This is a genomic window from Pseudoalteromonas fenneropenaei, assembly GCF_042643375.1.
Lineage (GTDB): Bacteria > Pseudomonadota > Gammaproteobacteria > Enterobacterales > Alteromonadaceae > Pseudoalteromonas > Pseudoalteromonas fenneropenaei.
This window is the reverse complement of the sequence record NZ_JBHRSD010000014.1, coordinates 173,015-230,685: the sequence shown is the minus strand read 5'-3', so window position 1 is coordinate 230,685 and position 57,671 is coordinate 173,015. Positions and strand designations below refer to the sequence as shown.

Genomic DNA, 57,671 nt, shown 5'->3' with positions numbered 1-57,671 from the left:
TGGTTTGAACGTCCTGTTCATGAAGGCCATGATACACCGCCCCCGCAGGCTGTAATCGCGTGGCGGCATCTAATAACGAGGTTTGCCAAACCGCCGCGATTTCCTTGAGCGTCATGCCAGCCATATCTGGGTAAGGCTGTGACCAAGTGATAAAAATCGTAAAATCGTCAGTCACTTGTTTAAGATCTAAAGTGCTTGAGCTGGCGGCATAGGGATAGGCATCGCAACTACATTGATGATGTTGTCCGTAAGCGCTAAGCGCCGCCAATAATTCTGGGGCGCGTCCCCAATTTTGTTTGCCGGCACATTTCAAATGCGAGATCACCAGCGGTAATTGATGTTGGCTGGCAAGGCTAAAAGCTTCGTCCATGGCCTCTAAAACGCCATCAAATTCAGTACGTAAATGCGTGGTATAAATGCCGTCATACTGCTTGACCACTTCGCACAGCGCCGACACCTCGCTGGTAGGCGCGGCGTTTGCGTTGCCATACGCAAGCCCCGTGCTTAAACCTATTGCGCCATCGCGCAGCGCATCGGCCAGCTGGGTTTGCATCGCGGCAATTTGTGCAGCAGTAGCAGGTAAGGATAAATCGGCCATGTGGTTATTACGCAGCGTCGTGTGGCCGACCAATAACGCCACATTGACATTAGCGGGCGCACGCTCAAAACGGGCGCGATAGCCTGCCACTGAGCTAAATTGAAACTCTGTGTCTGCGCCCAATAAATTCATTGGATCTGGTGCTTCACCGCTAAGCGTTGCTGGCGCGGCGCTAATGCCGCAATTCCCGGCTATCACTGTGGTCACGCCTTGGGTGATTTTGGCCGCCATATCGGGGGCGCGAAACACTTCAAGGTCGTCATGGGTGTGCACATCAATAAAACCCGGTGCTAAACATAGGCCATGGGCCTCGACCACAGTTCGACTAAACTGCGCCGTTGCCAGCGCACTTAAATCACCAATGGCGACAATTCGCTCAGCCACTATAGCCACATCAGCGACAAACGGGTGACCGCCCGTGCCATCATAAATTTTGGCACCGACAATCAAAGTGTCGAACGTGGCCGAAGTAAGGTTGAGCTCTGCCATTGTTTAGTCTCCTAACGGTGAACGGTCTGGTCCGTGGCGGTATTCATCCAGCTCGTGTTTAATGCGGCGTAATTTCTCGCGGGATTTTTTCTGGGTGCGAATGGCAACTTCAGCCGCCAACACATCCACTGCGGCCAACATCGCGTAACGCGCCGTACTGGGTGTGAAAATATAGTCCGACTCGTTGGTTTTAATCGGTAAGTGATAATCGGCCACTTCTTGCAATGGGCTCGCTGGGCAAATGGCAATCACTTTGGCACCGTAATCTTTGGCAATGGCCGCTGCGGCCAATAAGTCTGGTGAAAACCCCGTCAGCGATAACAACACCAACACATCGTCGGCATCGACACTGGCGGCAGTCATTCGCATCATTACTGGGTCGCTATATGAATTGCTGAGAATATTAAGCCGGAACAGTCGGTTATGGCATTCATCCGCCACCACACTGCTGCCACCGCCAACCCCAAAAATCAGCACATGACGGCTTTTGGCCAAACATTCAGCTGCGGCTTCAACCACGTTTTGTTCAATTAAACCAGCATTGATGGTCAAAATATCGTGGATGGCTTGATAAATGGCGGGAATATCTTCACGCACACTTGGTTGGTCGTTATTAAACCGCTCGCCAACGGCTTGTGCCTGCGCCAATTGCAGTTTCATATCCCGCACATTGTCACAATCCAGTGCTTTGGCTAAACGCGTGATGGAGGCATGGCTGACCGAGGCTCGTTCCGCCAACTCATTAATACTGGCGGCGGCACAGAAGGCAACATCAGCTAAGATCAGCTGCGCCACTTGTTGCTCAGATTGGCGCAGATGCCCCATACGTTCTTTAATTCGTGCGATAATATCCATGTTGCAGCGCTCCATTAAAAGTAAGTGGCATAGATATCAACCACCTCAAATTCGGCGTTGACTACGTTAAGGTAGCGCCACTTATCAAATGTTAAACAAGGGTGCGAGGTGGCAAAGGCGATAATGTCGCCCACTTGTACGTTGGCAGCAGGGGCAAACCGCATCATGGCATGTTGGTCCATCATCCGCTCCACTTGCCAATCAGGTTGCGCGGCGACAATTTCACCACTTTGGGTAACCTGTCGTACTGGTTTTGGCATCCCAGCATCAAAGGCGACATCCCGTTTACCCATGCCAATAATGGCTCTCCCCGGCTCTGGCACAGATTGCACATAGGCCCAAATCTCCAGCGCGGAAACCAGCTCGCCTTGTAGTGAGCAGGCCATTTGGCTGCGCGCCAAAACCGCGTTTTGTGCTTGTTGATAAATGCCCATATCATGGCTGATATAACAACCGGGGCGAATTAACGGCACAATCGCGCCAGGCAGTGGCACCCGATTAAACGCTTCGCACACTAAATCATAGTAAGCCGAGCCACCTGCGGTCAGTAGCACAGTGTCACTGCCAAAAGCGCCTGCGCTATGTAAACGCAAACAATATTGCACCGCGTTATCCAACAAGGTTTTAATTGCTTCAAGGTCGTTTAAAACCCCTTCGTACAATTCTATCCCTGCGAGCTGTAACGCTGGTGCCGCTTGCACCGCGGCGATAAGCGTATCGCACTCAGCGGCGTCAATTAAGCCACAGCGCCCTTGTGGCACACCAAGTTCAACCAACACCTTAAGCTTAAGCTGCTGGTTTGCAAAAAAATCATTCAACGCGCTCACATTGGCGGCGCTATCCACCAAACAGTAAAACTCAACCTCATGGCTTTTAAGTAAGTTGGCAATTGCTCGCATATTGGCTTTGCCGACTAATTGATTGGCCATCAAGATACGTTTAGCACCCGCCGTGATTGCCGCGCGCGCTTGATGTGGGGTCGCAACGGTAATCGCATACGCACCTGCCGCTAATTGCTGTTTAAACAACGCGGGGATCATGGTGGTTTTACCATGCGGCGCCAGTTTTACTTGGTGGTGGGCAGCAAAATCGGCCATCCATTGAATATTTTGCGCGATGTTATCGGCATAGATAACGGCCGCCGGTAAGCTCACATCGTGGTGCGCCAAGTTCCAACCTTGGGCGTAGAACTGCTCGTAATGGCCAAGGCCTTTGTTATTGCGGCAGATTGTTGATAAATCTTGCACACTTATTTTTTTCATAGTTAAAAAACCTTACCAGTCAACAGATTAAACCTAAGTTGGAAAATATTTTGTGACTTAACTGCAATTGTCAATTGCATTTCTATTAAATCTAATGTTAATTAATAACACAGTAACAGTCAACAGATGTTACTTTAAAACAAAACAAAAACCACAACACACATCAACAAGTAGCATAGGAGTATTAACATGGGTCAGCATGTTCGCCATCATCAGCCACTGCGCCGTAATTTGGTCGCGGCCAGCATTGCCACCATTTTAGGCTGCGTTAGCCAGCTCAGTGTTGCCGCCAGCGGCGACGAAACACAACTCGAAGTCATTGAAGTTCGTGGTATTAACGCCAGTAAAAAACAAGATCTCAATAACAAGCGCTTTCATGATGGCGTTATGGACTCTATCACCGCAGAAGATATCGGCAAACTGCCTGACGTAACCATTGCTGATACTTTACAACGCATCCCCGGTGTACAAATTCGTCGCTCGGCAGGTGAAGGTTCCACCATTAACGTGCGTGGTATGCCGCAAGTCACGACTTTGCTCAATGGTGAGCAATTTCTAAGTGCCGGCGCCATTACCCAAGTACAACCCGACTTTACCGATATTCCCGCCGCGCTCATTTCTGGCATCAATGTGCTTAAATCCCCTGCAGCCAGCACCTTAGCGGGCGGTATTTCTGGCACATTGGATTTAAAAACCCGTAAACCGTTTGATTTAACTGAGGGTTATACATTCTCCCTTAATGCAGAGGGCACTCGTGGTAGTTTGTCACAAGAAAACGACCCAAAAATTGCCGCCTTTGCGGGTTACCAAAAGGATGATTTTGGCATCATAGTCACTGCCGCTTACGACAGTAACACGCTGGCCAACTACCGCAATGGTACCATTCTCAATTCAACGGAAGTGATCAGCGAAAACAGCCGTGATTTTCGTGATATCAACCAAGATGGCGACTTGAACGACAGTTTCTACAGCCAACGTTTTTACGGCATTATGGACCGTGAAACCGAACGTGACCGCCTTGGCCTGAGCACCACAGTACAATACCGCTTTAGCGATGCGCTGCTTTTTACCGGCGACCTGTTTTACACCGATATGGATGACGCAGACCGCAAACAAGGGGTGATGGTAGACAATGCCCGCGGGCCAAATTGGGCCTACTCAGATCAGTTTATTCCGCGGCTTGCCAATGACAGCGGTGGACAAATTTACACCGCCAACAACATGAACTTAAAAGTCCGTCGGGTAAGTGCGTACTCAGAGAGCTTAACCAACGACCGACAGTCCACCAACTTAAGCCTAATGTTAGAGTTTGCTGGCGATGGTGCTTGGTCTGGTACTGCGCGCTACTTACATGGTAGTGCGGAGCGTGGCCATACTGAAAACGTTGCCCACGGCTATTTAACCTCTGGCGCCCAGCATGGCTTGCTAAAAAATAACGGCGACGGCCCCACCCCAGTGAACCCCAACGGTTATGGCCCTGATCCCGTCGATGTCAGCTTTAGCCGAGGCGGCGATTATATCCAGTTAGGTTTTGCGCCGGGGTTTGGTAGCGATATCAACAAGTACAATCTGGTTTCAACTTACTCAGAAAATAACTTTGAAGAGGAAGCCACATTAGATGTGCTGCGCTTTGACGGCAAATATGATTTTGCCCTACAACACCTGCAAAATGCCGAATTTGGGGTGCGCGTTGGCAAACGCGATGTTGAGCGTGAAACCTATATTCTGGTGGCACCTTTTACCAGTGGTAACTTTAGCGCCGATGTAATGTGGAAAGATTCTGGCGCGTCACTCGGTGATACCAATGGCGATGGTAAAAATAGCGTCGCGGATGGCGATTTAACCATAGGCCAGCCGCATTATTTTGCCGACTTACCTGAGGGTTGGGTGCAGCAAGTCAATGGCCTTGGCCCAGGAGGTGACGACTTACAGTTTTATCTTATCAATCCAAAAGTGATGGACGACCCGTTTGCCTTCCAAAATGCGCTCTACCCCGGCAATAAAAAGCTCGCCAACCCCGAGCGCACCTATCAAGTTAAAGAGCAAACCCAAACCGCCTATATGCAATTTAACTTTGCAGGCACCATAGCAGGCCTTGATTACAACGCCAACTTAGGCGCGCAATACGTGCGCACTGAATTAGATATGCTGCAAAATCAACTGGGTTCAAGCCGCCCTTGCTCACTGTGTACCGCCAGTGAAAAAACCGGTGAAAAATGGCTCGACCGCAGTTACTCAGACTTTTTACCCACCGCCAATTTCAATTTAAACCTTACGGATGAACTTATTTTGCGCGCCAGCGCCGGTAAAACCATGACCAATTTAGATATTGGTAAGCTCGCTGGTGGTATCAGTGTTGGCCGTACTCGCGCAGGCGATGTACTAGCAGCAGAATTGGGCGTAAGCCCAGACTTGCTAGTTGCGGTGCAAGGCACGCAAAACGGTAACCCAGATCTCGAACCGTGGCGCGCCAATAACTATAACCTCGCGTTGGAATGGTATTTCAGTCAGAGCGGTCTACTCAGTATCACCGCGTTTAAAATGGACATTGAATCTTTTATTGAGCGCGGCACCGTGATGTTAGGACTACCAGATATTGATGGCGTGGTGCGTCGTGAAGTGCCTGTTGCTACTGAGGTGAATGGTGAAGGCGGTAAAATTGACGGCTTTGAGCTCACTTACCAACAAGCGTTTGATTTCTTGCCCGCACCGTTTGACGGCTTAGGTATGGCACTAAACTTTACTTATGCACCCAGCGACAGCGCCAACGTCGATGTGTATGGCGACACCTTACCGATTCAAGATAACTCGGAAAAGTCCGCCAATGCCGTGCTCTGGTATGAAAAAGACGCCCTACAACTGCGTTTAGCGGCCAATTACCGCAGCGACCGTTTGGATAGCCTAAGTAGTGCGCTTGGCAAAGGTGTGGTGCCATTTTGGACTGCCAGCACTTTGTATTACGACCTCTATGCCGGTTATGAGTTTGCTAAAGACAGCAGCGTTTACTTGTCGGTCAGCAACTTAACGGAAGAAAAAGAAGATATTTACGCTCAGTGGTCAGATAACGTGATCACCCAAAATATCTTTGAGCGCCGCGTCACCCTTGGGGTACGTACGCGCTTCTAACCCGTTTGGCACACTTCTGCCCTAGTGCCTCAGTCTAACTGAGGAGACAACGCACCTGCGTGTTTTGCCAACCCCACCGCACTCATCCCCTGTGCGGTGGTTTTTTACTAAAAACGCCAAAACCTATTAACCCTCAAATTAAATGCCCATAAAAATAGCATCTATTACACCACTAGAAGCACGTTGAGTGACCATTCTAGACAGTATTTCTACATGGATAAAAGCACTCTCGAAAATCTCATTAGCCTCGAAAAAAGCCAACATTGGAGTTGTAATTAGCGATGAGTGAACGCGAGAAAAGCTTTCCATCGTTAATTGTTATAAATTGATAATTTGCTTTTTGCTGAGCCTAGTAGCTTTAGCAATGATATCAATGTCTACCTGAAGTTCTCTTAAGTTTTTTGCAATATCTTTTACGCTCAATTGCTTAGTATATTTCGAATAATAGCCAGAACCGTATTTCACGAGTATCTGATCAACCTCAAACTCAGATTTATTGGAAATTCTAGCTATGTCTTGAACGGCTACTATTGCTTGAATATCACTTATCTTTTCAAGTCCGAACTCATTTTCAAGAACTTCTTTTACTCGCTGATCAGGTTTTACGGTTTCAACACCAAATACCATTCTTAAGTGCTGAGTAGTGGCGATAGCGACATTCTTAATCTTACCTATTGGATCTGATTTTAAGTTATAAAGATCAACATTAATCGCCCATTTATGGATAGTGTCGTAGTCACTTTCTGACTTGCTTTTCCTCATTGCGTTTATCGCCTTGATAATTTCACAAAGGGTCTCGTATTTTTTATTGTCCCTGTGCCCCCACAATTCGAAAAAATCTTCTTTTGATGTTCTTTTTAAAAGATTTTCCAACTGTTTTACGCTTTTAAGGTTTGGATGCAATTTTTCAATTCGTTTAAGATTCGGCAAAACGACCTTGTTATAGTCTCTATTAGCAGAGAGTATGACTTCAATAATTCCGATAGCTGGTTTTTCAGTTCCTTTTCGTCCAATTGATGAAAGTGACTTTTTTGCTGCTTTTGCTATTGTGATAGCGCCATACTTTTCATATGAATGCGATGTTACTGTAAGGGGCTTACTGCCGACTTCTTTCAGTTTTTTTAAAATATCAGCTTTAGTATTTATCTCTAATATCGTCTTTTTTACTCTTTTCACAATCGGTATAACCTATAAAACCAGAATAAATGATAAAAAATGCTCGACTAACATGTTGAGCAATTAGTATACGCCAATCGTTAAAAATCCATTCATTGACACGCTTTTAAAGTGTAAATGTGCTCTAAAAACAATTTAAATTATTGACGAAAAAACCCCCATTTACAACATACTATAGTTTCTGCGATTAAATGTATTCTTCTCGCTCCCGCGCTCCGCGTGGGTGCGGAAATGGGTGGTGACTACAATGGCTAATTGGCTTTGGAAACTGTTATTTATAATCACCTCTGCCGCTTTGTAGGCGTCGCTTTACGGCTCCTTTATCACCGATATTTTCCTGCTGATTGCGGCTTATAACTGTGTTTTTAAGCAGCGCTTGCTTGACCATAAACTGATTTGGGATGGGATGCGCTGCGCGGTTAAAAAAGGTTGCTTAAAGCCCCTGAATTGGCTGTAATGAAATCATAAAAAAACACGACTGAGCAATGCTAGGAAACGCAAAGTAAGGTAACGGATTGAGCAAACCAACCACTTACCCCTTAGGCTTAAAAAGCAAATTCCCATAGCATAAACTACACCAAGCTACGTGCAGGTAGCGGCTCAGTTCAACACATGATTATGTGACACAAACAACGTGTCCCATAAATACTAAGATGTTATACGTATAGAGCACATTTTAGATAGAGGTGTTAATGGACGATAAATATGACCTATCTGGTTTGCAAAGTATTTACAATGAAGCAATTGAGAGAGACGAACCTACCATCGTATTTGAGCTAAATAATGGACAAGGAAAATTCCTCTTTATGATGTTTTTCGATTCAGAAGATGAGTCCACCAAAGATCAATTATTCGTTTTTATGCGAAATACCCAGAGAATGGTGAAACTAAAGCTTTATGGAAACCACCATAGAGGACAATTCTATTTATACCTTAAAGATTACGTGAAAGACTGGTTTAAAAAAGAGCTATTAATCGATAGTGCAAACTCTACCCAGCGTTTTGATTTTGATGTTTTTTTTGCTTCTTTAAATAACTCTATTCCTCAGACCTTACCCTTACAGGCAAAAATTAAAAAATTACGGGATTTGTGGCCTGAAGTATCAAAAGACCTACCAAAAGAAATTGTAGACGAAGACGAAAAAACTATCTTACTTGGCGATAAGGCACTTCCAACAGGTAGTAAGCCGAGAGAAAAAACTCTCCGTAAACTTTATTTATATGCTGATGGAAATGCTGATGATATCACCACATTAATTAGTAATTTAAAAAGGTTAAATAGGACTGTGGCTTGGACAAATGATATAAAAAAAATAGACAAGGCTATGAAAGTCAAAGACCTGATCTAACAATAAGTATCAAGGGGCTCAAGGGCGGACACAAAAGTTTGGCTTGTCGTTCGTACCTCACTAATTTTAAGCCAAACTTTTCTGCCGCTTAGCACGGCGTATATTTTTTAGATTAGGTACAGCATGGAAGCCAGTTTAAATTTCAAAACTGAGATGTATATGAGACCAACAGAGGGGGTTAGCTTATCATCTACTGATATTGAATTACCGAAAAAAGTTAGATGTTTGATGATGAATGCAGCGTCGGATGAAACAGATATCGTAATATGTAACGATAGAGTATGGGTAATATCAAACTCACTTGCTAAGCATGCATCACTGGCTGATTATGAGGAATTTCAGCTTTGTTATCAAAGCCCAGCCAAAGGCGCAGGAAATGTAGCCATTAAAGCAAAACCTAAATCAACCCATTTAAGTTATTTTTCTATACTCAATTTTGGAGTCTACTCAGAGAACAACATTACGGCAGCTGTGTGTGCTTGTCATCTATTAGAAAATCTTTTAGGCTATCAAATCAAAATTGCTTATCATGGTTCAGATTGTTGAAAATATAGCAAGCCAATTAATTTGATGAATTTTTCCTCCTTAACGAAGATTGTTAACACTGAACAAGATTTAGAATTGCTACCTATCTGTTCTAACTGAAAAGTTGTCAGTGCAAATCTATCGGTCGACCATGGTTGGCTTACGGAAGAAGGGCTTTTTTCTCGCTCCCACGCTCAGCGTGGGAGCGGAAATAGGTGGTAACACCAATGGCTAATTGGCTTTGGAAACTGTTATTTATAATCATCTGTGCCGCTTTGCTGGCGTCGCTTTACGATTCCTTTATCGCCGCAGACAGTCTCGCTGCACCCCATCTATTATTGGTTAGTCTTGCAGTTTTTATTATCGATATTTTCCTGCTGGTTGCCGCTTATAACTGTGCTTTTAAGCAGCGGTTGCTTGACCATAAACTGATTTGGCGCGTGTCGTTACCTGCTTACTTTATCGCTAACTTATCGGTATTGTATTTTGACTTTACAGAATATGCTGACGGTTATACGGGTTATGAAATGGCAACTAAGTGCGTTGTCACTGTGCTTATTTTAACCGTACTTTTTTTAACCGCAATTAGCCTACCAATAACCAAACTTGCGATATCTAAACCGCAGTAACGGCTTAGGCCATAGAAACTTACTCAGCCCCACTTAACTTAGCCATTTAAACTCACAAAAACGAATAGATAAGCAACCCATTTGGGTTGCTTATCATCACAGGATATCTTTGCGAGTTGGCATGGCTGGGCAGGCGCCTTTACTTTGGCAGGTAAAAGCGCCGCATAGTACGGCAAATTTTAGTGCTTCTTTTACTGCGTGTTTATCTTGCAATAACGCCGTTGGCGCCAGTTGAGTCTGGTGCGAAATATCGCTTAGCTTTGCGAAAAAACCACTGACTAAGCTGTCGCCTGCCCCTGTGGTATCGACGGCGTTTATCTGTGGCACGGGAATTTCGCGGTAAAAATCGCGCATGTGGAGCTGTACCGCCGAGCCGCCATTACTGACTATCACCACGCTCAGCGCAAAAGATGCAAACAACCATTGCAGGTAATCTTCGTTGGAGATGGCCTTGCTTGCCGCCATATATTCTAGCTCTTCCAAGCTAAACTTTAGTACATCGGCAAAGTGAAAGACTTGTTCAATTCTGTCAGTCAGCTCTTCCACATCATTCCACAACCCTAAGCGCAGATTAATATCAAAGCTTATTAACTGCTGGTTTTGCCGAGCGCACACTAACATGGCAAGGGTGGTGTAGGCGCTGTCCGTTTCCGTTAAGGTATTTGAACAAATATGGAATATCCCATTGTTTGGCCATTGGATGGCCTTCAGCTCCGAGGGCGGAAAGCGTAAGTCTGCGGTTCTATGGCGATAAAAGCTAAATCGCCGCTCTCCTTGGGCGTCTAACTGCACAAACGCCAGCGCCGTTAAACTGTTCGGCACTGCGATTAAGTGTTGGCAATCCACTTGATACTCAGCGACCGTTTTTCGCAGCATTTGACCAAAAACATCGTCACTTAGGCCGCCAATAAAGCGGCTTTCGCCACCTAATTTGCGAAACCCAACGGCCACATTAGCTGGCGCACCGCCGGCAATGGGGTCAAAGCCCCCACTGCCGTTAGGTAACATGTCGATGAGCAATTCCCCAAAACACGTTAAAACCGTCATAACTACCTCTTAAAACACATATTTTAAGGTGACAGAAGTGGTGCGACCATTGATGGTACGCGCTCGAATAATGCCGTTATCAGGAATGCTGCCTTCCTCTGCTTCGGTGATCCCAACCGTATCAAACAGGTTGTTGACATTCAGTGAGAGGTTTAACGCACTCGACAAGTCATAACTGATAAAGCCATTCACTTGGGTATAGCCATCAAACTTGAGGTCGTTGTTGTCTTGGGCATAAGCATCTGTGGTGCCAATCAGCGTGACCCCTGCGGCGCCTTGCTCAAAGTTGTAGCGTGCCATTAGCGAGTAGATAAAGTCTGCTTGGCGTCTTGGTGTATTGCCGACCACCTCTGGTGTGAGTGCATCTTTGGCAATTTCCGCATCTGTCCAAGTAACATTACCGCGCACATCAAAGGAGCCGACAAAATACTGGGCTTCTAGTTCAATCCCTTGTGCTTCGTATTTGCGGTCAAAGAACTTTTGTGTAGTTGCTTCAAAGTTCTGCTCTTCGGTTTGCGCAAAAAATGCCGTTGCAAACAAGCGTAAATTATCAAACCTTTGTTTGAGACCAAGTTCCAGTTGGGTGACTTCGTCTATCGCATCTTCTTTTGCCACACTGCCATCAGCGCGTACTTTACCAAACAGCAGTCTATCTGCATTGGCTCTGGCGCCTTTACTGTAGCGCGCAAATACGGCTTGATCAGGGCTGAGTTGATAATTACCACCAACCGAGTAGCTGGTATACGACCAGTCATAATTCACCGCGCTGGCATTGGCATTATCGATACCTGCAACCGCTTCTTCTGGTTTTGAGATCATGCCATCACGGTTAATGTCTACGCTGCTTAGAGCTGCACCTGCGTAGTTACCTTTTGCCTCACCGCTATCATGGCGCACGCTGGCATCTAACGAGAGGTTGTCAAACTTAGTGGAGATTGCAAAATAAGGTGCTTTAGTATCGTAATCGGTATTGTAGTTGCGCTGGCAGCAATTGCCCCAATAAGGCACGCCATAGGCATATAGGCCATTTTCAGAATACGCTGTGCCATCGGCGCTGCTCACATTCACCAGTGCGGCGTTATTGCCTTTTACTTCAAGTAAGTAGGAGTTCCATAGCCAAGACATATCAATGCTTTGGTTAGACACAAAATAGCCGAAGGTAAAGCTGGTGTCGCCAATGGTTTTGCTGAGTTTGAAGTCATTCATCAATGCGCCAAAATCATTCATCGCAACATCAAACGTATGCACCCGCATTAGCAAGTCGTGGTCAAAAGCTTGCCCCGCCTGTGGGCCATTGGCATAACTTAAGGTTGCACCCGCTCCGGCAATACTCTCGGCGATTCCTTGGCTATTGCCAACTTCTGCAGGGAATGGCGACATAAATGTGCCGCTCACGCTGGATTTACGTAAGCGGTTTTCCACCGTCCAATCATTTCCCAACTCTAAATTTGCTTCAAAGCCAACACTATTCACTACTGGGTGCATGCCATCGCGCATGTCGCCTTGGCGAATTTGGTTATCTCGACCAAGCCCAGTGGTTGATAAGAAATACGCAGAATGTGGGGTGTCTGCTAAGGCATCAAACCCAGCGATGGAGTCGCCGTTGGCGCGCATGGGCATTGGCAGATAACCGGCACTTTTGTCGTCTAAGTGTTTGTAATACAAACGCACGTAGCCGTTCTTAAGCTCTTTGGTTAAGTTGGCTTTTATTTGACCGCCACGATTGGAGGTATAGCCAGTATCACGCGGGCCTTCGCCTTGGCGAACAAATCCACCGACATGAAAACGCACAGAATCCGATAAGTAACCGCCGTATTCAAAGTCGGTGCGGGTTTCATCGTAGTCAAGGCCAGTGGTTAATGCCACACTGCCTGATTCGGACTCACCAGTTTTAGAAATAAAGTTGATAATGCCACCGGGCGCGTCGCTGGCGGCTGTTGATGCCGAGCCACCACGGATAGACTCAATGGTTTCAACGGTGTTATCTAAACGCATAAAGATATCGGCGTTACCAAACGCAATGTCGCCAAATTGCAGTACTGGTAAACCGTCTTCTTGCAGTTGCAAAAATTTTGCGCCGCCCGATGCCACCGGCAAACCACGAACCGCGATATTCGCATTGCCTTCACCGCCTGTCGATTCTGAGCGCACCCCCGGAATAATACGAAATGCTTCGGCGGTGCTACGCGGGGTGGCGACTGACACTTGCTCCAACGAGACACTGCTCACTGAGACACTCGACGCCATTACCGTGGTTTTCTTTGGCACGCCCGTGACAATGATTTTCTCGAACTGATCTTGGGCTGCATTTTTTTGGGTGGTTTGCTCTTCTTGTGCATTGACGTTAAGGCTCATTGCCAGTGTTAGCGCACTTAACGTAAACCGCACTACATTACTTGTTGTCATAAGGTGCCTCTTGTTGATTTGGGAGATACTTGCTGCAGTGTCTCAATTTTTAAACTTAATCGATTAAGTAAATTAGCAAAAGAAAGCGACTTTGCAATTAAATTTTTACGTATTTTACAAACTATTTTTTAACCTATTGAGAAGTATAAAATTTAACCTAAAGCATGCGGTGCGAGTTTTGCTGCGGAAGGGTCGCGCAGCCAATTAAACAGCATTAGCAGAAACAGCCCAATAGCAAACCCAGTGGCAAGATAAAAACCATACTTAACATGGCCAAAGTGATCGCTCACTACACCCATTAAAAATGGTGCAACCGCTGCGGCAACCGCGGTAAAAAATAAGATCACCCCCGCAATGGAACCATGCTGATGTTTTGCAAAACAAGAGATCCCTTTAGAGTTGAGGGTTGGGTAAATCATCGACATAAACAGCCCACACAAAGGCAAGGCAAATACCGCCGCATTGACCCCATAAATAAGGGTGGCGAGATAACATAAGCTAATTGCGGCAGATAGATACACCATCACAGTTTGCCAGCGAAACTGATTTAATAACCACACCGCCAAAAAACGCCCAATTGCGCGCAAAATAAAAAAGAGCGTCAGCGCATAGGCGGCAAGCCATGTCATATCTCCCTGATAATCCAGTAATAAGGTTGGCATCCAGACATAAATCGCGACTTCTGTAGCAACATATAAGGCAATCCCCAGCGAAAAAAACAACGCGAGCGGATCTTTAAGTGCAGCAAGGGTTTGCGCAAAACCCACTGAACTTGGAACCACAGTATGCGGCTTGGGGAAGGAGGCTTTGGCGGTCACAACAATCAGCAGCAAGCATAATACTGCTGCGGCAACATACAGGTAAGTCCAACTCACGCCTTTGGCGAGCATAAAACTACAGGCCGCAGGGCCAATAATAGCGCCGACTGCAAAAAAACCTTCGACTTGGTTCATGGTCTTAGTATGTTCTTTACTGGTGGTTGAAATATCCCCAAGCAAAGCAATGGCACCGGTTTTAAAAAGCCCAATGGCAGTACCAACTAGGCCAAGTAAAACTACAAAAAAAGCAAAGCTATCACCAATTGCAAATAAAAAGCATGACAGCGCAAATAAACCCAAACCAATCAGAATGGTTGCCTTGCGACCTAACTTATCCGCCAAAAAGCCAAGTCCAAGGCCACTTAAGGCTATCATTATCATCGGCGCATAATGAAAGGCACTGGCCTCTGTCATCGACAAATTATAATCTTTGATTAAAGTTGGAATGATGACCCCGACTGCGTCAGACGTCATGGCAAACATCAGGAACATCATAAAGGTCAGCCAACGAATGGCGTGATTTGAATGGGTTGGGCTATCTTGCTGCATATGTGGCCTCGTTGTTCTCTAGTTAGTTAGCTTGCAATCAGCAGCAACGTCGCTGTCTACTGAAGTATTTTAGTACTTAATTTTCAACAGGCTAACCTTGTTTAATGGTTTTTTAGGATTTAGTACTTGCAGTTTTTGACCCATTGATTAATGATTAACTTAATCGATTAAGTCATGAGTAAACTTTGAGCGAAACATTATGAAAAATCAAGTCCAGCTAATCACATATGTTGATAGATTCTCAGGTGGTGGCTTTAACACTCTGGAAACATTAATAAAAAAGGAGTTTTCCGGCGTATTTGGGGGCGCTCACATATTGCCATTTTACTACCCTATTGACGGCAGCGATGCCGGGTTTGACCCCATAGACCACAGCTTAGTCGACCATAGATTAGGAACGTGGACTGATGTTAAAGCACTCAGTGATCAAGTTGAGATCATGGCTGATCTCATCGTCAATCATATGTCGGCTCAATCGCCTGAGTTTCAGGATGTGCTAGAAAAGGCTGAGGCGTCTGAGTTTTGGGATTTGTTTTTAAAAGAACAAGATATTTTCCCCGCTGGCATTACGCCAGAGGAAGCAAAGCAAATCTATCGCCCGCGCCCCGGCAGTTGTTTTAGCAAAAAAGCCTTGAAAGATGGTCGCGAAATTAACTTTTGGACCACATTCACTGACAATCAAATTGATATCAATGTTTACAGCCCTGCCGGACAAGCTTATTTAGAAAAAGTGTTGCAGTTATTTGCCGCCAATGGGGTAAAAATCATTCGCTTAGATGCCGCAGGTTACGCGATTAAAAAAGCCGGCACCAGCTGCTTTATGCTCGATGAAACGTTTGCATTCGTCAATGCATTGTCAAAGCGAGCCAACGAGTTAGGCATGGAAACGGTGGCTGAAATTCACAGCCATTATCAAACCCAAGTAAACGTCGCCACGCGCGTTGACCGCGTCTATGATTTTGCCCTGCCGCCACTTATCCTCCACACCTTATTTAGCCAAGATGTCACGGCATTATTTAAATGGTTGGAAATCGCGCCGCGCAACTGTTTAACTGTGCTGGATACCCATGATGGCATCGGTATTATTGACGCAGGTCCTGCTGGGGATAAAGCGGGGCTGTTGAATGCAGCGCAAATTGATGCCTTAGTTGAAACCATTCACGACAAGAGCCAAGGGCAAAGTCGTAAAGCCACGGGCGCCGCGGCAAGCAATGTTGATTTATACCAAGTGAATTGCACCTATTACGATGCGCTAGGACAGGACAATTTCCATTATTTACTGGCGCGCGCCATACAATTTTTTGCCCCAGGTGTACCACAAGTGTATTACGGTGGCTTACTCACTTTAAGTAACGATATGGATTTACTGGCAAAAACCAATGTCGGCCGGGATATCAACCGCCCTTATATTGATCCTGAGACCTTAACCTCTGCCAAAGCGAAAACCGTGACACAGGGGTTACTGGCACTGATTGCCCTGCGCAACTCCCACAGCGCGTTTGACGGCGAATTTTCGTTTCTTGCGAGTGGTGCGACTGCGATTATGAAATGGACTGAAAAAACCACGTCATTAGCGCTGCAATTTAACCTTGCAACCCGTCAGGCCTTGATTGTAGAAGAAGCCGAGCAAGTGACTATACGCTTAGATTTATCTAGTTACAGCTAAACCAGTTGCTGCTAATCCAATTACTGCTAGACAACACTGACTGCTGGGCTGCGCGATACCTATATGCTTTCAAGTAGTACAGGTTTACACCCAGTGGATTTCAAAAATGCACCTAGGCGGCAAGTGAATCAAGCCCATGAGCTTAGCGGGACTAAGTGAGTGGGCTACATGAGCACAGCCAACAACCGTACATGTTGAAACACGACGGCTATATATAGTTAATTACTTTGACCTTGAATAAGCTTGTAGCCAAGTTGCACTTTTTGCGTTGAGCGCTCTAAAAACAGCAAGGCTGCGGTTTTACCTTTTTCGACACTGTTTTGTTGTATGGTAGTGATACTTGGGCTATGAAGTAACGCCTCTTGAATGCCATCAAAACCAACAATTTTAAGCTCTTCAGGTACACGTATGCCTTTACTTTTAGCCACCCGCATTGCTGCGAGCGCGATTAAATCACTCATACATAACAACACGTTAGGTCTTGGCGTTAATGACAGCGCCTCTTGCGCGGCTATCGTAGCGTACTTTTCACTGCTTTCTGGAATACTCCAGAGTAGTTCTGGCAAAAATGTCAGATGTTTTTCTCGTAGCGCGCGCTGATATCCAGCCAAACGCTGATGAGCAATGGAAGTGCCTAAATCTTCAGGTAAATTTTCATCATATACACGGCACACCACATTGGTATCTAACAACCGTAAACCCAATATTGCAACCTGCGCTTGGGGTTGCGTTAACGCGCTGCTGGCTGCGTCATACGCCGCTTGGGTGTTATCAATATTGACCGAAGCACGGTTCGGTAAATCAAAATCGACAGTCACCACAGGTTTGGTCACACTACTTAAATGCGCAAACAAATTTAGGTTTCGCGGGCGGCCATAACAAATAAAACCATCAACAAAGTCGACAACATTATTGAGGTTGTCTTGCGTGCCGGAAAATAACAGGATGTTATTGCCTCTTTCTTCGATGATGCCAGCGACACCACGCATAAAACTACTGGCAACCGGATCAGACACCATATATTCCACGCTGTCCGGCAACACCAAAGCAACGATGTTAGAAGTGCCCTTACGTAGAGATTGCGCTGCTTTATTTGGCCCAAAATAGCCCAGCTCTTCACAGGCTTTTAAGATCTGCTGACGCTTATCTTTGGATAGTTGATCTGGTCGATTAAACGCATTAGAAACCGTGGCATTAGACACACCAAGGTGCAAAGCAATACTTTTCAGTGTCCATTTTTTTTCTTCAGACATAGCGGTAATTTTCAATCTGCACAGCGTGTTACTGAAAAATATCACTAAATTAGTCATTGTGCGAAAAGAAAATAGGCGGCGTAGCTGTAAAGCCACAAGCCTGTCCCCAAATTGCCATATTTTTGGCATCTAGCTGCCATCTAATCTTCGTTAAATTGTCTTTTTGATGTTCTATATTTGCCGCTCAAAATTGATCATGAGAAAGGACTATGAACATAAAACACCTCCCGTTAGCGCTTATTTGTGGTACTGCTGCTTTGTTTGCTGGATGCTCAGACTCAGATAAAGACGACAATCAAGTCAAAGAGGGCGCGCAAATGACGGTACGCCTTTTAGAGACTACAGATCTTCACGCCAACCTGCTGAATTTTAATTACTTTAGTGATTCTACAGATGACAAAGTGGGTTTAGTAAGAACAGCAGCACTGATCCGCGCAGCCCGTGAAGAAGTGGCCAACTCAGTGCTGGTTGATAATGGGGATTTAATTCAAGGCAGCCCGCTTGGCGATTATATGGCAAAGATCCATAAGCTTAACACAGGTGAGGTTCACCCCGTTTATAAAGCCATGAACACCTTAAACTATGACGTGGCAAACATCGGTAATCATGAATTCAATTTTGGCTTACCTTTTTTACAAGAAGCCATTAACGACGCCAACTTCCCATATATTTCCGCTAACGTATTTAAATACGATGGGGACGACAACAGCGCCAACGACGAGCCACTATTTAAGCCTTATGTGATTTTAGAAAAATCCTTTAAAGATAATGCCGGTAAAATCCATACACTTAAAGTTGGCTTTATTGGCTTTTTACCACCTCAAATTATGCAGTGGGATAAAGCCAATTTAGAAGGCAAAGTGATTGCTAAAGACATAGTGGAAATGGCCAAACTCTATGTGCCAAAAATGAAAGCTGAAGGCGCCGACATAGTGGTTGCTATTCCGCATTCAGGTTTGGAAACGGGTGATGATAAACCTATGGCGGAAAACGCCAGTTATCATTTGTCTAAAGTAGCCGACATCGATGCCATTATGTTTGGTCACGCTCATGCCGACTTCCCAGGCTCTCGTTATGCCAATATGACAGACAAAGGCGTAGACATAGAAAAAGGCACAATTAATGGTGTTGCCGCAGTCATGCCGGGCTTTTGGGGCAATAATTTAGGTGTTATCGATTTAACTCTGCAATACAAAGACAAGCAATGGCAAGTAGTTAGCTCACAATCAAAGCTACAACCGATTTATCGCACCGACGAAAACAAGCAAACCGTGGCTCTGGTTGAAAATGACGCACAAGTCGAAGCCGCGGTGATGCCAGAACACAACGCCACCAGAGAATGGGTCAACAAGCCATTTGCAAGAATTACCGCGCCAGTTTACAGCTACTTTGCGCTAGTCAATGACGACCCTTCAATCCAAATCGTGACCGACGCGCAAGCTTGGTATACCCAGAAAATAGTGCAAGGTACTGAGCTTGAAGGCCTACCTATTCTTTCTGCGGGCGCACCGTTTAGAGCCGGCCGTGGTGGTTCTGAAGATTTTACCTCAATCCCAGTGGGTGATATTGCGTATCGCAACGTTGCTGACTTATACATTTACCCGAATGTGTTAAAAGTACTAAAACTGACGGGTAGCGAAGTCAAAGAATGGCTTGAAATGTCAGCAGGTCAGTTTAATCAGATCAACCCAACGGCTACCCAAGCTCAAGCGCTGATCAATCCGGATTTCCCCTCTTACAACTATGACGTGCTGGATGGCGTGACTTATCAAATTGATGTGACGCAACCCGCCCGCTACAACGCCAAAGGTGAGAAAGTCTCTGATGGCGAACGTATCGTTAATTTACGCTACAACAACCAAGCGATTGATTTAAATGCGGCGTTTTTAGTTGCAACCAATAATTATCGCGCGTCGGGTGGCGGTAACTTTCCTAATATTAACGCCAGCAAGATTGTGGTGGATTCACCGAATGAAAACCGCCAAGTGGTGGCTGATTACATTGAATACCAAAGCACTCAAAATGCGGGCCAAGGGTTAGACCCTTCAGCAGATATGAACTGGACTTTTGCCCCAGTGCCTAATGTCGACATCACCTTTATCAGTGCCAATAACGATAAAACCGTGAGCTACGCGGAGCAATTTCCACACATTTTGCCAACCGGACAAACCAACGCCGATGGCTTTGCAATTTATCAGCTGGATCTCTCTCAGCCCTCTCAGCCGTAATTGCACCCAATTTGACAAGGCCCGTTGGGCCTTTTCAATCTCGCGCACCAAACCCCAACAAACATTCAAAACACAACAGGAATTGAGTGATGAAAATGCCATTGCTAAAAACAACCTTATTGCTTGTTACGTCGTTCGCGATATCAAGCGCTTACGCAGTTGACCCCTATAGCTGGAACAATCTTGCGCCCATTAAAACCCCGTCAGCCAGCAACAATAACGGCAAAACCGTGTTGTTTGATGTCTCTCACGGTGGTGTGGAAGGCAATGCCGACTGGGTCATTGACGGCGGCTTTTCGGATTTTGCCGATGCCTTAGTGGCACTGGGCTATACCGTCAAAGAATACCGCGGAGTGGACTTAAATAACGACGGTCGCATTCGCTTTTTTGACGACCGTAGTAATTCAACCAACCAAAACGAAGCCATTATTAGCTACGATGCGATTAAAGCTGCCGACGTATTCGTGCTTGCCGAATCAAACCGTCCTTTCACTTTGGCAGAACAACAAGCGCTAATGCAATTTGTCGCTGACGGTAAAGGCATTTTCTTTATCGCTGACCACTATGACGCCGACCGTAACCTTAATACCTGGGATGCCACTGAAGTTTTTAACGGTTATAACCGCTCAGATCTCATCAAATATCAATTAGGTGGTGCCTATGGTGATTGGCGTAATCCGAAAGATGCCAGCAAAGGTTGGTTAGTGGAAAACTTCGGCATTCGTTTTCGCTTTAACGCCGTGGATTACAAACAAGGGGTGAGCGGCATTGAACCAAGCAGCAAAACCGAAGGCATTACTGCAGGTGTACAACCTATTTTAATGGCCGGTGGTGCAACGCTCAGTATTGTTGACCCAACCAAAGCCAAAGGCTTAGTGTATTTTTCGGCTTCTGATCGCCCAGTGAAGTGGTCGAACGCCAAAGATGCAGGTCTCTATTTTGGTGGCACAGCCGAAGGCCCTTACGCCGCGATTGCGAAATCTGGTGCCGGTAAAGCGGCGTTTATCGGCGACTCATCGCCAATTGAAGACGCTACGCCAAAATATCGCCGTGAAGATAACGGCAACACCAAAAAAACTTACCCAGGTTGGACTGACTCCGGCAATGCCGCAGTATTAGCAGTTAACATCGTCAATTGGCTCGCCACGCCAGAAGCGTATAGTCATTTTGATGGTAACAATGGCCATGTCAGTGGTTTTGCCACACCACAACCGATGGCTAGTACGGAAATGACTGACCCCAATAATGGTCAACCTTGGGGCACTCCAGCCAGTGGTTACAACGCGTGGAATACCGATACATTTAAAAACAACGCTTACAATGCCCCATACGGCACCACAACCACTGAGCCAAACCCTGATCCAACGCCTGTTGGTACGGTTTCGGTGGCTACGGCGTTAAATGCCAGCACCGGCACGCCATTAGTGATCTTAGGTAAAGTAACGGCTGCAGTGAACGACATTTATGGCCTTGAGCTAACAGATACCAGTGACAGCACTTTACACTTAAATGTGAAGCTAGAAAGCGCGCAGCGTAACGACTTTAGTCCCACGCTTAACCCTGACATTCTCAACCAAAACATTATTGTTACGGGTACGCGCGACAGCTATATGGGCGCCGCTGGGGTCAGAAACGTTTCTGAGATTAAATTAGCCCCTACTTCATTGTCAGTTGAGCAAGCACTTGCCTCGGCACAAGGCAGCAGCATTGAGCTGACTGGCCGCGTTAAATCAGCAATGAATGATATTTATGGCTTAGTGCTTGAAGACAACAGCAATGCAAGTTTTACCATCAACATTAAACTGGAGGCCAGTCAACGCAATCAATTTAGCCCACAGCTTAACCCAAGCATATTAGGTGCGCAGTTGTTGATTAAAGGCGTACGTGACAGCTATATGAGCCAACCGGGGGTGCGCCAAGTTTCGCTGATTGAAGAAGTGAGTAATGCCAATCTGCCCGATCAAACGGGTGACAACTCAGTCACTGATGTTTTAGCACTTGCCAATGGCACGCCGGTGGTTGTAACTGGGGTGATCAAAGCCGCCATTAATGGCCAATATGCGCTTGAATTGGCAGATAGCCAAAATGCGGGAGCAACCTTGTACGTGAAGCTTGAAACAAGCCAACGTGATGCTTATAGCCCAGCATTGAACCCTGCGCTTATCGGCAAACGCCTACGCGTTGAAGGGATCAAAAACGATTATATGAGCCACGCAGGTGTGCGCAGTGTGGCGAATTTAACCTTGCTCACTAATTAATTCTCACGAATTAATCCTCACGACTTTAAGGTGTAAGGATGTTAAATGGCGACAAGTCGTGGTTTACCCTTGCTTGTCGCCATGCTGACATACGCCATAACATTTTTGCTTTGACATTTTGCCAATACCGGGATTAAAACGATTGGTCGGGTCGAGCTTTTGATATTGCGCCGCCAAGGCAGGCTTGGCCAAGTATAAATGACCGACATTATGCTCTGCTGGATATTCTGCACCACGACTATCAATAAACGCTAACAGTTCCGCTTTAACCTCGTCTGGGTCAAACCCCGCTTTGACAATATAATCCTGATGGAACACATAACAGAGAAAGTGGCCGTAATAATAACGCTGTGCGATTTTCTCACTGAGTGCCTTGGGTAGCCGCTCAAACCAATCCTGACAATTGCGTGGCAAGGCAATATCTAATGCCAGCAAGCCACTAGTGTGTTGATGATGAAGTTTTTGATACTGGATAGCGGCGCCAGCAGCGGCAAACCTCAGTAAATAAACTTGCTTAGCTTCGGCATCGTTACAGCTTTTTACCGCTAAACTGTGGGTGTGACTTAACTGCGTTAAGCGCGTTTGCACTTCGGCAAGCGAGTGGCCTTTAACGGTTAAAATCAAATGATGCTCAAATTCGCTTTTCAGCGTTTGCAGATAATCGGGGACTTGGCTTGGTAATAGCCGCGCCATTCGATTACTGAGCCAATCAATTGTCCGCTCATTCGTGAGTGCAAACTTTTGACAAAACTGTTCCAGCGATTTTTTCAGATTAAAAAAGCGCGGCATCACGCTGGTGCCAAAGTGTTTTAAAATCAGCATGGTATCGCGACCATAATGATCAGTAAGGTCAATTACATCGCGATGTAAATATTCCGCCGATATCGGCAATTCGTGCATTTTCTCTAACAGGTCACGGCGTAGTTCAGTTAAACAAGCTGCGCTGTTAGTGCTGATAAGCAAAGTGGTTTTTTGTTCTGGCTTGGCAAAACTATCGAGTCGCACCGCAAATACCGCCAGCTTGCCCGCGCAGCCACTGGCTTGGTGTAAACGTCGCGGGTCAGCATTAAAACGTGCAGGCGTAGGGCTTTGGGTATCTCGCAGCCAAGTTTTATAGTCGCCGTCGGACGCTTTTTTTGCGGTGGTTTTAATGTCTTTGAGTTGGTAGCGCTGCGCTTGAAGATTTTCGAGTATTTCTTCGGGTGTTTCACCCAATGCGATATCTAGCTCGTTAACCAAATGCAGCTCACCGTGTTCATCCAATTGCGCATAAAGCGCCAGCTCAGTATAGGCTGGCCCGCGCTCCACCAGCGCACCGCCGGAATTATTACACACCCCACCAACAATCGACGCGCCGATGCAAGACGAACCAATCACTGAATGGGGCACGCGGCCGTGAGGGTCGAGGACTTTTTCTAGCGCAAATAAACTGGCTCCAGCAAAGGCAACAAACTGCTGTTGCTCGGGTAGCAATTGAATATCAGTCAGCGCTAAGGTGTTGATGATCACCGTATCGCGGTCCATCCCTTCAGCAGGTGTTGAACCGCCAGTAAGCCCTGTATTGGCAGCTTGCATCACAATTGCCACATCGGTTTTCACCAACAACTGCAACACTTGCCACAGCATTAACAGCGTGCGAGGTTTAATCACGGCAATCGCAGTGCCTTGCCCCACCCGAAACCCCGTTGCGTAGGGTTGGATTTTTTGTTGATCGGTAATCACATTACGCTTACCAATCAGCACGCTCAGGTCATTCAATAAGGTATCGCGAAAATCTTGCATAACGCCCCCAGCTTAATGTTGTTCTGGCTTTGAGGGCAGTTGCCACAGCGCACGGCGCTGCATGTCTTGCGCTTCGCTATGCATCAGTTGTTTGGCATCAACCTCCTCAAGCGCTTGTAGCGGTTCCCGTTGCAAATGGCCATCGGCCAACAGTGACAGAAAACGCGCACAGCACACTCGCAAAAACGAGGTAAAATTGCTGATGTCATGGTCGGCATCTAAAGATTCTAAATACAACTTTGTGATCAATTGCGTCACGTTCATACCATCACGCAAGGCGATTTCATCTAAAATTTGCCAAAAATAGCTTTCAAGACGAATGGAGGTAACCACCCCATCAATGCGTAGCGAACGTGTGCTGCTTTGCCAAAGAGTTGGGTCCGCGTGAATAAACAACTGGCACATAATGTTACCTCCGTTAAAAATTTTACAGCAAAGCCATAAACTGCTGCAAAAATGCAGGGTGCGCAGGCCAAGCTGGCGCAGTCACTAAATTACCATCGGTGATGGCTTGATCCATCTCTAATGCCACATAGTCCGCGCCCGCCATTTTCACCTCTGGCTCACAAGCAGGATACGCCGATACCCGCTTACCACGCACCACATCTGCAGCAGTGAGCAATTGCGGGCCGTGGCAAATAGACGCAATTGGTTTATTGGCGCTTGCAAACGCCCGAATAATGGCAATCACCTCTGGGTTTAAACGTAGATATTCCGGCGCACGGCCACCCGGTAAGTAAAGTGCCGCATAGTCGTCTGCTTTGACGCTGGCAAAATCGGCATTTAAGGTAAAGTTATGGCCGCGTTTTTCCGAATAAGTTTGCGCCCCTTCAAAATCATGAATTGAGGTGGCAATGGTGTCGCCTTTACGTTTATTCGGGCACACCGCATCAATTTGATAACCGCATGCCTGCAAAGCCTGAAACGGCACCATGTTTTCGTAATCTTCTACATAGTCGCCAGTGATCATTAAAATTTTCATGGATTGTCCTACCTTGGTTGTTTTGTATCACTACCATTAAAGCAGGTATGTAAGCACTTTGGGTAATAACCCGTTACTACAGGAGGGAATTATGTGGGTATCCGCGCAGGTATTTGTTCCCACGCAGAAGACTACAATGCCGTGGCAGAAACCACATAAAACAAGCCGCTGGCGGGGTTAGTGGCTGCTTGCCAAGTTATATTGGCAAAGCCATTGCGTGAGAGCAGAGCTTCAACTTCATCACATTCATAAAGTCGAAAACCATATTTAGACCCTGACCAAGCTGCCAAACTGGACTTAGCATCAAATGTTAGCACCAATTTACCTTGTGCCCTAAGCACTCGATGACACTCTTGTAACGCCTTATCTGGGTCAGACCAGAAGTACAAGGTATTAACACTACAGACTGCATCAAATTGTTGTGCACTGAATGGCAGCGCTTGAATATCACCTAATTGCAGCGCACATTGACCTACATTTAGTTTAGATTTAAAGCGCTTAGTAGCCAGTTTCAGCATCTCTGACGAAAGTTCAATGCCAGTCACCGAGCACTTTTTGGCTAATAATAAAGAGAGTAAATGGCCGCTACCAAAGCCTATTTCTAAGACTTGGGTATTTTCCTCAATCGCGAGAGTATCTAACGTCATTTGGTTCATTAAAACGTTGTTGTCCTCAAGCCATTTGGCGGTCACAAAACGGCCAAACCAACCCGATGGATTTGCTAATTGTTTAGCGATAAATCTTTGTAACATAGAGTGAAATATCCTTGTAAGAATGCATCAGAATTCATTTCCAAATCCTACGTGGAAATGCGATTTCCACCAAGCGAATACCTACATTCTCCGAGTTCCCACGCAGAGCGTGGGAACGAGAAGAAGGACTAGGCCGTTGTTTTGATGTTTTTCGGTAAAATATAACCCTGATAACTTTTGAGAGCAGCTAAGGTCGCTTCATAGCCTTGCGTAGTTTGCCCAGTAATGCGGTTGTACTCAATTCTGCGCTCCAATGCCCCTAGATAATCTTTATTTTCTACACCGACTAACGTGTCACCGTTAAATTCAAACGCTTCAAAAGGAATGTATTGCCATATGCGATCATCTCCTGTCACTTTCGCTAAGGTTTTAAGGTCTTGTTGTGAAATATTCCTCATATCTAAACCTGTATTAGCATGTAAGTCTTGTTGCGTTTCAGTCTCGATAGCAAACGATTTTGCAGCAACAGCATCTTGCTTGCTACTTATTTGCATTGTATTGGGCATGGTGTAAATAGCTTGATTATTTGATATTTTCATAACTGAACTCCTTTCATATCTGTCCAGTTTTCAAGCAAAAATGATGCCTATACGTTCTCGTGCGAACACATAACTGCATTCCCACGCAGAGCGTGGGAATGAGAAAGAAGAGTTTAATTACTGACTACGATGTTTAAAGCTAAACGCCGCTTCCGTGATTAATTCACCACTTTGGTCGCGTGGCGTAGAGTAAAACTGTAGTTGCAGCTCATCTTTTTGGTTATCTAAACTGATATGCGCAAACCCCCAAGTAAAGGCTTTATGCCAAAGTAACGCGTATTCTGGGTAATGTGCGGCTTGGGCCTTGGCAAATGGCGTATGTACGCCACGCATTTTCGCGGCAGCACCACTGATGATAAGTGGTAAAGGCGGACGCGTACTATCTTTGCCAAGCACGCGACTACAATCATCAGTGAGTAGTTCTAAATCATGCTCATGACCAGCAATGTAAGCATCGGCATATTCGCACAATTCCGGCAGAAGGATTTTTCTTAGCACATGGGCTTCGTTGTATTTAGTGCCGCCAATTGACCACAGCACATGGTGGCCATAGACGATTTTCCACTTCGCGGTTGACTGCTTCAAACCTGATGCTAACCAAGCAAGCTGTTGATGGTCTTCTCCATTTAACGGCGTCTCGTGTTTTTCAATTTCTTCTACTTCGGCTTGGCCACTGGCAAGGGCGCTGGCTAAGCCTTGCTCTGTGCCGTCCGCACGTAAAGGAATATCGTAATAATGCTGCCCCGAGAGCAACATGTTGGTATCTAACACAAAAAACTCGACATCAGCACCGGGTGTACCCACTTTGTAGCTGTAGTACCCTTTTTCACCTAAGGTAAAATTGGCCTCTTTGTTCATCCATGCCAATTGCAATGCCACCCCTTTACGGGAGGATTTCCAATCATGATTGCCAAGTGCCGAGTACACCATTAAGTCCGGTTTAACTGCAAACAATGGCAATAACGGCTTTTTGATAAGGTCGTCCATGCGCTTTTGGTCGTCTTTGCCATCGCCCGCATCTGCGCCATCGGGGTAAATATTGTCGCCAAGTTGAATGGCAAAATCACATTTGGCGGCTTTACAAAGCGTTGCCATAGCCTGACCAACCACCAAAGCGCCAGTGTGCTCTGAGGCTATCTCAGTGCCTGGGTAAACATAAATTGGCGTATGATCAAACTCGCTGGCAGGACGATGATCCGCTAGCCAATCTTGGCGCTCTGCGGCAATAAAAGCCGCTTCATTACGAGGGTTTTTAATATGTTTAGTTTTTGGATAATCGGGGTGATAACCCCCGTCGCCAAACGCTAAAAATGAAATAGTATCGCTTGCTTGCACTGTGTGACTTAGCAACAACGCGCAACCCGCTAATCGCAACAAGGTTTTCATAGTAATATCCTGCTGGCCGCAGCCAGCAGCTCCAACAGATTAGAATGATGTGAAGGTAATGCCAAGCTCAAAAGAGCGGCCGTAAGTTTCATAGAGATAGCTGTAGCGGCTACTGCCGTGATACAGATACATAGGTTCGTCGGTTAAGTTGGTGACGTTAAAGTACACTTGCGCATGGTCGTTCCAGTAGTATTTCATGCTAAGGTCAACCTGAGTGTGGCTGTCTTCAAATACGTCCGCGTCATTTTCTGCGAACAAAAAGGCCTCGCTCTTATACGTCGCACTTAAACGCGCACTTAAGTAATTGTTTTCATAACCTAACATCAGGTTGCCAACGGTATCAGACTGGTTTGGCAGCTTGTCGTCAGCATCAACAAAGGTCGCATTGGCGCTCAACATCAAGCCATTTTGCCAGTTTTTACTGTAGGCCAGTTCAATACCACTGAGTGATGCAGCGCCGCCATTGACCGATTGAATCACCTTTTTAAAACCATCCCATTGGCCGTTATCTTGCACTTCGGCTTTGGCGATAAAATTGTCGATGTCTTTATAGAACACCCCCGCCGACATAACTCCGATATTGCCCGGATAATATTCTAACGAGGCATCAAAGTTGGTCGCTTCGTAAGGTTTCAGGTTCGGATTACCCACTTCCGCTTCACGTTTGATTTTGACTTTACCGTCGTCTTCTGTGCGCTCGGTTTCTACTAACGCACTGGCTGCCGCATCACCAAAGGTTGGTCGTGCCACGGTATTGGTATAGGCAAAACGGCTTTGCAGTTTATCGCTATGCGCATATTTCAAAGTTAAGTTTGGGAGCCAATGTTGGTAATCTTGCTCTGCTTGCCACGCGTTAATATTCACGTTGGCATTGTCGGCCACTTCGTCTGTAACTAGCTCGACGCGATAGCCCTTGGTGTCATATTGGGTGTCTTCAAAACGTAGCCCAGTGATCACATTAAGGTCACCAATATCGACGGTAAGCATGGCGTAGGCGGCAAAAATTTGCTCAGACGACTCATAGCTGCGGCCTTTGGTTTCAACTTCTGATTCTTGCTGATTCAATTCAAACTGCTTGCGATTAGTGCGGAAATAATCACGTAGTGCACCGCGGTTCAAACCTGGGCCAAATTCACCTAAGCTGAAATCTGGCGTCTCAGTTGCAAACTGACTTGCTAGCACATCATCAAAGCCATCGATATAAACCTTAGCATCAACGCGGTTAAACTTGTCGCGGTCGTGGTATTTGGCACCAAACTTCACTTCAGCGTTATTACCATAAAGCAGTAAGTCTTTACTAACATCCAAGCGTAGGGTGGTTGATTCATCTTCCGATAAGTTGTGTTCAGATACTATCTCGTCTAGCGCGAAAATCCCTAAATCATGGGCTTTGGCGGATTGGCTTAGTACAGGTGTTTCACCACCTAAGGTATAACCTAAGTCTAATTTTTTGCCTGCAAAACTGATATCAAGACGATCCGGCTCAGCTTCGCTTGATTTGCTATAACCTAAGCTATATTCCACCAGCCAATCTTGTAGTTGATGTTCAGCACCTAGCACGGTTGAGAAAATCTTTTGCTCTTCGTAACGGTCTTTGGTATCGCGGTCCATTCTCGCGTCGCTAAAGCTTGCACCATTGTCGCTGTGAGAAACCACATCACCTTTGGCAAATTTATATTCATTGCGAAGACGGTATTCATCATCAGAGAATTTGCTGTACAAAGTACGCCAGTAATATTTGTGGTTGGTGCCTTGTTGTAAGTCGAGATTCAGTGCCGCACCTAAACGCTCGCGGGTGATCAAATAATGGCGCTGTTCAATTTCTTCGGCACCAAAAAAGCTTACCTCATCGCCACTTTCTGCATCATCTAGGCTTAGCTCCATCCAACCGCCGTCGGTTTCAATATTGTGCGAACCAAACTCGCGTTTAAACCACGACACGGCTGTTGCCACCCCAAGCTCATTGCCCGCATTTAAGCTATACACGTCACTAAAACTCACGGCCAGTTTAGGGCTGGTTTCTCTCACTTGCTGATTATGTGCCGCCTGCAATGTGGCGCTGTAGCTTTGCCCGTCGCGGTCAAATGCGCTTAGGCTTTTCACTTCAATACTGCCGCCAATCGCACCCGCGTCCATATCTGGCGTCACAGTTTTGCTCACTTCTAAACTTTGAATAAGCTCGCTTGGGATCACATCCATCGCCACACTGCGCACACCGGCTTCTGGCGATGGGACGTTCGCACCATTGATGGTCACGCTGTTAAGATTGGGGTCAATACCGCGAATACCCACAAAGCGCCCTTCACCTTGGTCGCGGGCAATAAATACCCCAGGCAAACGCTGTAACGCTTCAGCAGCATTTTGGTCTGGTAATTGGCCAATACCGTCGGCGCTTACGATAGACTTAATGCCATTGGCATTTTTTTGCCGCGTGATAGCACCTGCTTGGCCTGCACGCTGGCCAATTACAATCACATCTTCAAGTTGCGTATCCGCAGCACGTAGTGCAATACCCACAGTGGTGGTTTGGCCATCTTGAATTTGGATCACTTGCTCCGTTTGCTCTGCACCTATGTAATTGACTTGTAAGGTGTAGCTACCTGCTGGTAACTGAGTCAGGGTAAAACGACCATCACGGCCAGAGTAAGCGCGCTTGTTCAGCTCTTTAATAACAACTTCAGCCCCTTCAAAGTTGTTTTTTTGTTTGCTGTCCTGAACTCGCCCCTGCAAGGTATTAGCCTCAGCCACGGCACAGAACAAACTGCTCGCCACAGCCAGTGACAACACAGCTCGCGACAACGTAGACGGTAGATTGTGATCCATTTTTTTATTACTCGCACAGAAAGGATGATAGTTGTAAACGGCGCCTGCCGTTTATTCCGAGAGGCAAACTACGGCCTAAAAATGACGTGAATATTGCAATAAACTCACTATGCCTTGAGAACTCGGGTAAAAACGGGCTTTTTTACACCACTTTATGACTGTACTGAGCTGAAATGACCTAGAGAAGTTAGGTACAGCAACGGTTATTCTGGCGTTTTTTTCTTGTTTGCCGCGACGTTGTCATCATTTTGTCTGCTTTGCTGAGCTAATCTGACCTCAATTGTGCTGTTGCAGCTGTGCTGTAATGCCGACAAATCCAGTTAATTGATGTGGCACATGCAAACTTTCTCACTGTTCAAACTTCACCGCTCGCTGTGGCTTGGCCTTGGCGTGTTACTTATACTGACTTGTAGCCTTGCAACTTTGTTTGGTAAACCCAAGCAAACTCACGAGATCACTTGGTTAGATGCAATCGGCGAAGGTGGGATCTGCCTGATGGTGTTGATCTGGCTTGCCACCACCTTATGCGCCAGACCCAAAGGCGCCGTAACCAATTGGATGTTTTTTGGCCTGAGTGCATTACTGGTGTCAACTTTGTTGGATTTTTTCGATGAGTTTGTGCGTTTTGCTGACGACTCGGCTTGGTTTTCTAATATTGAAGCTTACCCAGCTGTGGTTGGGATGATTTTAATGAGTGTTGCAGCTCGTTTATGGTATCAAGAACAAACGCTGTTAAACCAAACTTTGATGAAAAAAGAGCGTTTTTATCGCAGCCACAGTCACCTTGACTACATTACGGGCTTGTACAATGCCGACTATATGAAAGCGCAGCTGCAACGTGAGTTGTATATCCAACGCGAGCACGGCAGCGGATTCTGTGTAGGGCTGTTTGATATCAAACAATTTGCCCATTTCACCCGCGAATTTGGCCTAGTGAAAGCCAACCGCTTATTACGCGATGTGGGTCAATTGATCAGCCTTAATTTGCCTGATGGCGACTTAGTTTGCCGCTATGCAGGCGATAAGTTTATCGTGCTGTTCAGCCACGGCTCGCTCCCCACCGCACAAGCGGCCGCCAAGCGCATTGCTGAAATGATTAACCACCATCCAGTGTACAATGAGCAGCGTGAATGTTGCCATATCAGCGCGGTTGATTGGCATTGCCTCACACCAGAGCACGACGATACGCTCGACACCCTAATGGCACGATTACACGACCACTGTCGCCAGCAAAAAGCCTTGGTTGCCTAAATGTTGGAAGCGCATCACGCCACCTTACCAGTGTTACAAGTGCTACTGCCCTTAGTTGAGCTTGCAGTAGAGCGCGGTGCGCATCCAGATAAATTGTTATCTGGCAGTAAGTTGTTTTATCCGGATCTTGGCACCAAAGTGCACGCGGTAAGCCTTAACCAACTTGATTGCGTCATTAAAAATGCGCTCAAACACCACAATGCCGAACTCAGCTTTATTACCGGACAACTTTATGTTCATACCTTAGCTGGGTATCACAGCCAGTTGCTATGCCATTGCAAAAACTTGCAGCAATTATTACGCGTACTGAGCATACTGCAACCGCAGTATTTTCCTTACTGTTATGCGCATCGGCTCACCACTGCTGAGCATTGGCATCTGTTTTTTAATTTTGCGATTCAAGACCCAGCGCAGGCACTAAAACCTTTTTATTACGAGCTGCTTGCCAGTGTCATTGCTGGATTTTGCCGCTGGCGCTTGCCAACTTTACACGCCGAGATCCGCTTCCCGTATCCAGCTCCGGCGCACATAGAGCAGTACCATAGCCATATCCATTTCGATGTAAGTTTTAATCACCATGATTTTAGTGTGGTATTTAAACGCAGTGATCTGTCGCTTGCGCAACCCGGCGCTTTAAGTAGTTTGGTTACACGTTTAAAACGCTCCGCAGCCCTTGAGCCTCGCCCACTTGGCTTTATTCAAAGCTTGGAATGGCGGTTATTACGCCAGCCAAAACTCGGCCTTGCGCAATTGGCGCTCCAGCTCAACATCAGCCAAGCCACGCTCAAACGTAAATTGCAGCAACACAACACCAGCTTAGTGGAAATCAAAGACCGCCTTTTGCGCCAGCAAGCCATGCTACGTTTAGTTGAGCAACAGCAACGCAATGAAGATGTTGCAAGCGCACTGCTCTTCAGTGACTTAAGTAATTTTCGCCGCGCCTTCAAACGTTGGACTGGTGCAACCCCTTCCACCATCAAAGGGAATTAATCAAAACACCTGAATTGGCGAATTGTGCCTTCCTTCACTACGCTTAATGCAATAATGATACCGCGCTAATTTTCAGGGATAGTTGTTCATGACTGATGCTGTTCAAGCTCCGCTCGACGATGCATTGCCGCTGTGGCGAAAGCTTATTTTTAAACGTTTATTTGGCATTTTGGCGCTTATTTGTATTCCGGTTTATTTCACGAGTATTTATCTGTGTTGGCAGCTTGGCCTTTACGCCATGATAGTGCTCGACACCATTAGCTATGCGGTGTTGGTTGCTATCCTCTATTTGCCTAATCTCCCCGATAAACTGCGCTACGGCCTTGGCTGTATGCTCGCTTACGTTATTGGCATCGCATTTATTTGGACTGTTGGGCCCGCTGGCGCAGGCTTTATGTGGTTATTCGCCTTTACCCCTTTGGTGGCGATTTTACTTGGCCAGCGCGCCAGCTTTTATGCGCTTGGGCTACAAACATTCAGCTTAATCTTAATTGGTATTTGCTATCACTTAGGGCTTTTACACTGGGAAAACTTAGCCATCTTCAATACCACCATCTGGTGGGTGTTAGCGGTCAATTTTATCGCCACCAATGCCATGGTCACGCTCTCTATCGGCTATTTAACGCGCCGTTTAATCGCTTCACTGGCCTCGTCTTTGGCATCACGCCAAGCCACCGTATATGGGCTGGCAAAACTTGCCGAATACCGTGACAACGAAACTGGCGCACACTTACTAAGAATGCGCCAATATGCCGAACTGCTAGCTTGCACTCGGCAGCAGGACAGCGACGCGCCAGCTGAATTAAATGAGCAATTTATCGCCAACATCAGTCTCTCAGCGATTTTGCACGATATCGGCAAAGTCGGCGTCGCCGATGCAATTTTGCTTAAACCCGGTAGGTTGAGCAGTGAAGAGTTTGAGCAAATCAAAGCACACCCGGTGATTGGCGGCCATGTTCTAGAAAGCTTGATGCAATACGCGCCTAATTGCGGCTTTCTAGCGATGGGTCGCGATATTGCCGCAGGCCACCATGAAAAATGGGACGGCTCAGGTTATCCGCTGGGTTTAAGGGGTGAAGCCATTCCCTTGAGTGCGCGCATAGTCGCACTAGTGGATGTCTATGATGCGCTGACCACCCCACGCTGCTATAAACGTCCATTTAGCCACGAGGAAGCAAAAACCTTAATTGTAGAAGGAAAAGGCAAGCACTTTGACCCAAACCTAGTGGAGTGCTTTTTACGTGTTGAGGCCAAGTTTGCAGCGATTTCTGCCACCGCACTTGAAAACCCGTAAGGCTTGCTTTGCTTAACTATCGGGGATCATTGCCACTAAATCCGTCACGCCAATATCAATACCTTGTTGCCACAACAAAGTGCTGAGTTGCCCGCGATGATGGGTTTGATGATTAAAAAAATGGCTGAGTAAATCACCAAAACGCTTACTGTGAGCCTGATCTTGGCTATTGCGGTAATCCAACACTTGCGCAAGATGGGCATCAGTAAGCTCATTTATCCACGCGCAGATAAGCCCATCGAGTTGCATTCGTGCTGCCGTTAAAGCACTAAAGTCCGCATATAAAATCGCATTGAGCGCATTAGGAATTGGATATTCACGCAGTGCTGTTTGTAACTCATGAGCGGCTGGCAACCCGCCATAACGACGTAACCAAATCAGATCCGCTACCATTATGTGATTTAAAGTCGCCAATATCGAATCAAAAAACGCATTACAAGGCTGCGCTAGTTGTCCCTCGTCTAATTGCCCACACGCAGCATAAAGCTTGTCGTTCATCCATTGATTATATTGCGCCATTAGGCGGATATGAGCCGTTGCAGACATGACAAGTTCCTTTAAGTTTTATGTGTTCACTTATCAATGTGACCTAAATTCCGCTCTGGGTCGAGCAAATCTCGTACTCGACGTTTAAGAACTTTTGCCTCAGGAAAACCGCCATCGGCCTCACGACACCAAATTTGCGTGTCGTTATAAAAAATCTTAAACACCCCTTTAGAAGCCGGCGCAATCGCCACTTCTGCTAGGTCATCACTAAATGTGGAAAGCAGCTCTTGCGCCAGCCAACCCGCCCGCAACAACCACTGGCACAACACACAATAATGAATAGTAATTTTTGGTTTCATGTTTTAACTCGTTTACATGGCTTTTGCTTATTATACGTCGCGTTCGCATAAGTCGTTACTGCAAAAACGGTCATTTGAGGTCACTCAGTTCATTCTGCTAAAGCGAATATAACGAATTAAAGTTTGAAATTTTCGCTATGCCTAGAGAATGTTACTATTGTGCTATACAGTGGCAAATATGTGGGGCCCATGATAAAAGTTTTAAGAATTCAAAAAGCACAAGCAACCCGCGATGGCGCAGGGGTAAATATTAGCCGTATTGCTGGTTTTGATGGCAAAAGCCTCGACCCGTACTTGATGATAGATGAGCTAAAATCCGATGACAGCCAAGATTTCATGGCTGGCTTTCCGGCTCATCCACACCGTGGTATTGAAACCTTTACCTACATACGTAAAGGCGGGTTTGAGCACCGCGACCAAATGGGTAATGTTAAAGCCATTCGCAGTGGTGATGTGCAATGGATGAGCACTGGCCGTGGTGTGATCCATTCCGAAATGCCACTGGCTGACGCCGTTGACGGCATGCATGGGTTTCAAATTTGGCTAAACATGCCCGCCAAAGACAAAATGCGCCCGCCGCGCTATCAAGATAGCAGTCAAACTGGCGTGGCAACCATCACCACCGATGCACAAGTGACTTTGCGTGCTTTAGCGGGTGACTGGCTGATTGACGGCCACTCTGTGAGCTCTGCGCTGCAAGGGCTAGCTGGCAACGGCGCCATTGCAGATGTGATATTGCCTGCCAACAGTAGCGCCACATTAGATGTCAGCCAACACCAAAAAGTCTTGGTGTATATCCATACGGGCAAGTTATCTGAGCCTGAGTATGGTGAGCTATATTTACTTGATGTTGAACCCAAAGCACCGCTTAGCCTTATCGCAGGTTCGCAAGGTGCAGGCGTTCTGGTGCTGGCAGGGCAGCCCATTGGCGAGAAAATTGCGCATATGGGACCATTTGTGATGAATACTCAAGAAGAGTTGCAACAAGCGGTGCGAGACTATCATGCGGGGCGGTTTGGCGATATTGTTTAATGTACCTAAAACGACAGCGCAAACAGATTAACTGATCGAGTTTAAAGTGATCTCTCCTAGGCATGGCAACACGGCTGTGCCTAATTTCGAACGTTCAAGATTTCCCTCTCAATTTGCAACTCGCGAGCGTCTCAGTCAAGGCTTGGCTAATCAACAAAAACACCCCATATAGGTACACATGAATATCTCATTTCAAGGATGTTATTATGTCAAACTTAATCAGTTTGCAGCCTATCACTCAAGCCAACTATGCAGCCGTCTGCGATTTAGACGTCTGTCCTTTGCAACAAGACTATGTTGCTTGCAATATGTGGTCGTTAGTTGAAGCCTTCTACAATCAAGGTCATACCTGTAGAGCAATTTATCAAGACGACACGCCTGTGGGCTTTCTGATGTGGGTACAAGGATCTGATACCCGAGTTTCCATTTGGCGTTTTATGATAGATAGCGCCTTTCAACAGCAAGGCATTGGCCGTCAAGCCTTGTCGTTGGCCTTAGATGAGATCAAATCGACTCCCGGCCTGACAAATATTGAAATCTGCTATAACCCAAGCAACCCCGTCGCCAAAGACTTTTATAGCCAATTTGGTTTTGTTGAAGTCGGGATGGATGAAGATAACGAAGATATGTTAGCTGAAATTGCCTTGGCCTAAGCTACGCCTCAAAGTTATGTACCAATAAACTCGTATTTTTACGGTGCAGCAACACCTATCGACATTTAGAAATGGGTTTGCGTATTTCATGCTCAAATACGCAAACTAATCCCAGTTTTAAAACCTATAATCGACTATGATGCTCGCAGTGCGTGGTTTACCAACAAAGTATCTGTGATTGCCAAATGCATAATCCGCGCGTTCGGCGTACCTTTCATCAAACAGATTCAGAAGGTTTAAGCGTAATGTCAGTTGCGGATCAATACGCCAACTGCTGCGTAGGTTAACTAGGGTGTGGCCTGCATATTGCTCAGTATTTTCATTATTTAAATAGTACTTACTGAGCCGCTGCGCATGTAAACTCATGGTAACATCATCCACCACTTTCCAGCTCAATTGGCTATTCATCATCAGCCTTGGTGCGGTGTTTAAGTCATTCCCCGTCACGGCGGTACTTTGTGTACCGTCATTCTCAAAGGTATGTTTTGCATATGTGGCGTTAAACGACGCGTTTAGACTTTCGGTCAGAGTCACTTGCAAGTCCCACTCAACCCCTCGGTGACTGGTTTCAAAACCATTGACGTAGCGCCGTTCTGTATTTTGATAAATCCCATCGTATTTGTTAAGTTGATACAGTACGATTTCGCTAAACCAACGTCCGTTAGCAAAACGATGGCCAACTTCCACTTGCTTGGCGTTTACACTGTCTATGTCGCTATTTGTTTGGCCATTTTGCAAGCGATAAAGTTCGCCGGTGTGTGGCGCACGAAATGCGTCATCCACTTTTGCAAAAATGCGTTGCTGCGCATTGAGCGCATAACTCAAACCGGCAGAAAAGCTCCAATTTGAGAATCTATCTTGAGTATCACTTGGTCGACTGTAGCGGCAACCACCCAATCCACAGGCGCTACCATCCTCTTTACTATTGCCCGCTAACATGTTGTTTTGATAATCGTATTGCACAGTATCGAAACGAAGTGCAACAAAGCTGCTGAGGTCATCACTTAACTGATAGTCAAGGTTAAGATACCCAGCGATGGTGTTTGCGTTAACGTCATAATCATAGTGACGCCCCGTTGGCAACACCGCACGCAAAAACGCGGAATCCGACTCAGTCGCAGATACTTGGTACTGCAACAACGCACCTGTTGTCCATTCGCTGTCTATTCCCGCCCGTAGAGACAACCCATCTGAGAGCTTAAGCGTTCGCAGCACGTTTACACCAAGGCTTTGATGTTCGTTTTTTTCTATCGGGGTGCCTGGCAAGAAGTGCATGAGAAACTCCATATCGTTAGCACGCAGGTATGGTGTAATTTGCCAAACACCATCATGCGTTTGCTGGGTTGCGAAAAGCGCATAACGAAATGCCCAGCTGTCACGATAAGCGTCAGGAAAGTCATTAATTTTTAGCAGACTTTTGTCTTTGTAGGCCGCTTCACCTTGCTGTAAGTACCCTGCGGTTTGTTGCGCCAAATTGCTGAAATGTGCTCGGTGAGTGAGCTGCCATTGTGCAAATTCATGTTCAAAAGCAAACGAAAGTTTTTGCTGTTGATATCCTGAACTCTCTTGAAAACCATCGTCATCGCTTAAGGTGAGGCTGACAAGTCCTGCATTACTGCCCTGCATAAAGGGTAAATCAGTATGTAAGCGTTTATAGCCATAACTACCTGCTTCAAGATACCAACCTCGCTCGGTATCTAAGGATTTTGAGACAATATTGACCGCGCCATGTATCGCATTTGAGCCATATCTTGCCGAATTAGCCCCCTTTACCACTTCAATGCGCTGTGTCGATTCGAAATGACTGTCAAACAGTTGATTGACGTTACAAAAACCATTGGCACGTAGTGGCAAGCCGTCTTCAAGCATCAAAAACTCAGCGCAAGAACCAGCTCCCGTCAATACTGGGGAGCGAATCGCCAATAACGATTCTTGTCCGTTACCACGGCTCAACCAAGTGCCAGCACTAAAGCTAAGCACTTGATTCAAATGTTCCGCGTTAATCTCGCTGAGCGTCGAAGCATTAATCGCGGTGGTGTTACCTATCAAGTCTAAATGCGCTGCTTCTACGCGATTGGCTGTTGTCACAATTTTTTCTATTGGTTGCAAAGCAGCGTCTTGCTCTGCCGCAATTACAGGAACAATGATCAGTGAAAACAATACACTACCTACCGAATTTCGCACAGAATCCCCTTTTTATCGAATCTACTCTCATTACTTTACTAGTTGCTGATTATACTCAATCACATCTTATCTATTTCTCAATCAGCAAAAAAATGATGAAGCCAATAGCAAGTAAAATTGCCTTAAATCTTATCCTGTTAAGCGCGGCAACAAAGAGTTTTGCGGCCAATGAATTTGCGGCCAATGAAAAAGTAGAGCAGCTATTTGAACAAACCTGTGCAGCTTGCCATGGCCAGTCTTTGAAAGGGGCCATGGCAAGCTCTTTACTAGATAATCAATGGACAACCGACGGTAGTGACAGTGCATTGCAACGTGCTATCACGGAAGGGTTAGCAGGTACCTCTATGCCTGCGTTTGGTAAAACACTAACGCCAGAGCAGATCCGCACACTGGTGGTGTATATTCGTGAATCTGCTTACCGCGCGACACAAACCAATGACAGTCTTAGCAAGCTGGATAAGCCGCTCACAACCAAACACTATACCTTAGAACTTAGCGAAGTAACCTCAAATAACGGGATCATCTGGGCTATGGACTTTTTGCCAGATGGCTCGTTGCTGTACACTATTCGCCATGGTGAGCTTTGGCATTTATCGCCAACGGGTGAGCAAACCCTAATAAAGGGCACGCCAACGGTGTGGCATCAGCGTCAAGGAGGCTTGCTCGATGTTTACCCAGATCCAGACTACGCCAACACAGGCTGGATATACTTGTCGTTTAGTAAGCCCGCAGGCATCAACGCCAAAGGTGAAGCAATCGCCTTTACCTCGATAGTCAGAGGTAAAATCAGGGGCGGTAACTGGGTAGAGCAACAAACTCTGTTTGAAGCCGACGCTCACAACCGTAAGAACCAAGGGTGGCATTTTGGTTCGCGCATCGTGATCCAAGGTGATTTTTTGTACTTCACCAATGGCGACGAAGGTCACCAAAACGATGCACAGTTAATCACCACTCAAAACGGTAAAATTCACCGCATTTTTAAAGATGGCACGATTCCAAAAGACAATCCATTTTATCACCAAGCTAACGCACAAAAGACGATTTGGACTTACGGCAACCGCAATGCGCAGGGTTTAACCATAGAGCCAACCACTGGCAATATTTGGTCTACTGAACACGGCCCTCGCGGTGGCGATGAACTTAACTTAGTAAAAAAAGGCGCAAATTACGGCTGGCCAACCGTGACCTTTGGCATGAACTATGACGGCACACCAATCACGCCCAATACCGAATTACCAGATATGCAATCACCCATTTTGCACTGGACTCCTTCTATCGCAGTTGCTGGCATTAATTTCTACACCGGTGACTTGTTCAAAGCTTGGCAGGGCGATTTGTTGGTTGGCAGTTTAGCCAAAATGCAACTCCATCGTCTGCGTATTGAAAATGGTAAGGTGATTGAAGACGAAGTACTACTCAATGGCTTGGGCCGTATTCGCGATGTGGTGAGTGCCCCCAATGGCGAGATCTACGTTACCATCAACGATGGCGATACTAAAACCAGCAAAATTTATGCGATTCGGCCGAAAATCACTCCTTAAATAATTCTTTGACCATTACATCTGCAACATGAATACGGTGTGTTTTCAACACTGTTTTCCACCCATCGGCCATCCACCCATCGGCCATCACGAGCGTATCATGGCCTAATTGCAAAGTTTACTGACATAGCCTCAATTACCCTCGTCGCTTTGCCTTCACCATTTGACAGTTATTGCTATCAATTTTTCCGAATACGCCAATTCATTTTTATCAATATCCAGTCAACGAAATGTGAACTAAAGTTATTGCAGTTGAGAAACATTATCGTTAAACACTCGGTCGGGAGAAAACATATGAAAAAAAGAACATGGCATTTACTATCAGCGGTTGCCGTAGCGGTGACAATGTCTAATGCGAGCATTGCAGCGAGTCAACTAGAAGCCAAAACCAACCAATTTTGGTGGCCAGATCAACTTAACCTCAGCCCACTAAGACAACATGCGGCAGAATCCAATCCGTACGGCAGCAATTTCGATTACGTCAGTGAATTCAGCAAACTCAATTTACAGCAAGTAAAACAAGATATCGCAACGACTTTAAAGGATTCGCAAGCCTGGTGGCCAGCGGACTGGGGTCATTATGGGCCTTTGATGATCCGTATGGCATGGCACAGTGCCGGGGTTTATCGTATTCACGATGGTCGCGGGGGCGCAGCAGGCGGCCAACAACGTTTTGACCCTTTAAACAGCTGGCCAGATAATGCCAACTTAGATAAAGCACGTCGTTTACTATGGCCAGTTAAGAAAAAATACGGCCGTAGCATTTCTTGGGCTGACTTAATGGTGCTCTCTGGTAACGTAGCCCTTGAATCTATGGGTTTCAAAACCTTAGGTTTTGCCGGCGGCCGCACTGATGACTGGGAACCTGATTTAGTCTACTGGGGTCCAGAAACAGCGTTTCTGACTGACGAGCGCCGCGATAGTAAAGGCAAACTTAAAGGTCCACTTGCCGCGGTAGAAATGGGCTTAATTTATGTGAACCCAGAAGGCCCTCATGGCAAACCAGATCCATTGCTCGCCGCTGATGATATTCGTATGTCGTTTGGCCGTATGGCGATGAACGATGAAGAAATCGTCGCACTGATTGCAGGCGGCCACACCTTTGGTAAAGCCCATGGCGCGAAAAAACCTAAAGATTGCGTAGGCAAAGAGCCTGCAGCCGCTGGCCTTGAAGAGCAAGGCTTTGGTTGGAAAAACAAATGTGGTACAGGCCACGGTGCAGATGCCACCACCAGTGGTTTAGAGGGCGCTTGGACGGTAACACCAACGCAGTGGTCTACTAACTACTTAGACAATCTGATGAATTTTAATTGGGTACAAACACGCAGTCCAGCTGGCGCCATTCAGTGGATCCCAGATAATCCAGCAGCGGCAAACTTAGTGCCAGATGCACATATTCCGGGTAAACGTCATGCCCCAATCATGTTTACCACAGATTTGGCGCTTAAATTTGACCCTGAGTTCAAAAAAGTGATTGAACGCTTCCGTGCCGACCCGAAAGAGTTTGAACTCGCCTTTGCTAAAGCTTGGTTTAAGCTCACCCACCGCGACATGGGGCCACGTGCACGTTATGTTGGCGCTGAAGTGCCAGCGGATGTGTTTACTTGGCAAGATCCTATCCCAGCTGCCGATTACAAAGTGATTGAAAGCAAAGATATAAAAGCACTTAAAGACAAAATTGCCGCGTCAGGTTTAACCGTGCAAGAACTCGTTAGAACTGCTTGGGCAGCTGCAGCCAGCCATCGTGTTACCGACATGCGCGGCGGAGCCAATGGAGGACGTTTACGCCTAGAGCCGCAAATCAGCTGGGAAGTGAATAATCCAAGTGAAGTAAAACAAGTGTTAGCTAAGCTCGGAGACATTCAGGCTGATTTCAACAAAAAAGCCGGTAAAAAACAGGTGTCTATCGCAGATTTAATTGTACTAGGTGGCGCAGTCGCAATTGAAAAAGCCGCAGCCGATGCGGGTGTTAAAGTGGCGGTTGAATTTAAACCGGGCCGTACAGATGCGACTCAAGCACAAACCGACGTAAACTCGTTTGCAGTGCTAGAACCTAAAGCCGATGCGTTCCGTAACTATTACAGTGACGATGCGTTTATGTCTCCAACAGGCATGTTAGTCGATAAAGCCAATATGCTCGGCCTGACTGTACCAGAAATGACGGTGTTGCTGGGTGGTTTACGTAGTCTTGATGCCAACTTCCAAGGCACAAAACATGGCGTATTTACCGACAAGCCAGGTCAATTGAGCAACGACTTCTTCGTCAATTTGCTTGATATGTCAACCAAGTGGACAAAGGCAGCGAACGCAGAAAACTTGTATGAAGGCCACGACCGTCAAACAGGTCAACTGAAATGGACTGCAACGCCGGTCGACTTAGTGTTCGGTTCAAACAATGAGCTCCGCGCCATTGCCGAGGTTTACGCGGCAGACGACGCTAAACAAAAGTTTGTTGATGACTTTGTATCAACTTGGGTCAAAGTGATGCAACTGGATCGTTTCGACTTACATCACAAGTAAATCGCTACGCTTCAACACACCAAGCCTGCCTGCTCAATCCTCTGGCAGGCTTTTTTTTTCGTTACCATTGTGTTAATAATAGATACAACATAACCCATTGTAAGGATTAGAAATGGTTGTTCGTTCCGTGCACTCTACTGACTATCAAGAGCTCCTCGCAGTATGGGAAGATTCAGTGCGCGCTACCCATGATTTTATTTCTGAAGCAGACATTGCTTATTTTAAGCCTATTATCATCAACGAGGCTTTTCCTCATGTCACTTTATGGTGCATTGAAAATGCCCTTAGTCAAATAGTTGGTTTTATTGGCGTTGCAGGACAAAAAGTAGAAATGTTGTTTGTCCTCTCAGCTTATCGAGGTAAAGGTATTGGCCGAGAACTGCTCAATTACGCCAAGGCTCATGCAGCGGTGACCTTAGTGGACGTCAATGAACAAAACCCACAAGCCGTTGGTTTTTACCAAGCACAAGGGTTTGAGGTGTATGATCGCTCACCGCTTGACGATATGGGTAAGCCATTTCCGATTCTAAGGATGCGACTCGCATCCTAAGTTTTATCCCTCAGGTATCTTCAGACTGAATGTCTACTTCTCTCCAATATTGATTTAGTGCTTACATTCCCTAACTTTTTGCGACTTGTTTGTACTCGTTGGGAAGTTATTGTGGTGCTCATGTCAACCACTTGGATTGCCCAACATAAATGAATTAGATGACTTGCTGTAGCTAAGAGATTGCTACATACGACTGGGTATAAATCTCTACTCCGAATAAGAAGCAACACAACTTACTGATTTAATTAAAGTCCTATTTGAAATACCTTCTCGATCGCAGTTAACAGCAAAAGCCATAGCGAGCAAGAGATTCTGTTATTCCTTGCGACTACAGCGAGTTAAGTAAGTCTGAATGGTTGGATCAATATTTTACTAAGTAATGGCCTAAGCCCAAACAATTTGGGCTATTTTCCAGTCCATAATCGACAAAACCTTTGTGTAATGCCTTAATACTTAGGTCTAAGCAGCTGATTTATCTTCACAGATCAGTTTTTTACTAACGTTTTCGGATTTTGTGGTATTTTTAGTTAGTAAAATTTTGATCTGAACTTGCTCTTGCCTCACATGCTGCATACACGCTTGATCTTTAGCTTGTTTTTCATACTAAACTAAGCGCCTAGCCTAAGCTCTGTTAGTAAAAAACTGATCTCTGAGGTGTTACGGCTGCAGCTCACTTAGCATTTGCCTAAGTTTGAGTGGATAGATCAGATTTTTACCAGCTTTAGTTGCGTTTAGTATGGTTTTCCCACGCTTTATACAAATTTGTCCCATTTACTTAGTAAAATTTTGATCTGTTGCTTAACTCCAGTGCCAAGCGTTGCAAACACTGACTTTCAGTCAATAATTTCGGTGATAAGTGGCAAGTGCTAAAAGCCATTATTACTCAATACAAAAGGTTTATGACTATGATTTATAATGGTTTTATTAAAAGCCATGTGACAGATCACTTTTTTACCAACTGTTTAGGGCTGGCTCACGCTACTTAGTAAAATTTTGCTTTGTAAAGGGGGTTTACACTAACCTAAGGAAATTTATGGAATTTTTAGAATCGCTAGGAAAGTATTAGAAAACCTCAACCCCAGAGCAAATTTTTACTAACTTAGCTTAACCCGTTCCTACTCAGCTACTTTTAACTTTCCGTGCAGTCACTCTAACGCAAAGCCGTTGCACTTTTAGGACGATACAATACACTGGCACTTTAGGCCTGCGCTGCGGGCGAGAATAACAACAGGGAAATCCCATGCAATTAAAACTAACATTGATCGGCGTTGCGGTTGCAACCGCTTTACTTGGCTGTAGCCAAGCTCCCGTAGAATCTACCAATACCAACACAACTGCTAAAGTTGAAATCGTTGATAAAGCCACTGACAACCCACTCTTAGCGCCATTTTCAGGCCCATACCAAGGCGTGCCGCAGTTTGACAAAATGGACCTTGCACAGCTCAAACCTGCGCTAGAAGCCGCTATGGCAGAGCAACTCGCCGAAGTAGAAGCCATTGCTAATAACCCTGAGCAGCCTACTTTCGCGAATACCATTGTGGCATTAGAAGGCGCGGGCAAAACTTTAGATCGCGTTTTTACTTACTATGGCATTTGGGGCTCAAATGTTTCTAGCCCTGAGTTTCGTGAAATTCGTAACGAAATGGCACCTAAACTGTCAGCGTTCAATTCTAAAATCACCCAAAACAGTAAGCTGTTTGCACGCGTCAAAGCGGTATATGAAAGCGAAGAACTTAAAACCCTAACGCCTGAAGAACAGCGTATCACCTGGATTGTTTACAACGGTTTTGCCCGCAATGGCGCAACTTTAGATGATGCTGCCAAAAAGCGTTATGCTGATATAAATCAAGAGCTTGCAACTCTTCACGCGAAATTCTCAAGCAACGTATTAGCGGATGAAGAAAACTACGTAGTGTTCCTCACTAAAGAACAACTATCTGGTTTGCCTCAATCATTTATCGACTCAGCCGCAGCAGCAGCTAAAGAACGCGGTAAAGAAGGCCAGTACGCCATTACTAACTCACGTTCTTCAATGGATCCGTTTTTAACCTACTCAACAGAGCGCGCGCTTCGCGAGCAAGTTTGGAAAAACTACTACGAGCGTGGCAACAATGGTGATGAGCACGACAACAATGCCGTGATCAAGGCTATCTTAAAACTACGTCATGAGCGTGTGCAACTGCTTGGTTACGAAAACTACGCGCAGTGGCGTTTAGAAGACCGTATGGCAAAAACCCCTGAAAACGCCATGGCACTGATGAACAAAGTGTGGCCAGCAGCCATCGCCCGCGTGAAAGAAGAAGTGGCAGACATGCAAGCCATTGCCGACAAAGAAGGCGCGAACATCAAGATTGAACCTTGGGATTATCGCTTTTACTCAGAAAAAGTGCGTAAAGACAAGTACGACCTAGATTCAAACGAAGTAAAGCAATACCTGCAATTGGACAACTTGCGCGAGGCCATGTTCTATGTTGCTGGGCGTTTGTTTAATTTTGACTTTACCGAAGTGGCGAAAGGTTCAGTACCGGTATTCCACGAAGATGTGCGCGTATGGGAAGTGAAAGATAAAACCACCGGCAAGCATATCGGTCTTTGGTATCTTGACCCGTTTGCCCGTAAAGGCAAACGCTCTGGTGCGTGGGCAACCACTTACCGTAGCCACACCACATACGATGGTGTGACCAACGTATTGAGTTCAAACAACTCAAACTTTGTTAAGGCGCCAGAAGGAAAGCCAACGCTCATTTCATGGTCTGATGCCGAAACTTACTTCCATGAATTTGGCCATGCGCTGCATTTCTTATCAGCAGACGTAAAATACCCAACTTCTCACTCTGGCGTACGTGATTACACAGAGTTCCAATCGCAACTGTTAGAGCGCTGGCTATTAACTGACGAAGTAATTGACCAATTCCTAGTGCATCAGGAAACCGGCAAACCAATGCCAAAAGAATTGGTCGCGAAAATTAAAGCATCTGCGACCTTTAACCAAGGCTTCTCAACCACTGAGTATATGGCCTCTGCGATTATGGATTTGCTATACCACACCACAGATCCTGCGAAGATTGAGCCACAGCAGTTTGAAAAAGAGCAGCTGACCAAGTTAGGTATGCCAAGCGAAGTGGTGATGCGCCACCGTAGCACTCACTTTGGTCATATTTTCTCTGGTGAAGGCTACTCTGCCGGTTACTACGGCTATTTGTGGGCAGAAGTACTAACCTCTGATGCGGCAGAAGCATTTGCCAGCGCACCGGGTGGTTTCTACGACAAAGACGTTTCAGCACGTCTAGTGAAATATCTGTTCTCCGTGCGTAATGCTATGGACCCAGCAGAAGCTTATCGTTTATTCCGTGGCAGAGATGCCGAAGTCGATGCGTTAATGCGTGACCGTGGCTTTCCGGTAACCAAATAAGCTCAGCTAAAACCTGAGCTGAGATCAAACAACCCCACTAGGCCTGCTCGTCAGGCCTTATTTTTTGCCGTTTCGCGCACTAATTTGCTCTTCAAGCGCTTAAGTATTTGTGCAATTTAATCGCTCCCTTTTAACGCTCAAACCCATTTCAAATGCCTCACATTGAACTTGGAAAAACACACTTATCACCCATAAAGTCACAGATCCGACCTGCCATACCTTTCTCTTAGATGGCTTTGAGTGTAAAAATAAAGTTAATAATACATTGTTATTATTTTTCTATTGATAATGTAAATAATAATTGATCTCATTTGCCGTAAGTGTACACTCCTTCTCGAACTCAATCGGGAAAGGACATTTAGTGATGCTCGACACAATTCATTCCAGTATTTTATCTTGTATTGGCAATACGCCAATCGTCCGTTTGGAACGTCTCTTTGCAGATTATCCACACACAGTGTTAACTAAGTTAGAAATGCTCAATCCTGGTGGTAGTGTTAAAGACCGTCCAGCGCGTTATATGTTAGAGCAAGGCATTAAAACTGGTCGTATTCAGGCCGACAGCCATATTATTGAAAGCTCATCGGGCAATCTTGCCATTGCGCTGGCCATGAGTTGCTTGCAATTAGGGCTACGTTTTACTGCTGTGGTCGACCCAAAGATCTCGCCAACCAACCTTAAGCTATTGGAGATTTTTGGCGCTGAAATCGTCCAAGTCACAGAAAAGGACTGTAACAACGGCTACTTGCTGACGCGGATCAACACTGTTAACGCCATGCTGGCAAAAATGCCAAACGCGGTATGGATAAACCAATATGCCAACCCCGACAATTGGCGCAGCCACTATTACGGTGAAGCTGAAGAAATCCTGCAACAAGTGCCAGGCAAGATTGATTATTTGGTGATTGGCGCGTCAACGTCTGGCACCTTAATGGGTATTTCACGCCGTTTAAAAGAAGCCAACCCGGAGTTAAAAGTGATTGCCGTTGATATCGTCGGTTCGGTGTTATTTGGCGGTCACTCTGCACCGCGTGAATTACCGGGTATTGGCGCAAGCCGCGTCCCTGAGCTGCTTAACGCCGATGAAGTCGATGAGGTTATCTATGTCGATGATTACGAATCGGCCATGGCTTGCCATCGCCTAGTTAAAAGTGAAAGTATTTTTGCCGGTGGCTCCAGTGGCTCAGCCATTGCCGCCATTGAACAACTTCTGCCACGCATTCCCTCCCACAGCACAGTGCTGACCCTTTTCGCAGATCGCGGCGATCGTTATTTAGATCTGGTTTATGACCAAGCTTGGCTGGACATGGTGAAAGCCCGCCATGAAGCACGCTTACAAGCGCAAACCACGCCTTTTATCGAGAAAATCGCCTGATCTTTTGTAGTAAAAAACCAATTTAGGACTATGTATGACTATCACAGCTGAACTTCGCTACCTAAGCCAATCTGATCTCAAACAACTGGGTGCCGATCACAGTAATGCCTTTATGTGTGCCATCGAAGAAGGTTTGCAATTGCATGCCAAACGCCAGTTTACTCAGCCGCTCAAACCTTATTTACGCTGGCCAGATGCACCACATATTGCCGACCGCATTATTGCTATGCCTTGTTATTTAGGCGGCGATAATCCAATTGCAGGGATCAAATGGATTGGCTCACGTCATCACAACCCCACGAAACATCAGCTGCCACGTGCCAGTGCGGTGATCATCCTTAACGACGCTGAGACCAACTACCCAGTTGCGATTCTTGAAGCCAGTCTCATTAGCGCCATGCGTACCGCCGCCATTACAGGTATCGCTACACGTTACTTAGCAAAAAGCGATTTCCGTGAAGTCAGTATTATTGGCTGTGGCCCAATTGCGCAAACTCAAGTGCAAACCTTGTTAGAACAATACCCGCAAATCACCCATGTGCATTTATATGATTTGTTCCCTGCTGCCGCTGACAAGCTGATCAGTCAATTTGCACCACGTTTTCCAAATGTCAATTTTACCATTCAAGCCAGTGCCGAAGCGGCGGTGCGCTTAGCCGATGTGTTGGTCACCTGCACTGTGTCCGATGCGCCTTACATTCCGTTTGCGTGGTTAAAACGCGGCTGTTTTGTCTCTAATATTTCGATCATGGACATTGAAAAAGACGTGTTCCTCAAAGCCGATAAAGTAGTGGTGGATGATTGGGACCAATCAAACCGCGAGAAAAAGGTCATTAATCAGTTAGTTGAAGAAGGCTTGTTCAGCCGTGAGCAGTTACATGCCGAGCTGGGCGATATCGTCAGCGGCGAAATTAAAGGTCGCGATAATGATGACGAAATTATTTTGCTCAACCCAATGGGCATGGCGATTGACGACATAGTGTGTGCACGCTGGTTCTACCAAGCGGCGCTCGCGCAGCAAGTTGGTACTCGTTTACCGCTGTTTTAAGCAAGGAGCGCGACATGCACCAATGGCAAACCGCCCAGTTACATGCACTTGTTGCCGCTTTGTATCTGGAAAACTTCGCCACTTTTCGCCGCTACTGTCATTTTAGTCATGATCAGTTGCTAATAGCGCTGGATGCGTCGCGCACCGTGCAACTGCCTGCCCGTTGGCAGGCCGTTGCCATGCTGCCGATGACCATTACCGGCGATACGATTTTGTTGGCGGTTGAAGGTGGCGAATATGCCAGCGAAATTCCTCTGGCCGACTTTATGACGGTATTAACCACTGCCACTTGGTGGCCAGCGGCAACCCGTGAAAAAGCGCAATCTCTGTGGCAACACGCCCTGGCGGGTAGAGCCAAGCTTGCTGACCTTGCAACTGAGTTTTCATCTCTAAATTCAGTGACCAAAGCCAAACTTGAGCAAGACTTTGAATTGTTGGCGATGCAAATTGACCGTCCCAATCACCCATTTGCCCATGCCAAAGGCGAGTTATTACATTTGCTCGTGGCACCCACCACTCAAGTACAATGGTGGGCCGTGCCTAAGGCTCAGATTTTTAGTAAACAGGTCAATTCCCCTGCGACACAACTTCTTGCACCCACCTTGCAAGCCGAACTAGAGCAGGTATTACACGGTACTTTAGAGGCGAAAGGGGTAAATGCGCAGGACTATCTTGCCTTACCTGCGCTACCGAGTGAGCAGCCAATTATCGATGCACTGCAATTTGCTTTACCGTTGCCATTTCAGTCTGAAGTGCAAGCTGCGACTAGCTCGTTGCGCAGCTTTTATTATCAGGCTGATCAACATCTGAAATTTGCCACCAGCCAAGCAACGCTCGGCGCTAAACGCACTATGCCTGCTCGCTATCTGCATAATGGTGATGCGGCGTTTGCGTTACTACAGCAGATCTTACAGCGTGACACTAAACTTGCTGCCTGTGTGCAATTGTGCGATGAGCAAGCTTGGTGGGTAAGCGGCGCAGCGCCTGCTTTAGTAGATTGCCAAGGCGAAATTGGCGTGCAGCTGCGCTATTTCCCAGCGACACCAGCCGCCACACTGCCCCGTTTTACCATGGCAGCACTTAACCACCCAGCCGCGTGGCGCGCGTTACAACAAGCTGGGTTTGATATTGCCAGTTTATGGCCGCGCTTAATTACCGCGTTTACCCGCACTATGCTGACGCTTTGGCAATATGGCGTGTTACCTGAGTGCCACGGGCAAAATATTCAGCTGTGGTTGGATGAACAGCAAGACTGGCAGTTTATTTTGCGTGATCACGATACGCTGCGTATTTGTCGCGCTCAGCTTGAGCAACAGCAATTGCCCGTACCGGATTACCAAATCAACTGGCACACCCCCAATACTTTGGTGTTGGATGACCAAACCAAGCTGCTGGCCTACTTCACCACCTTAGGTATTCAGGTCAACTTGTACCCCATTGCTTGTGCCTTGAGCAAACTTGGTGACTATAACGAAGCTGAGTTTTGGCAGCAGTTACAGCAAAGTATTGAAGCAGTCGCCACAAGCTTTGCAGAACCACAGCAGCAAATCTTAACGGATGCGTTGTTGAGGGCGAAAGCTTGGCCATTTAAAGCCATTTTAACGCCGTTGCTCAATGCCGATGACCAAGCGACTGGCATGCCAAGTGCTTTGTTTGACATTGCCAATCCTCTGCGCCAAGTGTCCCGTTATGTTGCGTCGTAGCTTTTATACCTTATGTGGCGTGCAGTTTTTGGCAACCTTTTCGCTGATGTTGCTTATCCCTGTTATGCCGCTGTATTTGCAAACACTCAATCAAGGCCAGCCTTTGTCTGGATTGTGGCCAGCGGCAGCTATTGCTGCGCCAGCTATTGGCGCGTTATTGAGTGCTGCTTTGATTGGTAAAGGCTGCGACACATTGGGTGGCAAACGTATGCTGCTTATCACCCAAAGCACCTTTGTGCTAGCGCTATTTTCCATGGCATTGGCAAGCAACGTCTATGCATTTTTAGCCGCACGCTTGCTGCTCGGTTTTGCGGGGATCTCCTTGGTGTTGACGGTGCTATTTAGCCACGCCAGTTATCGTAGCGAAGCCGTGCAATTAGCCAGTCAACAACGTGCTATTGCCCTCGCTTGCCTACTCGGTCCTTTATGTGGCGGCTTCGCCTTAGACCAAATTGGCATGCAGCCCTTGTTGTTGGCTACCGCTATTGGCGGCTGCGGGATGTTAGTGGCTTGCGTTTGGCTGATTCCTAAACCAAACCTCGCGCAACCAACAGCAAACAATTCACCGCACACGGATTCAACCGCCACCTCGCTTTGGTCTTGGTCAATGGGTTGCTGGCTGGCTGCCGGCAGCGCAGTACAAGCAGGAGCATTTGCGTTAGTGATTGCATTTGCGTTGTATTGCCAACAGGTATGGCAACACAGCAGTTATGTAGCCACCACCATAGGGGCATTACATGCCACAGCATGGTTTGCCACTTTTATCTGCGCAGGATTTTGGGGACGGCGGAACGAATCCGGTAACCTCACCCGTCACTATGCCTTGGCTTGTTTAGGCTGCGCCTTAGCCTTAATGGCGCTGCCGTTTTCCAATCAAGTTTGGCTGTTTGCGCTCTTACGTTTGCTGCAAGGCGCTTGCTTTGCGGCGTTACCACAAACCCTGTTTTTAAAAATGACTCAATTAAGTAGTAGCACGCAGCGCGGCGCCGCCATCGGTTTGGCGCGCAGCAGTCAAGTGGTGGGGCAACTGCTTGGGCCGCTTTCGGTGGCGCTGGTATATGACCAATTTGGCGCCGAGGCGGTGCTGTGGCCGGTGATCTTATGGTTTATCGCCGCTGCCGTACTGGTGCTTGGCCCGCACAGTTTCAATTCAACTTATTTTAAAGCGATTTCAAAATGAACTGGACACGTTTACAGCAAAAACTTGCTGAACAATATCTCAATACCTATCTACGTGAATTAGCCGTCGATCTTGGCCTTTGCCACCTTGGACAGCAAGTGTACCTAGTGCCATTACAAGGTTTAAACACCAAACTGCAATTTAAGCTTAGCCATTATTCAACCACAGGTTATCACCGTTATCTCTACCCTATCACGCTTATCAATACAGACGGTAACACCACAGTGCAGGATGTTGAGGCATTGGTGGATGTGTTGTGTCAATCGTTAGCAACGCTTGCCAATCATGACGCAGCCAAACGGCTACGTGAGCAAATTCAAAATAGCCTTGAACACTGCCACTACTATACCGAGGCGCGCCAAGCTAATGTTCCCAGCCGCACCATCGCCAAGGATTTTATCGCGGCAGAGCAAGGGCTATTGTTGGGCCATCCGTTTCATGTCACCTCTAAAGCCATGCAAGGTTTTAGCGAAGCAGACCGCAAACGTTATAGCCCAGAATTAGGCGCCGCCTTTAAGCTCCATTATTTTGCAGTAGCGCCTCGGTTGATGACGCAGCGGGTATTGAACGGGCAAAGCTTGCCACAAGACCCAACCGCGAGCCAAGCTGCCAAAGCGTTACTGCCCAAAGAGTTCCAACATTACCAATTGCTACCTTGTCATCCTTGGCAAGCCAATATGTTGCTAGATGCTCCACAATTGCAAACCTATTTAAAGCAGGAAGAAATTTTATCGTTGGGACCTTTGGGAGAAACCGCATGGCCGACCTCTTCGGTACGCACGGTATTTTTACCGAATTTAGGACTTTTTATTAAGCTGAGCTTAGATGTGCGGATCACCAACTTTATTCGCAATAACCCGCCGAGCCATATTGCCAGAGCCATGGACGCCAGCGACTTTTTAAGTGCCAATCAGCTGTGTGATAGCACCCGTGGCTTGTTAGTATTACCTGAACTTGGCGCACAAACACTGGCGATCCCTGACTTAGAAGCATCGTTTGCGATACTTTATCGCCAAGGTTTAAACCCAGCCCAAGCGCGGCAAACTCGAGTGGTTGCCAGTCTCGTTGAAGAATGTCCACTGACTGGTAACCTGCCTTTAGCTGAGTTTATCGTCGAAGCGGCCCATCACCATGGCACCACGGCCAATAGCCAATTTGTTGCGGCGTGGTGGCGTGCCTATGTGTATGCCTCACTACTTCCGGCACTGGAATTGTTTGCGACCTCAGGGGTTAGCCTTGAAGCCCATTTACAAAATAGCCTGATGTTATTGGCCGAAGGTTGGCCACAAACTTTAGTGGTGCGGGATATGGAAGGCGCCAGCATTACCGCGCGTTCAAATCTACCACCTGATGCTGGTTTAGCGGCCGACAGCCACGCCAGTTACAGTGAAGACGAGGCTTGGTTCCGCTTTCAATATTATGTGGTAGTCAACCATATCGCTCATGTATTAAGCGCCATCGCGCGGCATTTTCCGGTTTCTGAGGCGGCACTTTGGCAAGTATGTAATGAGCTACTTAGCGATGAGAGCGTACCTGACGAAGTAAAACCATACTGCCAAGCGCTACTGCGCGCTACGAGCTTGCCTGCCAAAGGCAATTTATTGAGTACCTTACAAGCACGCGGCGAATCGCCAGTGTGGGTAACTATTGCCAATCCCTTGGTGCAATCCCATGCGCCAACGTTGGCAGCACAGCAAACAGCCGCAGAGCAAAGTGAACAGCGGGTGATCCGTCAGCTACTTGAGGCTTTATGTTACGAGCAAGTGCTGCCCTTGTATTGGCATGGTGATGTCGCGCATATCAATATTAACGCTGAACTTAGCTACCAATTTAATGCCAAGTACAGTGCCCATTTTAATCGCTTGCGCCTTGATGCCACAACGCTCATCCGCTGCCATGGTTGCCAATATCAAACCCCGACGCTCACTTTGCTGTTAGCCGATCTCAGTTTATTACAACTTGCTAAGCCCCAAGATTGGCTGCGCTTTAGCGATGAGCTATTCCACACTATGATGAAACATGCCGAGGTGCTAGCCGCGAAACCAACTGAACTGCTACGGGAACTAGGTTACGCCGAGCTTGAAGCCAAAGTGAATAACGGTCACCTTTATCACCCCAGTTTTAAATCTAGATTGGGCTTTACCCTCACCGACAATCAGCACTATGGCCCAGAACTGGCCAAACCTTTTGCGGTACAGTGGCTCGCCGTACAGAAAAGTTTAGCGCGTTTCGATGCTTTGGCTGAGTTTCAAGGTAGCGATTTGCTGCAGGCGAGTTTTAACGCCGTACAACAAGCTGAACTTCATGCTGAGTTGACGAGTTTAGGGTTGAGTTTAGACAGCTGCTACATACTGCCTGTCCACCCGTGGCAATGGCAGCATATTGGGCAACTGTATTTTGCGCAGGATGACATTTATCCGTTGCAGTTTAACGGCCCCCAGTATTTGCCGCAGCAATCTATTCGCACCCTCAGTCAACATGACGAGCCTGCGGCATTGTCGATAAAGCTGGCGATGAGCATCACCAATACTTCAACTTCACGCGTTTTGGCGCCACATACGGTTGCCAATGCTAGCGCTATCAGCAGTTGGTTATGCCAATGTGTCGCCGATGTGCATGCTTGGCAACACGTTGTCAAACCGATTTTATTGCGTGAAGTGGCGGGGTTAAGTGTCGCAGCAACCACGAATTTGCCTGCGCAATACGGCGCGTTAGCCTGTATTTGGCGCGATAGTATTGAACGTCATTTGCACGGCGAGCAGCGCGCAGTACCAGTGACCGCGTTAATGCAATTAGACCATGACGGTCAGCCAGTGATTGCACCTTGGGTGGCCAAATATGGTTTGCAGTTATGGCTCGAGCGTTTAATTGATGTCGCCTATTTACCCGTAATGCATATGCTCTGGCACCACGGTTTGGCGATGGAGTCGCACGCGCAAAACATGGTACTGATTTTAGACCAAGAATTGCCCGTCCAAGTGGCACTCAAAGATTTCCATGATGGCGTACGTTACAACCCCGCTTGGCTTGCCAATGCCGCCTTACTGCCACAATTAACCGATGCGCCAGCAGCTCACGCGGCGGTCAACCCTAACTCGTTCTTAGTAACGACGGATGCCGACGAACTCAGAGACTTTACCCAAGATGCCTTGTGCTTTGTCAATCTCGGTGAATTAGGCTGGTTTATAGAACAGCATTTTGGCCTCAGCGGCACGCAATTTTGGCAGCTAGTCGCAAAACGTGTGCTCCACTATCAGCAAGCACATCCACATTTGACACCACGCTTTAAGTTGTTTGACTTTTTCGCACCACAAATTGCCGTTGAACAACTCGCCAGTCGCCGCTTTTTACCTGAGCAAAGGTTGCGGGTAATGGCTGTCGATAACCCCTTATTTATTGCCAAACAAGCTCTAAGCGCAAAAACCGCAAGCCAAGCGCCAAAACTTCATATCGAGGCGAGCGTATGAGCTCTACCCCGCTTAAACAAAAGCTTAGGGGCGATGCCCCCAGCTTTGGCCTTTTTAGCGCCATCAACAGTGCCATCGCCATTGAGCAATTGGCACTGGCAGGCTACGACTATGTGATCGTGGATACCGAACATACTTTGTTTAGTCCACATGAAATCGACCATTTGCTGCTTGCCGCCAAAGCGGCGGGGCTCGCTGTGTTGGTACGCATTGCCAAGCAGCGTTTTGATTGGATAGCGCCACTGTTAGATGCAGGCGCTACGGGGATTATTGCCGCCAATGTTAAAACCGTGGCCGAAGCCGACGCTTTAGTTGCGGCGAGTTATTATTTCCCCTTGGGGCGCCGCGGCCTCAACAGCACCCGTTTTAATGGCTATGCCAGTTTAGATTTGGCCACCAGCAATCAAGCGGCAAACCAACAGACCGTCGTAATTGCCATGATAGAAAGCCGTGAGGGCCTTGCTAATGCTGGAGCCATAGCCGCTGTAAAGGGGATTGACGGGCTCCTCGCCGGTGCCGCCGACCTCTCGCAAGACTTTGGCTTACCTTGGCAAACCCAGCATCCAGAAGTCGTCGCCGCCATCCAAGATTTGCAAGCGCAAACGGCCAAACAGCATTGTGCTTTTATCGCCATTCCGCGCCAATTGAATGACGTGCAAACATGGCGAAAACGTGGTGTTGCACACTTTGTCATTGGCGACGACCGCAGCATTATGCGCCGTGCTCACATTCAACATCTACAACAGCATTTAAAGGAGTATCAAGATGGCAGTGAATAGTACGCTTATCCAAGACTATATCGCAAAGCAAAGCAAAGAAGTGTGCGCGTTTATTTATGATTTAGACTTTTTAAGCAGCCATATGCAAACCTTGGTGGCGCAATTACCCACCCAAGTCGATAGCTATTACGCCATTAAAGCCAATAGCGACGAAGCTGTTTTAGCCGCTTTACTGCCGCATGTGTATGGCTTTGAAGTAGCTTCCATGGGGGAAATTGCCAAAGTGCGGGCTGTCAGTCGCGATGTCCCCATCGCCTTTGGTGGACCAGGTAAAACCATCAGCGAACTGCAAACAGCACTCGACTTAAATGTCGAACTATTCCATTTAGAAAGTGAGCTGCAACTAGCACGTCTTAATCATTTGGCAGCAGAGCGAGGCATGCGCGTAAAATGCTTATTACGGGTTAATCCGCACTTTGATTTACCGACCGCAACGCTACAAATGGCCGGCCAAGCCACCCAATTTGGCATTGATGAGATGGAGCTAATGGCGTTGTTGCCGCGCTTGAGCGATTACCCGCATCTCGAGGTCATTGGATTTCATTTTCATTGTTTATCCAATAATTTGGATGCCTATAAACACGCGGCTTTGGTGCGTCATTATGTACAAACTGCACAACAATGGGCAACGCAATTTAAGCTTAACCTCACCACCATCAACGTTGGTGGTGGGATTGGCGTGACCTACCAACCCCATGAGCAAGAATTTGATTTTGCGCGTTACTGTGAGTTATTAGCCCAACTTTGCCGTGATTACCCTCACTTGCGCTTAGCAACAGAATGCGGCCGTTATATTAGTGCCGAGTGTGGCGTGTATCTTTGCGAAGTCACCGACATTAAACAAAACCATGGTCAATATTTTGCGGTTTTACGCGGCGGTAGCCATCATTTCCGCTTACCGTCGTCGTGGCAACATAACCATCCCTTTGTGGTTATTGCCAGAGATATTTGGCCCTATTCATTCGCCCGCCCAGCGGCCGTAAAAGTCGCGGTGACGTTGTGTGGTGAACTGTGTACGCCAAAAGATGTGTTAGCCAAGCAAGTGACTGTTGCAAGCCTACGTGCAGACGACATCGTCATGTTTCAAAAAGCGGGCGCCTATGGTTGGCATATTTCCCACCATGACTTTTTAAGCCACCCGCACCCAGAACGTGTTTATATCAAGGATCAAACGCTACTAATTAGTGAGGATAATCATGTTACTCGATAAAACTCTGAGTTTTGTAAACCCAGCCACATTAAAACCAAATGAAGAGATCATCCCCGAGCGGGCGCAGTGGTTGTGCGAAAAAATCACTACCGAGCAATTGTGGCGAGTACCCATTACCGTTGATAGTCGCAGTATGTCG

42 protein-coding genes (2 of these 42 running past the window's edge) are annotated in these 57,671 nt (G+C 46.7%); 24 read left to right on the top strand and 18 right to left on the bottom strand.

Features of this window, described 5'->3' with window-relative positions; all coding sequences use genetic code 11:
- The 3 genes in view from ACFOEE_RS09160 to ACFOEE_RS09150 are tightly spaced (at most 14 nt apart) and all read right to left on the bottom strand, a layout consistent with a single transcriptional unit that may run on beyond the window.
- Positions 1-1,087, bottom strand: partial view of an N-acyl-D-amino-acid deacylase family protein gene (locus ACFOEE_RS09160; RefSeq protein WP_377123435.1) — the 5' portion only. The gene continues 401 nt to the left of window position 1, outside the view; 1,087 of the gene's 1,488 nt are visible here — the first part of the coding sequence; the start codon lies at positions 1,085-1,087; its stop codon lies beyond the left edge, outside the window.
- Between the two features lie 3 nt (positions 1,088-1,090).
- Entirely contained in the window at positions 1,091-1,942 is an 852-nt protein-coding gene (locus tag ACFOEE_RS09155; RefSeq protein WP_377123433.1) for a MurR/RpiR family transcriptional regulator, read from the bottom strand.
- 14 nt (positions 1,943-1,956) lie between these two features.
- Entirely contained in the window at positions 1,957-3,204 is a 1,248-nt protein-coding gene (locus ACFOEE_RS09150; protein WP_377123431.1) for an amino acid deaminase, read from the bottom strand.
- A gap of 189 nt (positions 3,205-3,393) precedes the next feature.
- On the opposite strand from ACFOEE_RS09150, the gene ACFOEE_RS09145 reads away from it, so the two are divergent.
- Entirely contained in the window at positions 3,394-6,330 is a 2,937-nt protein-coding gene (locus ACFOEE_RS09145; RefSeq protein ID WP_377123429.1) for a TonB-dependent receptor, read from the top strand.
- 318 nt (positions 6,331-6,648) lie between these two features.
- Here ACFOEE_RS09145 and ACFOEE_RS09140 read toward each other — a convergent pair whose 3' ends face one another.
- Complete coding sequence (locus ACFOEE_RS09140) at positions 6,649-7,506, bottom strand: hypothetical protein (protein WP_377123427.1); 858 nt, start codon at positions 7,504-7,506, stop codon at positions 6,649-6,651.
- A gap of 692 nt (positions 7,507-8,198) precedes the next feature.
- Here ACFOEE_RS09140 and ACFOEE_RS09135 point away from each other — a divergent pair.
- The 3 genes from ACFOEE_RS09135 to ACFOEE_RS09125 all read left to right on the top strand — a co-directional run bounded on the left by ACFOEE_RS09135 (position 8,199) and on the right by ACFOEE_RS09125 (position 10,009).
- Positions 8,199-8,855, top strand: a complete 657-nt coding sequence (locus tag ACFOEE_RS09135; protein WP_377123425.1) for a hypothetical protein — start codon at positions 8,199-8,201, stop codon at positions 8,853-8,855.
- Positions 8,856-8,978: 123 nt separating this feature from the next.
- Positions 8,979-9,401 (top strand): hypothetical protein, encoded by a 423-nt coding sequence (locus ACFOEE_RS09130; RefSeq protein ID WP_377123423.1) that lies wholly within the window; start codon positions 8,979-8,981, stop codon positions 9,399-9,401.
- A gap of 206 nt (positions 9,402-9,607) precedes the next feature.
- Positions 9,608-10,009 (top strand): hypothetical protein, encoded by a 402-nt coding sequence (locus ACFOEE_RS09125; protein WP_377123421.1) that lies wholly within the window; start codon positions 9,608-9,610, stop codon positions 10,007-10,009.
- Positions 10,010-10,105: 96 nt separating this feature from the next.
- Here the strand turns inward: ACFOEE_RS09125 and ACFOEE_RS09120 are convergent, their stop codons facing one another.
- The 3 genes from ACFOEE_RS09120 to ACFOEE_RS09110 all read right to left on the bottom strand — a co-directional run bounded on the left by ACFOEE_RS09120 (position 10,106) and on the right by ACFOEE_RS09110 (position 14,829).
- Positions 10,106-11,056: a carbohydrate kinase family protein gene (locus ACFOEE_RS09120; RefSeq protein WP_377123419.1), complete on the bottom strand. Its 951-nt coding sequence runs from the start codon at positions 11,054-11,056 to the stop codon at positions 10,106-10,108.
- 9 nt (positions 11,057-11,065) lie between these two features.
- Positions 11,066-13,462, bottom strand: coding sequence for a TonB-dependent receptor domain-containing protein (locus tag ACFOEE_RS09115; RefSeq protein ID WP_377123417.1), 2,397 nt, complete (start codon positions 13,460-13,462; stop codon positions 11,066-11,068).
- A 152-nt stretch (positions 13,463-13,614) separates the two neighbouring features.
- Positions 13,615-14,829, bottom strand: coding sequence for an MFS transporter (locus ACFOEE_RS09110; RefSeq protein WP_377123415.1), 1,215 nt, complete (start codon positions 14,827-14,829; stop codon positions 13,615-13,617).
- Positions 14,830-15,028: 199 nt separating this feature from the next.
- On the opposite strand from ACFOEE_RS09110, the gene gtfA reads away from it, so the two are divergent.
- A complete protein-coding gene (gene gtfA / locus ACFOEE_RS09105) occupies positions 15,029-16,495 on the top strand; it encodes a sucrose phosphorylase (protein WP_377123413.1) in 1,467 nt (488 codons plus the stop codon).
- A 218-nt stretch (positions 16,496-16,713) separates the two neighbouring features.
- Here gtfA and ACFOEE_RS09100 read toward each other — a convergent pair whose 3' ends face one another.
- A complete protein-coding gene (locus ACFOEE_RS09100) occupies positions 16,714-17,748 on the bottom strand; it encodes a LacI family DNA-binding transcriptional regulator (RefSeq protein ID WP_377123411.1) in 1,035 nt (344 codons plus the stop codon).
- A gap of 209 nt (positions 17,749-17,957) precedes the next feature.
- On the opposite strand from ACFOEE_RS09100, the gene ACFOEE_RS09095 reads away from it, so the two are divergent.
- Positions 17,958-19,976, top strand: coding sequence for a bifunctional 2',3'-cyclic-nucleotide 2'-phosphodiesterase/3'-nucleotidase (locus tag ACFOEE_RS09095; protein WP_377123409.1), 2,019 nt, complete (start codon positions 17,958-17,960; stop codon positions 19,974-19,976).
- A gap of 89 nt (positions 19,977-20,065) precedes the next feature.
- Positions 20,066-22,234: a DUF6359 domain-containing protein gene (locus ACFOEE_RS09090; protein WP_377123407.1), complete on the top strand. Its 2,169-nt coding sequence runs from the start codon at positions 20,066-20,068 to the stop codon at positions 22,232-22,234.
- A 63-nt stretch (positions 22,235-22,297) separates the two neighbouring features.
- On the opposite strand, the gene dld is transcribed toward ACFOEE_RS09090, so the two are convergent.
- The 7 genes from dld to ACFOEE_RS09055 all read right to left on the bottom strand — a co-directional run bounded on the left by dld (position 22,298) and on the right by ACFOEE_RS09055 (position 30,498).
- Positions 22,298-24,016 carry a D-lactate dehydrogenase gene (gene dld, locus ACFOEE_RS09085; protein WP_377123405.1) on the bottom strand — a complete coding sequence of 573 codons (1,719 nt, stop codon included), beginning with the start codon at positions 24,014-24,016 and terminating at the stop codon, positions 22,298-22,300.
- A 12-nt stretch (positions 24,017-24,028) separates the two neighbouring features.
- Positions 24,029-24,421 (bottom strand): ribbon-helix-helix domain-containing protein, encoded by a 393-nt coding sequence (locus tag ACFOEE_RS09080; RefSeq protein ID WP_377123403.1) that lies wholly within the window; start codon positions 24,419-24,421, stop codon positions 24,029-24,031.
- A gap of 22 nt (positions 24,422-24,443) precedes the next feature.
- Positions 24,444-24,998, bottom strand: a complete 555-nt coding sequence (locus ACFOEE_RS09075; protein WP_377123401.1) for a DJ-1/PfpI family protein — start codon at positions 24,996-24,998, stop codon at positions 24,444-24,446.
- A gap of 131 nt (positions 24,999-25,129) precedes the next feature.
- A complete protein-coding gene (locus tag ACFOEE_RS09070) occupies positions 25,130-25,750 on the bottom strand; it encodes a class I SAM-dependent methyltransferase (RefSeq protein ID WP_377123399.1) in 621 nt (206 codons plus the stop codon).
- Positions 25,751-25,878: 128 nt separating this feature from the next.
- A complete protein-coding gene (locus ACFOEE_RS09065) occupies positions 25,879-26,289 on the bottom strand; it encodes a hypothetical protein (protein ID WP_377123397.1) in 411 nt (136 codons plus the stop codon).
- 117 nt (positions 26,290-26,406) lie between these two features.
- Positions 26,407-27,675, bottom strand: a complete 1,269-nt coding sequence (locus ACFOEE_RS09060) for a metallophosphoesterase (RefSeq protein WP_377123395.1) — start codon at positions 27,673-27,675, stop codon at positions 26,407-26,409.
- A 39-nt stretch (positions 27,676-27,714) separates the two neighbouring features.
- Complete coding sequence (locus ACFOEE_RS09055) at positions 27,715-30,498, bottom strand: TonB-dependent receptor (RefSeq protein ID WP_377123393.1); 2,784 nt, start codon at positions 30,496-30,498, stop codon at positions 27,715-27,717.
- A gap of 336 nt (positions 30,499-30,834) precedes the next feature.
- On the opposite strand from ACFOEE_RS09055, the gene ACFOEE_RS09050 reads away from it, so the two are divergent.
- The 3 genes from ACFOEE_RS09050 to ACFOEE_RS09040 all read left to right on the top strand — a co-directional run bounded on the left by ACFOEE_RS09050 (position 30,835) and on the right by ACFOEE_RS09040 (position 34,033).
- Positions 30,835-31,749 (top strand): GGDEF domain-containing protein, encoded by a 915-nt coding sequence (locus ACFOEE_RS09050; protein WP_377123391.1) that lies wholly within the window; start codon positions 30,835-30,837, stop codon positions 31,747-31,749.
- Positions 31,750-32,739: a helix-turn-helix domain-containing protein gene (locus tag ACFOEE_RS09045; protein WP_377123389.1), complete on the top strand. Its 990-nt coding sequence runs from the start codon at positions 31,750-31,752 to the stop codon at positions 32,737-32,739.
- A gap of 88 nt (positions 32,740-32,827) precedes the next feature.
- Entirely contained in the window at positions 32,828-34,033 is a 1,206-nt protein-coding gene (locus ACFOEE_RS09040) for an HD-GYP domain-containing protein (protein ID WP_377123387.1), read from the top strand.
- A 12-nt stretch (positions 34,034-34,045) separates the two neighbouring features.
- Here the strand turns inward: ACFOEE_RS09040 and ACFOEE_RS09035 are convergent, their stop codons facing one another.
- Positions 34,046-34,579, bottom strand: coding sequence for a DinB family protein (locus ACFOEE_RS09035; protein WP_377123385.1), 534 nt, complete (start codon positions 34,577-34,579; stop codon positions 34,046-34,048).
- Between the two features lie 26 nt (positions 34,580-34,605).
- Entirely contained in the window at positions 34,606-34,878 is a 273-nt protein-coding gene (locus ACFOEE_RS09030) for a SelT/SelW/SelH family protein (protein WP_377123383.1), read from the bottom strand.
- Positions 34,879-35,070: 192 nt separating this feature from the next.
- Here ACFOEE_RS09030 and ACFOEE_RS09025 point away from each other — a divergent pair, with 192 nt between their 5' ends.
- A complete protein-coding gene (locus tag ACFOEE_RS09025; protein WP_377123677.1) occupies positions 35,071-35,910 on the top strand; it encodes a pirin family protein in 840 nt (279 codons plus the stop codon).
- Between the two features lie 206 nt (positions 35,911-36,116).
- Positions 36,117-36,563, top strand: a complete 447-nt coding sequence (locus ACFOEE_RS09020; RefSeq protein WP_377123381.1) for a GNAT family N-acetyltransferase — start codon at positions 36,117-36,119, stop codon at positions 36,561-36,563.
- 117 nt (positions 36,564-36,680) lie between these two features.
- Here ACFOEE_RS09020 and ACFOEE_RS09015 read toward each other — a convergent pair whose 3' ends face one another.
- Positions 36,681-38,747, bottom strand: a complete 2,067-nt coding sequence (locus ACFOEE_RS09015; RefSeq protein WP_377123379.1) for a TonB-dependent receptor — start codon at positions 38,745-38,747, stop codon at positions 36,681-36,683.
- A 92-nt stretch (positions 38,748-38,839) separates the two neighbouring features.
- Here ACFOEE_RS09015 and ACFOEE_RS09010 point away from each other — a divergent pair, with 92 nt between their 5' ends.
- The 12 genes from ACFOEE_RS09010 to ACFOEE_RS08955 form a co-directional block, all read left to right on the top strand.
- Positions 38,840-40,288 (top strand): PQQ-dependent sugar dehydrogenase, encoded by a 1,449-nt coding sequence (locus ACFOEE_RS09010; protein ID WP_377123377.1) that lies wholly within the window; start codon positions 38,840-38,842, stop codon positions 40,286-40,288.
- 294 nt (positions 40,289-40,582) lie between these two features.
- Complete coding sequence (gene katG / locus ACFOEE_RS09005; protein ID WP_377123375.1) at positions 40,583-42,808, top strand: catalase/peroxidase HPI; 2,226 nt, start codon at positions 40,583-40,585, stop codon at positions 42,806-42,808.
- A 112-nt stretch (positions 42,809-42,920) separates the two neighbouring features.
- On the top strand, positions 42,921-43,358 hold the full coding sequence (locus ACFOEE_RS09000) for a GNAT family N-acetyltransferase (protein ID WP_377123373.1): 438 nt from the start codon (positions 42,921-42,923) through the stop codon (positions 43,356-43,358).
- A gap of 1,240 nt (positions 43,359-44,598) precedes the next feature.
- A complete protein-coding gene (locus ACFOEE_RS08995; RefSeq protein WP_377123371.1) occupies positions 44,599-46,770 on the top strand; it encodes a M3 family metallopeptidase in 2,172 nt (723 codons plus the stop codon).
- A 364-nt stretch (positions 46,771-47,134) separates the two neighbouring features.
- A complete protein-coding gene (sbnA, locus tag ACFOEE_RS08990) occupies positions 47,135-48,145 on the top strand; it encodes a 2,3-diaminopropionate biosynthesis protein SbnA (protein WP_377123369.1) in 1,011 nt (336 codons plus the stop codon).
- 34 nt (positions 48,146-48,179) lie between these two features.
- A complete protein-coding gene (gene sbnB / locus ACFOEE_RS08985) occupies positions 48,180-49,193 on the top strand; it encodes a 2,3-diaminopropionate biosynthesis protein SbnB (protein WP_377123367.1) in 1,014 nt (337 codons plus the stop codon).
- A 14-nt stretch (positions 49,194-49,207) separates the two neighbouring features.
- On the top strand, positions 49,208-50,896 hold the full coding sequence (locus tag ACFOEE_RS08980; RefSeq protein WP_377123365.1) for an IucA/IucC family protein: 1,689 nt from the start codon (positions 49,208-49,210) through the stop codon (positions 50,894-50,896).
- Positions 50,883-52,076: an MFS transporter gene (locus tag ACFOEE_RS08975; protein ID WP_377123363.1), complete on the top strand. Its 1,194-nt coding sequence runs from the start codon at positions 50,883-50,885 to the stop codon at positions 52,074-52,076. Before ACFOEE_RS08980 ends, ACFOEE_RS08975 begins: the two co-directional genes overlap by 14 nt.
- Positions 52,073-55,543, top strand: a complete 3,471-nt coding sequence (locus tag ACFOEE_RS08970) for an IucA/IucC family protein (protein WP_377123361.1) — start codon at positions 52,073-52,075, stop codon at positions 55,541-55,543. The genes ACFOEE_RS08975 and ACFOEE_RS08970 overlap by 4 nt, the downstream gene beginning before the upstream one ends.
- Positions 55,540-56,322: an HpcH/HpaI aldolase family protein gene (locus ACFOEE_RS08965; RefSeq protein ID WP_377123359.1), complete on the top strand. Its 783-nt coding sequence runs from the start codon at positions 55,540-55,542 to the stop codon at positions 56,320-56,322. Before ACFOEE_RS08970 ends, ACFOEE_RS08965 begins: the two co-directional genes overlap by 4 nt.
- Complete coding sequence (locus ACFOEE_RS08960; protein WP_377123357.1) at positions 56,309-57,532, top strand: type III PLP-dependent enzyme; 1,224 nt, start codon at positions 56,309-56,311, stop codon at positions 57,530-57,532. Before ACFOEE_RS08965 ends, ACFOEE_RS08960 begins: the two co-directional genes overlap by 14 nt.
- Positions 57,519-57,671, top strand: partial view of a ParB N-terminal domain-containing protein gene (locus ACFOEE_RS08955; RefSeq protein ID WP_377123355.1) — the beginning only. The gene runs 243 nt beyond the window's last position; only the first 153 of its 396 coding nucleotides appear in the window; its start codon is at positions 57,519-57,521; its stop codon lies off the right edge, out of view. Before ACFOEE_RS08960 ends, ACFOEE_RS08955 begins: the two co-directional genes overlap by 14 nt.

Coding starts and splice junctions, on each gene's coding strand:
- ACFOEE_RS09155 (WP_377123433.1), bottom strand. CDS start 1,942: ATGGATATTATCGCACGAATTAAAGAACGTATGGGGCATCTGCGCCAA.
- ACFOEE_RS09150 (WP_377123431.1), bottom strand. CDS start 3,204: ATGAAAAAAATAAGTGTGCAAGATTTATCAACAATCTGCCGCAATAAC.
- ACFOEE_RS09145 (WP_377123429.1), top strand. CDS start 3,394: ATGGGTCAGCATGTTCGCCATCATCAGCCACTGCGCCGTAATTTGGTC.
- ACFOEE_RS09135 (WP_377123425.1), top strand. CDS start 8,199: ATGGACGATAAATATGACCTATCTGGTTTGCAAAGTATTTACAATGAA.
- ACFOEE_RS09130 (WP_377123423.1), top strand. CDS start 8,979: ATGGAAGCCAGTTTAAATTTCAAAACTGAGATGTATATGAGACCAACA.
- ACFOEE_RS09125 (WP_377123421.1), top strand. CDS start 9,608: ATGGCTAATTGGCTTTGGAAACTGTTATTTATAATCATCTGTGCCGCT.
- ACFOEE_RS09120 (WP_377123419.1), bottom strand. CDS start 11,056: ATGACGGTTTTAACGTGTTTTGGGGAATTGCTCATCGACATGTTACCT.
- ACFOEE_RS09115 (WP_377123417.1), bottom strand. CDS start 13,462: ATGACAACAAGTAATGTAGTGCGGTTTACGTTAAGTGCGCTAACACTG.
- ACFOEE_RS09110 (WP_377123415.1), bottom strand. CDS start 14,829: ATGCAGCAAGATAGCCCAACCCATTCAAATCACGCCATTCGTTGGCTG.
- gtfA (WP_377123413.1), top strand. CDS start 15,029: ATGAAAAATCAAGTCCAGCTAATCACATATGTTGATAGATTCTCAGGT.
- ACFOEE_RS09100 (WP_377123411.1), bottom strand. CDS start 17,748: ATGTCTGAAGAAAAAAAATGGACACTGAAAAGTATTGCTTTGCACCTT.
- ACFOEE_RS09095 (WP_377123409.1), top strand. CDS start 17,958: ATGAACATAAAACACCTCCCGTTAGCGCTTATTTGTGGTACTGCTGCT.
- ACFOEE_RS09090 (WP_377123407.1), top strand. CDS start 20,066: ATGAAAATGCCATTGCTAAAAACAACCTTATTGCTTGTTACGTCGTTC.
- dld (WP_377123405.1), bottom strand. CDS start 24,016: ATGCAAGATTTTCGCGATACCTTATTGAATGACCTGAGCGTGCTGATT.
- ACFOEE_RS09080 (WP_377123403.1), bottom strand. CDS start 24,421: ATGTGCCAGTTGTTTATTCACGCGGACCCAACTCTTTGGCAAAGCAGC.
- ACFOEE_RS09075 (WP_377123401.1), bottom strand. CDS start 24,998: ATGAAAATTTTAATGATCACTGGCGACTATGTAGAAGATTACGAAAAC.
- ACFOEE_RS09070 (WP_377123399.1), bottom strand. CDS start 25,750: ATGTTACAAAGATTTATCGCTAAACAATTAGCAAATCCATCGGGTTGG.
- ACFOEE_RS09065 (WP_377123397.1), bottom strand. CDS start 26,289: ATGAAAATATCAAATAATCAAGCTATTTACACCATGCCCAATACAATG.
- ACFOEE_RS09060 (WP_377123395.1), bottom strand. CDS start 27,675: ATGAAAACCTTGTTGCGATTAGCGGGTTGCGCGTTGTTGCTAAGTCAC.
- ACFOEE_RS09055 (WP_377123393.1), bottom strand. CDS start 30,498: ATGGATCACAATCTACCGTCTACGTTGTCGCGAGCTGTGTTGTCACTG.
- ACFOEE_RS09050 (WP_377123391.1), top strand. CDS start 30,835: ATGCAAACTTTCTCACTGTTCAAACTTCACCGCTCGCTGTGGCTTGGC.
- ACFOEE_RS09045 (WP_377123389.1), top strand. CDS start 31,750: ATGTTGGAAGCGCATCACGCCACCTTACCAGTGTTACAAGTGCTACTG.
- ACFOEE_RS09040 (WP_377123387.1), top strand. CDS start 32,828: ATGACTGATGCTGTTCAAGCTCCGCTCGACGATGCATTGCCGCTGTGG.
- ACFOEE_RS09035 (WP_377123385.1), bottom strand. CDS start 34,579: ATGTCTGCAACGGCTCATATCCGCCTAATGGCGCAATATAATCAATGG.
- ACFOEE_RS09030 (WP_377123383.1), bottom strand. CDS start 34,878: ATGAAACCAAAAATTACTATTCATTATTGTGTGTTGTGCCAGTGGTTG.
- ACFOEE_RS09020 (WP_377123381.1), top strand. CDS start 36,117: ATGTCAAACTTAATCAGTTTGCAGCCTATCACTCAAGCCAACTATGCA.
- ACFOEE_RS09010 (WP_377123377.1), top strand. CDS start 38,840: ATGATGAAGCCAATAGCAAGTAAAATTGCCTTAAATCTTATCCTGTTA.
- katG (WP_377123375.1), top strand. CDS start 40,583: ATGAAAAAAAGAACATGGCATTTACTATCAGCGGTTGCCGTAGCGGTG.
- ACFOEE_RS09000 (WP_377123373.1), top strand. CDS start 42,921: ATGGTTGTTCGTTCCGTGCACTCTACTGACTATCAAGAGCTCCTCGCA.
- ACFOEE_RS08995 (WP_377123371.1), top strand. CDS start 44,599: ATGCAATTAAAACTAACATTGATCGGCGTTGCGGTTGCAACCGCTTTA.
- sbnA (WP_377123369.1), top strand. CDS start 47,135: ATGCTCGACACAATTCATTCCAGTATTTTATCTTGTATTGGCAATACG.
- sbnB (WP_377123367.1), top strand. CDS start 48,180: ATGACTATCACAGCTGAACTTCGCTACCTAAGCCAATCTGATCTCAAA.
- ACFOEE_RS08980 (WP_377123365.1), top strand. CDS start 49,208: ATGCACCAATGGCAAACCGCCCAGTTACATGCACTTGTTGCCGCTTTG.
- ACFOEE_RS08975 (WP_377123363.1), top strand. CDS start 50,883: ATGTTGCGTCGTAGCTTTTATACCTTATGTGGCGTGCAGTTTTTGGCA.
- ACFOEE_RS08970 (WP_377123361.1), top strand. CDS start 52,073: ATGAACTGGACACGTTTACAGCAAAAACTTGCTGAACAATATCTCAAT.
- ACFOEE_RS08965 (WP_377123359.1), top strand. CDS start 55,540: ATGAGCTCTACCCCGCTTAAACAAAAGCTTAGGGGCGATGCCCCCAGC.
- ACFOEE_RS08960 (WP_377123357.1), top strand. CDS start 56,309: ATGGCAGTGAATAGTACGCTTATCCAAGACTATATCGCAAAGCAAAGC.